Genomic DNA, 56,683 nt, shown 5'->3' on the forward strand with positions numbered 1-56,683 from the left:
GACGTCGCCGTTGTCGCGAACCGATTTGACCTTGACGTACATGTCGTCGCCGGTATCCCAGTCGAGGCTGTCGAGTCGCTGGTCGAGTTCGCTGCGGTGGAGGAGCCCAGTGACACTGTCGCCGATGTTGACGAAGACGCCGAACTCGGCGAAGCCATCGACCTGTCCCCTGTAATACCGGTTCGGTGTGAGCTGATCCGGGGAGTTCCCACGGAACTCGAACGCGACGTCCTCTTCGTGTGTGCTACAGACGAGCCCATCCACGGGCTTGCCACAGATGATACAGTTGCTCATTTGATCGAATTGAATAGCCCCGCCCTAAAACTGTTGTCGAAACTCGCTCGCCGTGTGGCCTGTGGGCGCTCCCATGGACTACTCGAAGACCCGACTATCACCTTCCAGCCGTTCGATATCCTCCGCGATGGATCGGACGTCTTCGGGAAACAGCGCGATCTGTATCTCGCTCCCCTCGTCGTCTTCGAAGACGAGTTTCACGCGTTTGTCCCCGAACTCCCGCGCTTCAGCCCGGTCGACGTCGAACAGCTTCGCCGTCGCGGTCTTGTTCGAGGGGCCGACGTTCTTGATTGCGCCGTCTTTCAGTTCGAGCAGAAAATCGTCCAGTTGTAGCGTGAGCATAGTCGTCGTTCGCGGGGTACACTGAAAAATGGCGACCCCACGATACATCTCCGTCCTGAACCGATCGGGAGCAACTGCCGACGGGCACGTCCCACTCGGGACCGGACAGGGGCAAGGTGGAAACGAGCGGACGAACGTACCGGTTACCGGTACGTTGCTCCCTCTCCGTGACATAGAGTATCAGTCAACTTGGTTATCATTAAGTGGATGAAGAGAGTACGTTCCGGTGCACCATGGAGCTCACCTGGCACGGTCACTCGACCTGGCGCATCGTCGTCGGAGATACGGACCTGTTGATCGACCCGTTCTTCGATAACCCGAAGACAGATCTCGACCCTACGGACATAGACTCCCCCGACTACGTACTTCTCACGCACGGGCACGACGATCACGTCGCCGATGTCGGGGCGTTCGAGGACGCGACCGTCGTCGGAAACCCGGAAGTAACCGGTCACGTGGTCAGCGAGCACGGGATCGATGAGGACGCCGTGATCGGGATGAACCTCGGCGGGACGGTCGAACTCGGGGACGCCTACGTGACGATGCATCGTGCCGACCACTCGAACGGCGTGGGGTCGGGCTTCGAGACGCCCAGCGCCGGAATGCCAGCGGGTTACGTCATCAGCGACACGAAGCCGACGCAGGTCGCTGACGACGAGAGCACGACCTTCTACCACGCGGGCGACACCGGGCTGATGACCGAGATGCGAGACGTGATTGCGCCGTATCTCGAACCTGACGCCGCGGCGGTCCCGGTTGGCGATCACTTTACGATGGGGCCGATGCAGGCCGCAATCGCGGTGGACTGGCTGGACGTCGACCACGCGTTCCCGATGCACTACGACTCGTTCCCGCCGATCGAGATCGACACGGACGACTTCGTCCGCGAGGTGAAGGGCACTGGCAGCGACGCTGACGTGCACGTGCTGGACGGCGACGAGAGCTTCGAGCTACCGTCGTAGCTTTCACCATCCGCTTTCCGATTGAACAACCCTTACAACGGCGGGCGTTGAAATGTGAGGTGCTATGGCCAAAGAAGTACACAGCACCTCGACCGAGGGCTTTTCGACGCAGAACAAGATTCGAGAGTTCGAGACGACCATCGACGCCACCGGCGAGGACGCGCCGGACACGCTCGAAACACTGCTCGCCACGTATAGCGCGTGTTTCGTCCCGGCGCTCCGCGTCGGCTCCGAACAGCGTGGCGGCGGCGACCTCGGTGAGATCGAGATCGCAGTGACGGGTGAACTGAACGACGACGACAAGCTCGAATCGATTTCGTTCGACGTCACCACTGAGGCCGACCTCGACGACGAGACCGCAGCACAGGTCAACGAGCGCGCTCAGGAACTCTGTAAGGTCCACGACGCGCTCAAAGAGAGCCTGCACGCAGACGTCACGCTCAACAGCTGATCGGTCCGCACCGTTTTTCCACAGATGTAATAGGCCCGTCAGTCCTACAACCGATATGAGCAACAGCGACTGGACCGACAGGATCGTCGGCGCACGCATGAAAGTCGATCAGGAGTTCTCGGAGCAGGTACAGGCGTCCGAGTTTTCCAGTCAGGAGTGGGGCATGATCATGACCGCAGTGGAACTGGAGATCGAGAACCCTGGCACTCCGGAGGAGGCTCGTGTCGTGGCAAACACGGAGAACGTCCCGCAGGTGATGCCCGCGCTTGACGACGTGCGCGATCAGATGGGCGCAATGGGCGGCGCGCCGGGCGGATCGTCGGGGGGCGGCGGGGGTGGCGGCATCATCGACAGCATACTGGGTGTGTTCGGGATGGGCGGTGACGGCGGTGGGGACGCCGAGCGTATCGAAGCCGCCGAGAACCTCGCTCAGGAATATGCAGAGCAACTGCAGTCTCATCTCGAATCACAGGGGCAGTGGGAGACTGCATGCAATGCGGCAGCGAGAGCGTCTGAGTAGCTCGAACTCCGTGGTTCTCACCTTCTGAAAACACACCCCGTTATTTGATGGGTCTTGCCTGAGAACCCAGAACTGGAGGCAACAATAATGGCCACGCAACCATCGGAACGGACGCTCGAAACGGAAATGTTCGGTCGAAACGTGACCTACGAGTACTCGGAGACGTGGGTGGGCTACTCGATGCTCTCCCTGCGACTCGTGATGGCGTGGGTATTCCTTCAGGCAGGGATCGCAAAGTGGGCAGATGGTGGCTTCGGCGAGCCGCTCGCGTGGAGTTCGGAGGGGTTCCTGAGAGGGATGGACTCGGCGAACCCGCTGAGCGGAATGTTCACCGCATTCGCTGACTTCGCCTGGCTGTTCGACCCGCTCGTGATCTTCGGACAGGTGCTCATCGGACTTGCACTCCTGTTCGGCGTCTTCGTCCGCTTTGCGGCAATGATGGGTGCGATCCAGATGTTCATGTTCTGGACCGCAGCGTGGGAGGGCGGACTCATGGCCGGGTTCCCGGTCCAGAACGGGTACTTCATCGACAGCTCCTTTGTCTACATGCTCTTGCTGTTCGGCCTCGGCGCGTTCGGCGCTGGCCGGATCCTTGGCCTCGATTCCAAACTTGAACAGACCGAGATCGTCCAGCAGAACCCGTGGCTGCGCTACCTGCTCGGTTAAGCCGATCGAGTCGGCACCACTACTCAGTTTTGAACAGCGTCATTTCTTCCGCCTGATAGATGTTGATCAGTTCGTTGATCAGCTCGTCGTAGGACTCGTCTTCAACCTGCAGGTTGTCGAGCCGTTCGATAGTTTTCTCGTCGAGTTCGATGTCAGGCATATCTGTTAGTTCTACTCGAACGCGCTTAATCAGCGGGGCCCATCACCAGAACGCCCTCTCTCAGTTGCCGATCTGCTCCCGGACGGGCCGAAATTCGTCAAAGCGGACGTTCGTCCAGTGGCACCGTCAAAAAATACAGCTCGCGGTTTCAGGCTGATTCCCCGTTCACCTAGAGCCGCTCGACGATCGCAGCGGTGACCTCCTCGGTCGACCCGTCGCCGCCGAGATCCGGGGTTCGCGGCCCCTCGTCCAGCACGGCTTCGGTCGCTTCGCGGACGCGGTCGCCAGCCTCGCCGTAGCCGAGGTGATCGAGCATCATCGCCGCCGAAAGGATCATCGCGGTCGGATTGGCGACCCCTTCGCCGGCGATATCCGGCGCGGAGCCGTGGACCGGTTCGAACAGGGCATTCTCCGCGCCGACGTTCGCGCTCGGGAGGAGTCCGAGGCCGCCGACGAGTCCGGCGGCGAGATCCGAGAGCATGTCGCCCGCGAGGTTCGGACAGATGACGACGCCGTAGTCCTCCGGATGCGTGATCAGATGCATCGCCAGCGCGTCCATCAGCGCAGTGTTGTACTCCGCGTCACGCTCGGCCGCGACTGCTTCAGCGGTCTCGAGAAAGAGGCCATCGGTCTCGCGCATGACGTTTGCCTTGTGGGCGATCGTCACGTCGTCGTAGCCGTTCGTCTCGGCGTACTCGAAGCCGAACTCGGCGATATCCCGTGAGGCGTCCTCGGTAATGACGCGTGTCAGCGTCGTCACGCCGTCGGCGATTTCGCTTTCGATCCCCGAGTAGACGCCCTCGGTGTTCTCACGAATGAAGACGAGGTCCGTATCGGGCTGGACGGCGTCGAGACCCGGATACGAGACGGCGGGGCGGACGTTTGCGAAGGAGCCGACGACCTCACGCAGCGGAAGGATCACGTCGGCGGCGGTCTCGCCCGCTGCACCGAACAGCGTCGCATCGGCACCGCGTGCGAGTTCGCGCGTGTCCTGTGGCAGTGCCTCGCCAGTTTCGGCTTTCGTTGCGTCGCCCGCATCCCCCTCGACGAAGTCGAACTCGATGTCGAGGGCGTCGAGCACCTCGACTGCCGCAGGGGTCACTTCCTGTCCGATTCCGTCGCCCGGGATCACGGCGATCCGATGTGTCATTATCGCCTCAGACGCCGCGGGGGTAAGAAAGAGATTCGATTCGGCAGCGCTGTCCCACCTCAACTGTTAACCGCTTCGGCGACACACCTTCTTGATATGCACGCTGCCGGAGTCGGTCGTCGTCGGTTACCGTCGCTCCAGAGGCCACCGCCCTGTAAATCGAGGTGGCCCTGACGTGTCGGTCGCCTTCTGGGCGCTCGTCGGCCTGGGGACGCTCACCTGCCTGTTTATGGCCTGGGCGCTTGGCGCGAACAGCAACTCGCCACCGTTTGCCCCGGCGATCGGCGCGAACGCCATCTCGACGATGCGTGCCGCCTTTCTCATCGGTATTCTCGCGGCGCTTGGCGCGCTCACACAGGGCGGCGCGATCTCCGAGACCGTCGGCCAGAACCTGATCCTGAACACGCCGATCACCGCACTCGCGGCGATTTCCGGGCTCATCACTGCCGCAGGGTTCATGATCTTCGGCGTCTACTCCGGCTATCCGGTACCCGCGGCGTTCGCCACGACCGGTGCGATGGTGGGTGTCGGTCTCTCGCTCGGGGGAGACCCCGCCGTCGACACCTATCGCGAGCTCGCGACGTTCTGGCTGCTCGTCCCCCCGACGTCCGGCGGCATGGCCTATCTCACTGCCAAGCTGCTCCGGCGGGACGATATCCCCGATACGGTCGGCGTGCCGCTGCTCGCTGGTATCGTCGGCGGGATCCTCGCGAACATCCGGCTGGGCGTGATACCGTCGCCACCGGAAATCGACCAGAGCTCCGTCGCCGAGCTCGTCTCCCGGACCCTTGGCGAGCCCCACGTGGCCGGGATCGATATCGCCGTCGTTCTCGTCACGCTCGCCTTCGCTGTCGGCGGCTTCACGTACATCCGCAGGCGGACGATGGCCTCGGTCGACGACGGGATCAGAACCTTTCTGCTCGTGCTGGGAAGCGTCGTCGCCTTCTCCAGTGGGGGCAGTCAGGTCGGGCTGGCGACCGGCCCCCTCGAAAACCTCTTTGGCGTCGAGCTGGGACTGCCGGGGATCGTACTGCTCGCGATCGGTGCAACGGGGATCATCGCCGGTGCATGGATGGGCGCACCGCGGTTGCTGCAGGCAACCTCCCGGGAGTATGCACAACTCGGGGCTCGGCGGTCGATTGCCGCGCTCGTCCCCGGCTTCGTCATCGCCCAGATCGCAATCGCGCTTGGCATCCCCATCTCGTTTAACAACATCATCATCTCCGGTGTGATCGGCGGAGGACTCGCCGCTGGCTCGGCTGGCGTCTCGCGCAGAAAGATCGGCGTCACACTGGCGTTCTGGCTGATCACGCTCTCGACATCGATCGTCATCGGCTTCGGGCTGTATCAACTGCTCTCGACCGTGCTGGGGATCCGGTAACTACCTGATCACGGTCACGGAGACCGGAGCTTCCGCCACGACTTTCGTCGCAACCGTCCCGAGGAGTCGTTTCGCGATCCGATTCGCATCGCCGCCGTGCCCGCCCATGACGACCTGATCGATGTCACGGTCCTCGGCAACGTCGAGGATCACGTCCGCCGGATCACCAGTCTCGATCATGATGTCGACCGTTCGATCCGCGGCGTCTGCCCGACGTTCCGCTTTCTCGATCACCAGCGCGGCGTGCTCGCGGGCGGCATCGATGCGCTCGTCATCAGCGCCAAGAATACCACCCTCGCTCATCGGTGCGTCGAGCGGCAGGATGACGTTCACAACCGTAATCGGACACTCGAAGGTGTCCAGCGCGTGTTCGAGCGCGTCGTCGGCAAGCGGCGAGCTGTCCAGCGGGACGAGGACGTGTGAAGGTGCCACAGATGATCTTCGACTGGTGGGGTTTTGTATCTCACGGCGACCGGTCCGGCGGGACAAAGAAGCGGGACAAAAACGCAATTACTGCGGGTGGTCGATCAGTCTTCGGTCTCGATGACGTCGATCGCGCCGTACATCCCTTCAGCGGTGTGGGGTTCACAGTAGTATAGCTGAATCCCGTCGTCGTCAAAGGACTGATCGAAAGTCGTCCCGTCTTCGGCAACGACATCACCGCTGTTGAAGTCCGATGCGGAATCCTCGTCGGAGACGACGTTGTGCGCACCACCCTCCCAGACCCATTCGACAGTCGTGCCCGCGTCGATCCGGATCGCCGCTGGTTCGAAGACGTTGGTGTCAGTCAGTGAGACTGTCACCTGCTCCTCGCCTGTCGCGTCGACCATCGTCCCATCGTAGTTAGGCGCGTCCTGTAGATACTCCTCGATCGCCACAGGGACCTCGTCGATCTCGCCGATAGATCCGTCGTCACCGTTTTCTGTTCCGTTCTCGTCGTCGCTATCGTCGACCTCCACGGCTCCGTTGTCGTCATCGTCTCCGGCACAGCCGGCCAGGGCAGTGAGGGCGACGGTTCCACTCGCAGCGATAAATCGACGGCGGCTCTGTTGGTTCGACATGCACCGCGAGGTTGGTTTCTACAGTCAAAAGCACAGTGGTATAGTCATATTGATATGTGTTGATTGATGCTGCACAATAGACACAGCTACTCTCTCCGTCAGCAACTCAGAAAAACGAATCTACGGCGGTTTTAGCTGAACCGAGGCGCTAAGCCCCCTTCCTCAAGGAGCGACCGAAGGGAGCGAGTAGGGAGGGGATACAGCGCCGCACGAGTAGCAAACACGTTCAACGCTCGGCCCACAGGCCCACGCAATCGCAACTCTTATTTGTGTAGTTTGTGTATTATGTGGTGTGGCAACGCGCAAGAACATCTCTATCCGCGACGACCAAGCCGAGTGGATTCAGGAAAACCACCTGAACCTTTCCTCGTTCGTTCAAGAAAAATTGGATGAACTAATCGAGGAGCGAGAGTAACGGATGTACTACGCTTACAAGTACCGTCTCAAACCGTCCGACGCCCACCGCGAGGAGTTGGACCGCCACCGAGACATTTGTAGGCAACTGTACAACCACACGCTCTACCGCCTCAACGAGTACCAAGATGAACACGGCGAACTGCCGTCCATGACCGCCCTGCGGTCGGAACTTCCCGACCTCAAGAAGTGGTGGGACGGCCTCTCGGACGTGTACTCGAAGGTCCTCCAAACCGTCGTGGAACGCCTGTTCGACAACCTCAAAGGACTCTCGGCGCTCAAGAAGAACGGCTACGGCGTCGGTCAACTCAAGTGGAAGTCGCCACGGGAGTTCCGCAGTTTCACGTACAGTCAGTCTGGCTTCAAGCTCGACAAGAAGGGCGGTCAGACTGTGCTGTCACTCTCGAAACTCGGAAACATACCGATTCGACTCCACCGCGCCATCCCCGACGACGCGACGCTCAAACAGGTCACGGTTAAGAAGGAACCGACGGGCGAGTGGTTCGCCACCTTCGGCGTCGAAATGGACCGCGAACCACCCGAACCGCCTGAGAACCCCGAGAAATACGTCGGTATCGACGTAGGAATTCTCAAGTACGCCCACGACACCGACGGGACGGCGGTCGGGTCGCTCGACCTCACCGACGAGCGCGAACGCTTGGAACGCGAACAGCGGTCCCTCTCACGGAAGGAACACGGGTCGAACAACTGGGAGAAGCAACGGCGACGGGTCGCGGAGTGTCACGCCGACCTTCGACGGAAGCGCCGCGACTTCCTCCACAAGCTCTCGGCGTACTACGCCCGAGAGTACGACTTCGTGGCGGTCGAAGACTTGAACGTGAAGAGGATGCTCGAATCACCGTCGAACAGTCGCAACAGGGCGTCGGCGGCGTGGCGAACGTTCCTCTCGTTGCTCGAATACAAGTGTGAGCGCGAGGGGACGCACTTCGTCGCGGTCAACCCGGGAGGGACGACCAAGGAGTGCGCGGCGTGCGGCGTTTCGACGGAGAAGCCGTTGTGGGTCCGTGAACATTCCTGTCCCGCCTGCGGGTTTGAGGCGGACAGGGACGCGAACGCGGTCGTCAGACTACGTCTGACGGGCAGCAAAATCGCTCGCGATTTTGCGACGGCGTGGAACATTCTTTCTCGCGGCCTCGAAGACATAGGAGTGGGATACTCCGAATCAACGCCTGTGGAGACTGCGCTCCCTGTGGATACGCCTGTATCTGCAAAGCGCGTCGTAGAATCAGGAAGCCCTACCCTCAAGGAGCGAACGGCGTCAGCCGTGAGCGAGTAGGGTAGGGTAGTTCACTCGTCCGATTCGACGTAGGGAAGCCCGTCAACGGTCGCCTCGACCTTGCTCATGTTCGAGTACATCAGCGCGGTCGTGTCCCAGATCCCGTCGACGAGCGCTTCTTGCATCGAGCTGTCAATATCGACATCCACAGTGGTCTCGCCGTAGGTGACGGTCTCGTCCTCGACGTCGATCTCGACGTCGCCGTCCGGGTGCTCGCGGATCCACTCCTGGAGCGCGGTCACGGTCTCTTTGTCCGCCGTCGCGGCGGGGATGCCAAGGGACTTGCAGTTGTCCGCGAAGATCTCCGCGAACGTCTCGCCGACGACGCCGTCGACGCCCCAGCGCATCATGGCCTGGGGGGCGTGCTCGCGGGAGGAGCCACAGCCGAAGTTCTTGTTGACGACCGCGATGTTGGCTCCCTCGTACTCGTTGAGCGGGTGATCGTTGAACCCGCCGTCGTCGTCCCGCCGCGCGTCATAAAAGAGGTAATCGGCCATGTTGTCGAACGTGACCTCCTTCATGAACCGCGCGGGCAGGATCTGGTCAGTGTCGATGTCGTCACCGGGAATCGGGACGCCGGTGCCCGAAACTTCGGTGATGTGGTTCTCACCCGACATCAGTCTGCCACCTCCTCGACGTCGTCGGCAGCAACCACGTCTGACGGTCCGTCGTCCAGGAACCGTCGGGCATCGGTAACTTCACCCTCTACCGCCGCTGCGGCGACCATCGCGGGACTCATGAGGACGGTCTTGCCGTCCTTGTCACCCTGCCGACCGATGAAGTTCCGGTTCGAGGATGAGGCACAGACCTCACCCGCTTCGAGCTTGTCGTCGTTCATCGCCAGACACATCGAACAGCCGGCACGTCGCCACTCCCAGCCGGCCTCGATGAACGTCTGGTCGATGCCGCGAGCCTCACACTCCTTGCGGACCGTCTCCGATCCGGGAACTGCGAGCGCCCAGACGTCGTCGGGGACCTGCTGGCCCTCGATGATGTCGGCGGCGACCTCGAAGTCCGAGACGCGACCGTTCGTACAGGTACCAAGGAAGGCGACATCGACGTCGTAGCCGAGCATCGACTCGCCAGGGGAGAGCTCCATGTGATCGAGCGCCTGTTCGGCGGCCTCCTGTTCTGTCTGGGTGGGTAGATCCGAGGGAGCCGGAATCGGCTCGGATACCTCGATGACCTGTCCGGGGTTGATCCCCCAGGTGACCAGCGGGTCGATGTCGTCGACGTTGATCGTGACGACATCGTCGTACTCGGCGTCGTCGTCGCTTTTGATCGACTCCCAGTACTCGACGAGCTCGTCAAACGCCTCGCCCTCGGGGACGTACTCGCGACCGCGCAGGTACTCGTAGGTGGTCTCGTCGGGGTTGATATAGCCCGCACGAGCGCCGCCCTCGATCGACATGTTACAGATCGCGAGCCGACCCTCCATGCCGAGTTCCTCGATAGCGGGGCCACCGTACTCGTAGACGTGGCCGACACCGCCGTCGACGCCCAGTTCCTGAATGATCTTCATGATCACGTCTTTGGCGTAGACGCCGTCGCCGAGGCTCCCCTCGATCTCGATGCGGCGGACTTTCTGTTTGTCGGCGGCGATACAGCCGGTCGCGAGTACGTCGCGGATCTGGCTGGTGCCGATACCGACGCCGATCGAGCCGAATGCTCCGTGAGTCGCCGTGTGGCTGTCCCCGCAGGCAACGGTCATTCCGGGCTGGCTCAGCCCCAGCTCTGGCGCGACGACGTGAGTAATGCCCTGTTTCCCCGAGTCGAAGTCGAAGAAAGTGATACCGTTTTCGCTGGTGTTTTTCTCCAGAGCGCCCAGCATCTCCTCGGATTTCTCGTCTTCGAGGGGGCGTTTGCGTTTGTCCGCCTCGGTCGGGGCGATGTGGTCGGTCGTTGCGAACGTGCGGTCGGGGTACGCGACGTTGAGGTCCCGTTCGCGCAACATGCCAAACGCCTGTGGGCTCGTCACTTCGTGGACGAGATGCAGCCCGATGAACAGCTGATCCTGCCCGTTCGGCAGCTCCGTTACCTTGTGTTTCTCCCAGACTTTGTCGTACAGTGTTCCATCACTCATTATATACGTCCTCGTCGTTCGCGGCTACGTCAGACTGCCGGTTCCCGCCCCGCTCGAAGGCGGGGGCCGCTCCCTCGCCCTGCGGCGGGACGTGATCGACGTCCGCCATTCGTTCGTCGTGCTGTTCGTCCTGTCCACCGTCGGTGACGACCGTTGGGCCGCGCTCGAACGAGCGGGCCGCGCTGGTGTCCCCGAACGGGTGGGTGTGATCGACGTCTCGCATGTTCTCAGTCATCTGCTGGCGCTTCCGCTTTTTCCTCCTCCCACGCGAACAGTTCGCGCAGGCTGCCGCCGACGTCCTCGATCTCGTGTCCTTCCTCGGCGGCGCGCAGTTGTTTGTAGCTCGGTCGGTTCGTCTGGTTTTCGGTGATCCACTCGCGGGCGAACTCGCCGTTTTGAACCTCTTCGAGGACCTCCTCCATTCCCTCGCGGGCGTACTCCTCGTCGACGACGTACTCGCCGCGGGTGAGCCCGCCGTACTCGGCAGTGTCGGAGACGGAGTTCCACATCCCCATCAGCCCGCCCTCGTAGATGAGATCGACGATGAGCTTCATCTCGTTCATGCACTCGAAGTACGCCATCTCGGGGGAGTAGCCGGCGTCGACGAGCGTCTCGTAGCCCATCTTCATCAGCTCGGTGACGCCGCCACAGAGGACGGCCTGCTCCCCGAACAGGTCGGTTTCGACCTCCTCCTGGAACGAGGTCTCGATGACGCCCGCTCGCGTGCAGCCGATCGCCTCGGCGTAGGCAAGCGACTGGTCTTTGGCGTCGCCGGTTGCGTCCTGATACACCGCGATCAGGCCCGGGACGCCCTCGCCGCGCTGGTAGGTACGGCGCACGAGGTGGCCCGGCGATTTCGGCGCGACCATCGTCACGTCGACGTCCTCCGGCGGTCGGATCTGCCCGTAGTGGATGTTGAAGCCGTGAGCGAACTGCAGGGTGTCACCGGCATCCAGTCCGTCCTCGATCGCCTCGTACACTGCGGGCTGGATCGTGTCGGGGACGAGCATCTGGACGATGTCGGCCTCGGCGGCGGCGACGTCGGGCGTCTCGACACGTAGCCCCTCGCTTTCGGCCTCGGGCCACGAGGAGGAATCCTCGCGCAGGCCGACGATCACGTCGACGCCGCTGTCGTGCAGGTTGAGCGCGTGAGCGTGGCCCTGGCTCCCGTAGCCGAGAACGGCGACCGTCTTGTCTTCGATGTACGTGCTATCCGCGTCTTCGTCCCGATATACTGTCGTTGTAAATTCGTCTGCCATTGTAACTCTCAGTTGTCAGTCGTCGGCCGGCACTTCTTTGCTTTCCGGTTCTGCGATCTGCGGTCCGTCGGGCGCGGTCCGTTCTGCGCCACGGGTCAGAGCCGCTGTCCCGGTGCGGACGATCTCCACGATTCCGAACTGCTCGAACGCGTCGATCGCCGCGTCGATCTTCTGCTCGCTCCCCGTGATTTCGACGGTGACGGTCTCCCGCCCGGCGTCGACGGCCTGCCCACCGTACATCTCCGCCAGCGACTGGACCTGATCGGGGTGGCTGCCCTCGACCTTGATCAGGGCCAGATCGCGCCGGGTCGCGTCGGCCGGCAGCTCGGTCACGGAGACGACCGGCACCAGCTTCTGCAGCTGCTTTTTCGCCTGCTCGATGCCCGGCCCGGACTCCTCGATGACGAGCGTGATCCGGGCGCGGTCCTCGTCCGTCGTCGCACCGACGGTCAGGCTCTCGATGTTGAACTGTCGGCGGCTAAACAGTGAGGCGACGTTCGCGAGCACGCCCGGCTCGTGAGCGACCAGCGCGGAGAGTACCGCCTGCTGCGTGTCGGGCTCGGCCTCGGCGTCCGGGTCGATCCGGATCCCCTGGGCGTTGCGTCGTCGCGACGTCTCCGGTCGTTCGCTCGGATGCGGTCCCTCCAGTGCCTTGGAATCGATGTCGTCGCTCATTGTTAGATGTCATCCAGCTGGCTTGCGTTCAGTGCGAACTTCCCGTTGTTGCCGCCGCTTGGAACCATCGGGTAGACGTTCGCCTGCGGGTCGATGCGGAAGTCGATGACAGTCGGGCCGTCGTACTCCATCGCGGCCTCGACAGCGTCTGCGACCTCGTCGTAGTTCTCGACCGCCTCGCCGTGGGCACCGAAGGCCTCGGCGAGCTTGTCGAATTCGGGACACCAGCCGTACTCCGAGGCGGCGTGTCGCCCCTCGAAGAAGGCGTCCTGCCACTGGCGAACCATCCCGATGTACTCGTTGTTCAACACGGCGACGGTGATGTCCATGTTCTCGCGGACGGCGACAGAGAGCTCCTGCATCGTCATCAGGAACGACCCATCGCCCTCGAAACAGATGACCTCCTGGTCGTCGTCGGCCGCGACGCGTGCGCCGATCGCCGCGGGCAGGCCATAGCCCATCGTCCCCAGCCCGTTCGAGCTGACGAACGTGCGCGGTTCCAGCCAGTCCCAGTACTGCCAGGCCCACATCTGGTGCTGGCCGACGCCGGTGGTGACGATCGCGCGATCGCTCGTGGCCTCGTCCAGCGCCTCGACGACGAACTCCGGCTGGAGCGCGCGGTCCTCGGGGACCGGGTAGTCCATCGGATACTCCGCCTTCCACGTCTGGCACTGGTCGCGCCACTCGTCGGCGTCGGGCGCGTGCTCGATCTCGGCGTCGAGCTGCTCGATCACCGTGCCCGCGTCGCCGATCAGCGGGTAGTCCGCGTGGACGTTCTTGCTGATCTCGGCGGGATCGATATCGACGTGGACGACCTCGGCGTCGGGCGCGAACGTCTCGATGCCGCCGGTCAGCCGGTCGTCGAAGCGCGTCCCGATGCCGATCAGCAGGCTGGAGTGGTGCATCGCCATGTTGGCGAAGCCGGTCCCGTGCATTCCAGCACCTTCCATCGATAGCTCGTGGTCCTCCGGGAACGCACCGGTACCCGGCATCGTCGTGACGACCGGAATCTCGTACTCCGTCGCGAACTCGTACAGTTCATCCGAGGCCTCACTTCGGATGACGCCACCACCCGCGAGAATTGTGGGGCGTTCGGCGGCTTCGATCGCGCGTGCGGCTTCAGCGATGCTGTCCGGCTCGGCGTGTTCGGTGTACTGGTACGTGTCCGGCACCGTCGCTTCGCCCGGTTCGGTGTCGGTCTCGCCCAGCGTGATATCCTTGGGCAGGTCGACCAGGGTCGGACCGGGTCGTCCCTCCCGGGAGAGGGCAAGCGCCGAACCGACGTCGTCGCCGACAGTGTCGGAGTCGTCAGCGAAGATGTTGTGTTTCGTGATCGGGTCGGTCACCCCGGTCGTATCCGTCTCCTGAAAGGCGTCGTTGCCGACGAAGTTCGTCGGGACCTGCCCGGTCAGGGCGACGAACGGATCCGAATCCATCGAGGCGTCCGCGATGCCCGTGATGAGGTTCGTCGCGCCGGGCCCGGAGGTTGCCAGACAGACGCCGGGGTCGTTTGCGACGACGCCGTAGGCGTCTGCGGCGTGGGCCGCACCCTGCTCGTGAGCCATCGTGACGTGGGTGAGCTGGTCGGAGCTGTACAGCGCATCGTAGACGGGCATGATTGCGCCGCCCTGAACGCCAAAGAGGTGTTCGACGCCGTCGTTTTCGAGCGCCCGGACGACCGCCTCCGCGCCCGTGGTGACGGGTTGCTGGTCCGTTTCGCCGTCTTCCTCCTCGTCGAACTCCGCGGCGTGTGCCGGTTCGCTCATGCACGATCACCTGTCGGTCGTGCTGTGGTGGTTGGCTGGCGATACTGTCGTCGTGGGTGTCGGGATCGATACATGGTTCGAGCGGTGACTGTGTGATCTACGAGCGATGCGGGCCGGGTCGAAAACTGTGGTAGTGGTGGGGCTAGAAGGCCCCTACGATCACACCGAGAAGACGTCGGACGGACCGGGCGCTGGTGGCCTCGGGCGCACCAGTCGTGGCGGTCCGTGTCATCAGTACGTTGGTGATGCTCTTCGTATACATAATTCTTGTGAGTCGCCGAGCACTGATCGGTCAGCGACTGCTCGGGGTTGTCACTACCGGCGAACCCGGACGTGGCCATCAGGCGCGGACCTCCTCGGTGCGCTTGATGCCCTGCTCGCGGGCGAACTCCTTCAGCATCTCCATCGTCACACGTTCCTTCTCCGCACCGCGGTCTTTCACCTGACGTGTGAGCGCCCGGACCTCCTCGTCGGTCGGCGCGAAGCCGGCGTCTTCCAGCCGTTCGCGGACGGAGTGGTTGCCGGTGTGTTTGCCCAGCACCAGTTTGCGGTGTGCGCCGACCATCTCGGGAGTCATGACGCCCGGCTCGAACGTATCGGAGTTCTCGATGACGCCTGCGGCGTGGATGCCGCTCTCGTGGGAGAAGGCGTTCTCGCCGACGACGGGCTTGTTGCCCGGTACGTCGATGCCGCTTTTCTCCTCGACCAGCTGTGAGAGCTCGGTGATACGGGTCGTGTCGATCCCAGTGTCGACCTGATAGACCGACTCGATCGCCATCACGAACTCCTCGTAGGCCGCGTTGCCAGCGCGCTCGCCGATCGAGTTGACCGACACCTGGGCCTGTTTCGCGCCCGCCTCGATGCCCGAGAGGGCGTTGGCGGTCGCCAGCCCGAAGTCGTCGTGAGTGTGGACGTCGACGTTCGCGTCGGTGTGGTCCACGACCGTTCGGATCAGGTCGTAAAAGCGGCGCGGCGTCGCGACGCCACAGGTATCGGGGATGTTGATCCAGTCGGTTCCGGCCTCGGTTACCTCCTCGATTACCTCGATCAGGTAGTCCTCGTCGGTGCGGGTCGCATCCATCGGCGAGTACATGCAGATCGCGCCTGCATCCTTCACTCGCTCGACGGCTGCGACCGAACGCTCTACTACTTCCTCGCGGGTCGCGTGCATCGAATCCTCGATCTGGACGTCGCTCGTCGAGGAGAACACGTGGACCATCTCGACGCCGCTGTCGAGGGCGGCCTCGATGTCCTTGTCGACGACCCGGGCCAGGCCACAGGTCGTCGTTGCTGTGTTCTCGGCGATGTCACGCACCGCCTCGAACTCCGCGTCGGAGTTGACGGGGAACCCGGCCTCGATGACGTGGGTGCCCATCTCGTCCAGCACCGCCGCTATCTCGCGTTTGTCTTCGTACGAGAACGACGTGCGGGGTGACTGTTCTCCGTCGCGGAGTGTGGTATCGAAAACGCGTGCTGACTCAATTTCGTCAGTGGAATCTAACGTGCCCTGGAAGAACTCGACCCCCCTGACTGGTGTCAGAGGACGAATCCATGGACGCTTGGTCGGACATGGTACCTCAATGAATCACGTCTTCACATATAAGCGTGTCGTTCGTTCGCCCACTCACACCCACGAGGCGGGACGCAAATATTACAATTCCACAGTTGGCCCCCGCCCCGTCGAACTGAGAAGGTTTTTTCTCGGGGGGGTGCCTCGGGTGGGACATGTCCGATTTCAACCTCGATCTCCGGTCGGTCGAAGACCACCTCGAGGACGAAGAAGACGGCGAGAGCTTCGAGGGCCGTGTTGTGCTGGGCGTGCTTGATGGGACAACTGATCCCGCGGAGTGGCTCCAGACCGTGCTGGGGGGGAACGTCCTCGTACTCAATGTGGATGGCGACGTGAACGAACTGGCTGCTGGCTTCGCACGGGAAGTGCGCGACGAGGACGGGGAACTCGTCCACTTCCGGGGCTTTCTGATCGTCACGCCGCCCGGCGTCGATATCGATCGGGAACGACTGTAGCTCAGTCTTTCCGCACGCCCATCTGTAGTTGATCCGTTCCGTACGCCCGGCTATAGCTAATCCGTTCCGTACGCCCGGTTGAACCGGCTTTCGGAGAGCAAGAGGTCTTCCATTGCGGGCATGTGTTTGACGTTGAAGACGACTTTCGTGTCCTCGGTCACCGGCGTCGTGATACAGGACAGTCGGATTCCTCGGTCGATCATCTCCTGAGTGAGAACGTGGCTCGTCGGAATCGGAACCTCACCGTCGATCACCGCGACGGCGCAGTTCGAGCAGGCCCCGCCACGACAGGCGAATGGCCACGCCAGCCCGGCGTTCTCGGCGGCTTCGAGCAACGTCTCCCGTTCCTCGACAGTGATTTCGCCGTAGTCTGCGTTCCCCAGATTCGCGTCGGCCGCCTTCTCGAAGAGGTCCTCGTCGTCGAGGCTCCAGCCGTGCTCGTCCAGTCGCTCGTAGTTGAGAAACTCAACCCGATACTGCGGACGTTTTTCCGTCTCTTCGACAGGGTCGCTCCCCTCGTGAACGGAGACGGGACTGACCTTGCCCGCCTCGATCCGCTCGTAGGCAGTCTTGACGGCCTGGAACGCGCGAGCGGAGCCGCCATGATCGGGATGGGTCTCCTTGACCCGTTCCCGGTAGGCCTCCAGTAGTTCCTCCTCGTCCGCGTCGCGGGCGACGCCGAGGATGTCGTACGGGGATGCCACGGACGCGGCTAGCGGCCCGGCATATATATTCCCTACTTTTGACCCGTCGTTCGCCGGTACCGGACGTCCAGCGGTAGCGGGCTAGGCTGGTACGGGCCCTGAACACGCTCAGTTGACTGATTTCGACAGTTCTGCCCCGGCCTTGAATTTGACATCCCTTCCGGTGCCAGAAGCGTTGGCCAGGTGAACGAGCGGGGCGTCCAGCCCCAGTGCGCTCCTCGTGATAACTGGGGTATTCTCCCCTTCGTGTTCACCGTGGATCTTGACATTCATGGCGTTGAGGCCCCGCCGTCCGTCCCCGGACTGGAGGACCTCCGGGATACCGTCACCGTCGAGGTCCCTGACGATCATCCCCGAGCCCTGCTCGCTCCGATCCCGGGAGAACTGCTCGACGATGCGGTCGTCGAGATCTCCGCTCTCGACGTCCGCTGCGGTCACACTTGCGATCTCGGTGGGTCCCTCGTCGAACAGGTGGGTCACCGAATCCTCGTAGAGCGCGCCCTCGTCGAGCGTCCACCCGCCGGCGAAGATGACCTGATCGTCGTGGAGACACCGCCGGACCCAGAAGAGCCCGGGCAACGGACACGGACAGTCCTCGGGCGTGACGGTCACGGGACAGACCAGCGTCTGACTCGCCGGGTCGGCGTCCGAACGACGCTGGCCCCAGCAGTACACCTGTCCATCCTCCGCGGCGCGGTTCTGCCCCCAGCAGTGTATGCCAGCCTCGTTCAGGCTCCGTGCCTCGCGGAGGGTGCCGTCAGCGGCGACGAAGACGCATTTGCCGTCGGCGTCGGCCGACGCCGGTGCACCGCTGACGACCGCGCCGCCCTCGATGCTATGGCCAACGATCGCCCGGTTTTCGGTCCGGTAGGAGTCGAGCTCCGCCGTAAGAACGGAGCCACAGGAGATGTCGTGATGTAACGAGATCGGGCCGTCTAGCTGGATGCAGCCCTCGTCGTCGTAGCTGATGCCACTGCTGCCGTACTGGTCGTGGAACGGTGGCCGGAGACCATCAGGCTCGTGGGAGGCAACACAGTACGCGAGCACTCGGTCGGGTGTGAGTTCCTCGGCCAGCGAGCCGCGGTCGCCCGGCAGGCTGGCATCCGGGAGACAGACGGTAAACCGCTCGCCAACCGTCGGTTCGTCCCGCATGTACTCGATGATATCGAGGAACCGTGGTCGGCTCGGATACCGCTCGACTAGCTCGTCGTCCAGTCCGTCGATGTCGGCCAGGATGATCTCCTCGACGCCCGCGAGTTCTCTCAGTGCGGTACTCCAGCGGTCTTCGTCGACCGCATCGCTGGCTCGCCGAACGGCCTTTGTCCGGTGATCCGAGTGCGCCCGGACGGTCTCACAGATGCCCGTACCACAGCTGTCGAGTGCCGGTCGCAGATCGGTCTCGGTGGTGTCGATAAACGCATCCAGCGCGCGGTTGGCATCGGCACCCTCGCGTCGCTCCACGCAACGTTGTGCGTCCGTGAGATGGACCAACAACGCCAGTTCGGCGTCGAGGATATCCACGAGGATGTCCCCGTCGTCGTCATCGTCGAGCTCGTCGTCGGGACCGGCCCACCAGTCGGTTCTCCGTTTGTTCGAGCGCACGGAGTTGTAGTCATTGGCCTTCATCACTCCGCCGATCGACCAGCCTTCGAGTTCGATCTCCCGCCCCTCGGCCCGTGCCGTCGCCGGTACTGAACGGACCTCACCCGGGCCGGTACGGACAACCGCCCGTTCGTGGCCGTTGCGGCTGTCGGAGATCGCGGGAGCACTGAACAACTGAACCCCGTCTTCGGTTCCGTAGCTACCGGCGAGACTGCCAGACGAGTCCGCCGACTCCCGTCCGGGATAGAAGGCTGCCGGTGCGGAGACCGTCGTTCCGAGCACCTGCTCGCTGGCACGGCCCACCAGCCCATCGAGCGCAGAACAGCCTGCCAATCCACTGAGGCCGACCGCTCCGCTCGCAGCGAGAAACGCCCGCCTCGTCACGCCGAACTCGTCGGTACTGCCGGTCTCTTCTCCCGCCCCGTTCGATGTACTATTCATATCACACATATTATGGTCGTATGAGAATATAAAGTTTCGCATAGTTAACTAACGATGAAAATATAGTATAATCCCGACATCTATGCGGTATGGGCCCTCACATAAGTGATATTACTGAACACAGGATCCAGTGCATGATGTATATTTGATGATCATATTTACTTTATATTTGATAAAACTGGTCACAGAATCCGGAATGGCTCACTTCGAAAACTGTAGTAAAATACTTCAGTAATTGTAGTGGTAGCGACCCGGGGGCGACGGCAGGGTTTATCGGCGTCGACGCCCCAGTACTCGACAGACAGATGCCTATCAAATCGAGCGGCGAGGCAGTGCTAGAGAAGACGATTGAGTGGGACGGCGGGATGAGCTGGATCGCCCATCCCGAGGAGGGGATGGAACGCGCCAGCCACGCGGTCGTCGTCAACGAGGGGGTCTGGCTCGTCGATCCGGTCGACGCCGAGAGGCTGGACGACGCCATCGCGGAGTACGGCCCGGTGGCGGGCGTGGTCGTCCTGCTGGACCGGCACAAACGCGATAGTGCCGCGATCGCACGACGTCACGACGTCCCCGTGTACGTCCACGAGTCGATGGACGATGTAGCCGGGGAACTCGACGCCGACATCGAGCGTTTCGGCGACACCCTGCCGGGCACGCCCTTCTCGGTCATCCCGGTCGTCGACAACCGCTTTTGGAAGGAGGTCGCGCTGTACGACGCCGACAGCGGCACGCTCGTGGTCGCTGAATCCTTTGGTCGCGCGAGCTACTTCCTCACCGCTGACGAGCGCATCGGCGTCCACCCGATGCGTCGGGGGACGCCGCCCCGCGACGCCTTCGAGAACGTTGCGGCCGAACGGATCCTTGTCGGCCATGGGACACCGTTGCTGGAGAATGCGACGCGGGCGATGCGGGACGCGCTCGCGGGGTCACGAAAGCGGATGCCACGGCTCTACCTCTCGGCCGCCCGGTCGCTGTTGCCGTTCTGAACGATACTGTTAACATCCACACCTCTCAAATCCAACACAGTGAGCCGTGATAGACCGGTATTCGTGACTGAGGGGCTGGTAGACGCGTTACTGGAGTACGCTGCCCAGGAGGATCCGGAGTCGTTGAGCATGGCACTCTCGATAACTCCCGCGGGCGACCTCGAGGGGGCCGACGACCTCGACCCCGACACGCCCGTCTTCACGGATCTGTACGTCCCACAGCAGGATCGGTCGGTAAACGCCGTCTTCGGTATGGACTTTACCATCCCACCCCGCCAGACGCAGGGCCGGTTTCTCTCACATCCCGACGGGACGGCCGATGTGACACGCGAGGACGATCTGCACGAGGTGATCCTCGTCGCCGTCCCACCCTGGGAGCGAGACGACGTGCGGGCGTTCAACCGCTCGGGCAAGCAACTATCGCTCGACGTACTCGACGCCGTCCCGCCCGCTGACCCCTTCGAGGACGACTACTCCAGGTAGCCCAGATCGCTCAACTGTTCGGCGATCTCCTCGAACTCGGCCTCGGTCAGTTCGCCGCCTTGCTGGTGCTGGATGACGATGCTCCGGAGCATGAATCGCACGAGGTCGCTGGTACTCGAAAAGCTCGTTCCTTCGATCGTCTCGTCGACCCGGTCCGCGAGATCCTTCGGGATCGAAACAGTAGTGTACTCGGTCATGTTCGGGGGTTGGTGGGCAGGCCGATAGACCTTGCGACCGATACTGTTTCCCAGGGCTGGCAAGCACAGGGTTGATTTGGGGGGACCGATCTGTGTTAGATATGGCAGCCCGCCCACCGAGTAACGGCAGTGAGGAACCCGACGCCATCGAGTTCGGCATCGCGGCGGTCGACGCCCGTCTCGGCGAGACCGACCTGACGTTTCCGGCGACCGACGACGAGATCGTCGACGCGATCCGGAACGACTCCATCCCGTTTAACAGTCACGGCTTCACCGTCGACCTCCGGACGGCACTCGAGGAAACGGGCCGATCCGAGTTCGACTCCGAACAGGACCTGCTCAACGCGCTGTATCCGGTGTTCGAGGAGCGTCGAAATTCGACGTCGGTCGGCTTGCTCGCGCAGATTCGGGACATGCTTCCCTTCTAGTCGTCCTCCGCAATACGCTCGATCCGGCGGCGCTGCTCACGGTGGAGCGTGAGGATCATGTCCGAGAGGACGCCGAACATCACGATCTGGACGCCCAGCAGGATGGTAAACGCCGACAGGAGCGCGAGGACCTCGTGGCTCACGCCCTCGAAGAACCAGCGATAGCCGACGTACCCAGCAAGTGCCACCCCAACCATCCCGCTCGCCAAACCGATCGAGCCGTAGTACAGCATCGGGTTGTTGAGTTTTGCAAGCCGATATAGCGTGAGCAGAATCACTCCGCCGTCCCGGAGTGGGTGCAGGTTCGTCTCCGACCCGTCGGGTCGTGGCTCGTAGCCGATCGGTACTACCTCGATGTCGATGCCCTGTCGTACACACTCGACTGCCAACTCGGTCTCGATCCCGAATCCGTTCGCCGAGAGGTCGAGCTGCCGGACCGAGTCGGCAGTGAACGCCCGATACCCGCTGAGTACGTCGGTGAGGTTTCGGTGATGGACCACAGCGAACGTCCGGTTGATCAGCCGGTTGCCGAATCGGTTGAGTCGCGTCATCGCGCCCGGCTCCATATCGGCAAAGCGGTTGCCGATGACGTGTTCCGCCCGCCCGTCCCGGAGCGGTTCAAGCATCGCCGCCGCCTCTTCCGGCTGATAGGTTCCGTCACCATCGAGCATCAGCACGTACTCGGTTTCGATCCGGTCGAGTGCCTCCATCACCGCCTGTCCTTTTCCTCGACCGCTCTGTTCGAGGACGTCCGCCCCGCGCTCGCGTGCGATCGCTTGCGTCCCATCGGTCGACCCGCCGTCGATCACAAGGATCGTCTCGTAGCCGTTCGCCCGGAACCCGTCGATCACATCGCCGATCGTTGCGGCTTCGTCGAGGGTCGGGATCAACACACAGACGTCCTCGGGCATCGTTACCGGATGCTCGCCACGGCCGCAAAAACCTTGCTGGTCGTCGCACATCTCGGGCCGAGCCCCCACGCCAAGGTATTCAAACCAGTACGCGGAGATACAACCGTGAGTTCGACACATCGGTCCGAGAATAGCCAAGTGGATCAGCCCTCCGTAAGCGGGGTGAGAACGCCGTGAAAGCGGTGGTTCTCGCCGCGGGAGAAGGAACACGGATGCGACCACTGACCGCGACTCGACCGAAACCGATGGTTCCTGTCGCGGGCAAGCCGCTGGTCGAGCACGTGCTCGACATCGCTGCGGAGTACGTCGACGGCTACGTCCTCGTCGTCGGCTACAAAGAGGAATCGATCCGTTCGTATCTCGGCGACGAACACCTCGGAAAGCCGATCGAGTACGTTCGACAGGAAGAACAACGCGGGACGGCGCATGCGATCGGACAGGCCGAACCATACGTCGACGAGCGATTCCTGGCGCTCAACGGCGACGTAATGCTCGACGACGGTCTCGTTGCGAAGTTAGCTGGTGCAGAGGCAAACGCCATTGCGACGATGCGCGTCGACGATCCGACCGCCTACGGCGTGATATCGCGGGACGGTGATCGGGTGACCGGCATCGTCGAGAAGCCGAAAGATCCGCCTTCGACCCTCGCCAATCTCGGTCTCTACGCCTTCGAGCCGGAGATCTTCGAGTACATCGACCGGACCGGCCGGAGCGAGCGCGGCGAGTACGAGATTACCGATTCAATCGAGATGTCCATCGACGACGGTCGAACTGTCGTCGCCGTCGAACACACCGGAACGTGGCTCGACGTCGGCCGGCCGTGGGAGGTTCTCGACGCCAACGAACATCTCCTCGAACACTGTTCACGCCGGATCAACGGCGACGTCGAGGACGGCGCGACGGTCAACGGCGATGTGGTGATCGAGGAGGGCGCACGCGTCCGGTCCGGGGCCTATCTGGACGGCCCCGTGCTCGTCCAGTCGGGGGCGGACGTCGGGCCGAACGCCTACGTCCGGGGATCCACGGTGGTCGGCCGGAACGCCCGGGTCGGCAACGGCGTCGAGATCAAAAACTCGATCCTGCTCGACGGTGCGAGCGTGGGCCACCTCTCCTACGTCGGCGACTCGGTTATCGGTGCCGACGCGAACCTGGGTGCTGGAACCATCGTCGCCAACCTCCGCCACGACGATCAGCCAGTCAAGATGGCCGTCAAGGGCGAACAGGTCGACACCGGTCGCCGAAAACTCGGTGTCGTCCTCGCCGACGGCGTCAAAACCGGGATCAACACGAGCCTCAACGCGGGCACGAAACTCGGCGTCGGCGCGATGACCCGACCCGGCGAGTCGGTGATGTCGGATCGGGGAGACGGGCTGTAGGTGCTACTGGATATCGGCGCGCTCGAAGTAGACGACTGCGGCAGCGAGCAGTGCGCCAGCGCCGACAAGTAGTCCGAGCAGCGACACGAGTGGCGGGACGTGACCCGCAAGCGGTACCGACGCCTCCATCCCGCCGACGAGCGGGTCGACGCCGGTTCCGGCCGTATCGTAGACGCCAGTTGCCGATCCCAGGGCAGACTGCGTTGTGGGACTGAACTCCACGCCGAGTGCTTCGAGGAGGAAAACGAACGCGTTCCCGAAGTGGTAGTTCAGATCGACGAAGTACAGCCGGTAGTCGACGTAGATCGTTGCTCCCGCGAGTAGCCGGACAGGAATAAACGCGAAAAAGACGACGGGAATCAACAGCGTCGCAAGTACCGTCCCCATCCGGCTCCCCGTCAGGACGGCGAGCGCGGTTCCGACTGCCCCTGTCACGAAGCCGACGAACAGCGCGTAAACGAGGATTCCCGGGACGAGTGCCCAGACGCCGCCGCCCAGTGCCATCGGGCTGACAGCAGCGAGATCGGCCCCCAGGAAGTGAAAGACGAGCACCGCGCTCAGCAGAATCCCTGCAAGCATCGTGAGAACGGTAAAGAGGAAGATTGCGGCGAACTTCCCGCCCAGGACTTCCCAGCGTCGGATCGGCTTGCTCAGCAGGATCCGGAGCGTCCCAGTCTGGGACTCCTTTGCGATGCCGTTTGCCGCCAGCACGCTCACCAGCACCATCATCGGGATTCCGACGCCCCAGAGGAAGGCCAGCTGGCTGAACGCCGCCGCAAGCTCCTGTTCCTGGACGTGGAGGGGCATCGTCGCCAGTTCGTCGGGTGCGGCCTGTGTTACTCCGATCGCAAGGAACGCGCCCACCCCCGCGTAGACGACCAGAAAGCCCAGCAAGTACAGCGGATTCGAGAAGTCATCGAGGGACTTGCGCATGACGACCACGCCTCCAGCGATCATTCCGCCTCACCTCCAGCCATGATGTCGGCAAAGGCCTCCTCGAGGCTGCCCTCCTCGGAGAGCCCTTCGAGCAGGATCCCCTCCTCGGCCAGCAGCGTTTGCAGTTCGCTTTTGAACTCGTCGGGCTGGTCGGTCGCAACCATGATCGCATCGCCCTCGATACGGACCTCGGAGATCCACTCGCGTCCCTCGATCAGCGCGACGACACGCTCGTCGTCGGAGGTCTCGACCGAGAACGCCTGACCGCCGTACTCCGACTGGATGGCCGAAACGTCGTTCGTCTCGACGAGCTGTCCGTCCCGGAGGATACTCACGGTGTCGATGAACTGTTCCAGCTCCGCGAGGACGTGGCTGCTGACGAACACCGTAATTCCCTCCTCAGTCAACTCCTCGAGCGACTCGATGATGATCCGACGACCCGTCGGGTCGAGCTCGGCGGTCGGCTCGTCGAGGATCAGCAGCTCCGGCTCGTGGATCATCGCCTGTGCCAGGCTGAGTCGGCGTCGCATCCCGCCGCTGAACCCACTGATCGTCTGGTCCGCCGCGTCGGCCAGGTCGAGCCAGTCGAGCAGTTCGTCCGCCCGTTCGTTCGCCCGAGAGCCCATCCCTGCGGTCTTTCCCATGTAGACCAGATACCGTTTTGCCGTCATCGATTCGTGGAACGCCGGCTCCTGGGGAGCGTAGCCGATCTTTTCTTTGGCTGCGATCGTCCCGGCTTTCTCGCCATCGATGTAGGCCTCTCCCTCTGTCGGCCTGAGCAGTCCAACAAGCATCTGCATGGCTGTCGTCTTCCCCGCCCCGTTCGGGCCGACGAAGCCGTGGAGACTCCCTTCTTCGACCGCGAGATCCATCCCGTCGACTGCCCGTACGTCACCGAACGTTTTCGTGAGGTTCGTCGTTTCGATCATCATGGTATCACCCTCTCACCTTTCTGAGCACGGTCGGAACCAGCCCGATCCCGAACAGCACGCCGATCGAGACGCCTGTGCCCGCATACAGGAACAGATGCGAACTTGACCCCTCCTCGACCGTCACCGTCGTCGAGTCGTGGATCGTGATGCCATCCGCGCTGGTTGCCCTGATCTCGACCTCGTGGGTGCCGTCCGGAAGCCGGAGGTCGGTCGCCGTTTCCGTCGTGATCGCCACCGGAACGCCATCGACCGTCAATGTCGAGACGTACTCCCGATCGGCGTCGAACGTCCACTCGATCCGTTGTCCCTCGTCAGTCTCGCTCGTCGAGAGCGTCACGCCATCGTCGGGGTTGACGGTCCGAAGGCTACCGTCCCCGCGCAGGAGACCGACCTCCTCGTCGAGCGTGACGAACTCGGCGACGGTGCCGTCTCCGCTCAGCAGAACCTCTCCTTCGGTCGGATCGACGATGTAGAACCGGACACTCGAAGCAGTGCCATCCGTGCTCGCTACGATCCCGAGTTCGGGCGTTCCGTCGCCGGTCTGATCAGGGATCGACTGGGCAGTGATCCCGGTTTCTGACTCCGCGGTCGTGCCTTCCACCCACGGTTCGAGGTCGATGGTTTCCGTGACAGTGCCCGTGGCGTCGTGCAGGTTTACTCTTACACCCTGTCCACCGTGTCGTGGGGTCTCGACTACCGCAACCGAGTCGACTCCCTCACCCGTGACCGTGGCGGGTGTCGGTACCGTTACCGACTCGAGGTCCCGGACGACGGAACTGGGCTGTAGCTGCTGGCTCCAGCGCTCGTCGACGCCCTCGTACACCGAGAGCCGGCCCTCGCCGCCCTCGTCCTCGAAGGCGATCAGGACGTCATCACTCACCGACACGGAGAGCCGATCGGATCGCTGGAACGTGGCGGGAACGGAAAGATCACCAGGCGCGATGATCGTTGCCTCCGTATCGTCGTCACGGATGTCGACGAGCAGTTCGTCGTAGCCGTCACCGGTGAGATCTCCTAGTATCCGCAGATCGGTCTGCCCGGAGCGGTCACCCTCGATCGATCCCTGCCGGACCGTGTCGAACTCCAGTTCGTCGCCAGTCCACTCCGGCTCCAGCACTGCGAGATTAGCGTCGGAGCGCGAGATCGCGAGGACGTGGGACGGCTCGTCACCGCCGACTGCACGGTACCGAATGTCGTTCCCGTCGACGGGCTGGAACTCCTCAGGAGCGTCCGGACCACGTGCCTGATACGTGCGCTCGAAGACGGTCTCACCCGTTTCTGTATCGACCACGTACACGAACTGACGGTCACCGAGCAGCACGTTCACGTTGCCGTTCCCGGTGACATCGCCGAGCACGTCCATCGAGACTGCCTGTAACTGATGGCCGTCTTGGTTGACGAGGTCGATGCTGAGACGTTCGGTTCCATCACTGCCGTCGAGTCGCAAGAGCTCCCCGGGTGGGAGCTCACTGGGATCTCCATCCGTATAGTCCGGCTGCCGGACCGTAATCAGATCGGCACCACCACTCCCGTCGTCGACGACGCGGACGAACTCGTGACCGCCCTGTTCCAGGAACTCGCCGGTATCGAGTATTTCCGACCAGACCACGCTCCCATCAGTGCCGGACCTGAGCACGAGGCTTCGCGACTGGACGCCACCCTGTCGCTGGTTCTGTGAGACGAGCAAGTAGTCGTCGATGCCGTCGCCGGTGAAGTCGGCGACGACCGGGTCAATAGAACGGATCGAGGGGACGCCCCACTGTCGTTCGGCGTCACCATCGATCGCAATTAGATCGCCGCTGGCAGCGGTAATCGCGATGTCGTCCCCGGCGGCACCCACGTAGCCGGTCCCGCTACTCGGTCCGCCCCGCGGGTCCGCCCCCGGGACGGTGTCGACCGCAAATGTCGTGGTAACGCTGCCATCGTCAAGTCCCAGCACGTCGACCTGCTGGCCGTCCTCGTCTGGCGGTTCGGGCACCAGTAGCCCTCCGGCTGCCTCGCTATACGCGACGTTCCCAACCCCCTCAAAGTCTATTTCGGTATCCGACCAAACGATATCGCCCGACCCGACATCGAGTCGATGCAGTGCAGTCGTCTCGGGTCGGTAGTTGCGGTTATCCGGCTGTGCCTCGATTTGGACGACAGCGATCAGGGCGTCCTCGGCGACGATCAGCTCGACGTTCTCGAAGTTCGCGTCGCCGGGCAGCGTCGGATAGCCGGCTCGTTCATCCCCGCGGTAGTAGGTCTCGAGGCTGTCGTCGTCCAGTTCGAGCACCTGTTCGCTCCAGATTGCCGTTCCATCCGAGCGATCCGCGAGGACGACCTGGCCGTCCTCGGTCGAGAGGGCGAGCCGTTCCGCTCCGTCGACCGTTGTCGGCTCGACGCTCCAGACCGAATGCGGGATCTCACCCATCTGGTCGTGTGTGAACGTCCCCGCGACCTGCTCGTCGTACAGCTCCGTTCCATCCGGATCGAGACCGAGAAGGGTGCCGCCCTGCGTTCCGGCGTAGAGGCGGTCCCCATCGTACGCCAGCTCCCAGACGTTGTGCGAGCGGTCATGTTGCCAAAGCTGCTCGCCGTCCTCGCCGCCCAGAGCGATGATCGACTTGCCAGCCGCGACGGCGACGTCGTCAGTGCCGTCACCGGTGCGATCGCCGATCGGCGCGGCGTCGAACGCAGGCACCTGTCGGTCGACGAAGCCGAAGTCGTTGCTATAGACGGTTCGTTCGTGTGACTCGGACCAGATGATCTCGCCGTTCCAAAGATCGACCAGCAGAACGTTCGCAAACTGGTCGTCGTCAGTGAGCACGACAACACGGTCATCACCGACGTTGGAGACGTCCTTCACCGGTCGCGTATCGATGTACTGGTCGATCTCACCGTTGTCGATCACGTAGAGCCCCCGGTCGGTTCCCACCACGACGTTGTCGCCGACGTGGGTAGGCGGCATCGTCACGTCACCCTCGATGGTGGCCGGGATCATCAGTTCCCCGTCCACGGAATGGGCCGGCTGGTCGATCTGCGCGTCCCATTCTACTGTCGTGTCGGGACCGATCGGTCCGTCTTCACCGTCCGCAGCCAGGACACCGCCAACTGCTGCGCCGAGAAGTATCGCGGCGACCACGAAGGCGATCCCGATTATCGCCTGGCGTTTCGACACGAGTACCACCCCTTCCGGTTCCTAAACATACTAAATCTAAGATAAAGAGTAATGTTTATATTTTTCGGTATATTCAAGTGTGGTTACCAGTTAATTATCGTCGGGACCAATGATAGCTACCCGATAGTCGCTACGAGATTGGGATCGAAAACGACGGACTTAGGTCGTAACCTATTGGGCCGTCCGGGTTGCATACACGAGTATGACCACGTACGACGCGGACGGGATCACCCTGCACAAGGTTCGGGACTACGTCTGGGAGATTCCACAGGAGGACGATATGCGCACCCCGGCGCGCGTGCTCGCCAGCGAGCAGTTGCTCGACGAGATCTCCGAGGACAAGACGCTCCAGCAGCTAAAAAACGCCACACATCTCCCCGGAATTACCAGACATGCCATCTGTATGCCCGACGGGCACCAGGGTTACGGCTTCCCCGTAGGTGGCGTGGGCGCACTCGACGCCGAGAACGGCTGTATTTCGCCGGGAGCGGTTGGCTATGACGTGAATTGCGGAGTTCGAATGATGACGACCAGCCTCACGTACGACGACGTGAAGGGTCACGAAGAGGAGCTCGTCGACTCGCTATTTACCAACGTACCATCAGGTCTTGGCGGCGGCGGCATCGTCGAGAGCGGCATCGATACCATCGAGGCCATCCTCGACAAGGGCGTCGAGTGGGCCGTCGAGGAGGGTTACGGTGTCGAGGCCGACCTGCTAGCCTGCGAGGACGAAGGTCGGCGTCCCGATGCCGACCCCTCGGCGATCTCCCAGAAGGCGAAGGATCGGGGGAAAAACCAGATCGGCAGCCTCGGCAGCGGGAATCACTTCCTCGAAGTCCAGCGCGTTACGGACGTCTTCCGCGAGGGCGTCGCCGAGGAGTTCGACCTTCGCGAGGACCAGATCGTCGTCCTCATTCACTGCGGGAGCCGTGGGCTCGGTCACCAGACCTGCAACGACTACCTCCGTAAGATCGAAAAAACCCACAGCGGGCTCCTGGACCAGTTGCCGGACAAGGAGCTGGCGGCCGCGCCCGCCGGCTCACAGCTCGCCGAGGAGTACTACGGCGCGATGTGTGCCGCGATCAACTTCGCGTGGGTGAACCGCCAGCTGATCATGCATCGCACGCGGCGGGTGTTCGAGCGCGTCTTCGACCGGCCGTGGGAGCAAATGGAGATGGAGTTGCTCTACGACGTGGCCCACAACATCGCCAAGAAGGAGACCCACACCGTCGACGGCGAGGACCGGGAGCTGTACGTCCACCGGAAGGGCGCTACCAGAGCCTTTCCCGCTGGCCATCCCGAGGTTCCGGCGGCCTATCGTGATGTCGGGCAGCCGGTCATCATCCCCGGCAGCATGGGCGCGGGCAGCTACGTCCTGCGCGGCGGCGAGCACTCGATGGCAGAGACTTTCGGCTCGACAGCACACGGCGCGGGGCGTCTCATGTCCCGGACGCAGGCCAAAAACGAGTTCTGGGGCGGCGACGTTCAGGACGATCTGCGCGAGACTCAGCAGGTGTATGTGAAAGCACAGAGCGGGGCAACAGTGGCAGAGGAGGCACCCGGCGTCTACAAGGATGTCGACGAAGTCGTCCGGGTCTCGGACGCGCTCGGGATCGGCGACAAAGTCGCCCGGACGTTCCCCGTGTGCAATATCAAAGGATAGCGATCCCCTCGCCTACGCCCGCGTCCGGAGGTAGTGAAACACATACGTCTGGACGTAGCCCGCGTAGTTGTCGCCGTCGCCGACGCCGAACCGACGCCGAATCGCCCGCGAGGTGTCGGCGTAGTTGCCGCGGTCACAGTCGGGAAAGTACTCCTCAATTGCGGTTTTGATCCACGTATCCAGCGGTACCGCCTCAAGATAGTCAAGCGAGAACAACAGGACACAGTCAGCGACTTTGTCACCGACGCCGACGAACCGGGTGAGACTCTCACGGGCGTCCTCGTAGGGGAGGCCGATGGCTTCGGTCGGCTCGGCCTCGCCGTCGGCGACCATCTCCGCCGTCCGCACCACGTACGGCGCACGATAGCCCAGTCCGAGCTCTCGGAGCTCGGACTCGGTTGCGACCGCGAGTTCCTCGGGTGTCGGGAAGGCATGATACGTCCGGCCGTCAAACGCGATCTCTCGACCGTATTCGCGGGCCAGCGTCGTCGTCATCGAGTGGATGCGCTCGACGCGCATCTGCTGGGAGAGAATGAACGAGATCAGCGTCGGAAACGGCGGGTCGTCGACGAGTCGCAGCCCCTTTGCGTACTCGTAGGCCTCGCCGAGCATCGGCTCGTCGGGCGCGGCCGCGAAGATCCCTTGCAAGTCGTCGTCGAGTCGCAACAGCTCCGTGACCAGCCCCTCGGCGTCCGTGCTGGCGTGCCACTCGATCGCAGCATCGGTCTGTCTGACCCGGATCACATCGCCGTCGACGAAGGTGTAGTACCAGGGAGAGCCCTCGCTATCGTTCTCGTACATCCGTCCGTCCTCGCGCCGCCAGAGATACGACTGGCCGCTTTCGAGCGTGACGTGAAGATCCATTCCGCCAGACAACGAGGCCGTCGGTATCGCACCCGTGGGCATTACCGGAAGGGTAGGACGAGGGGGGCTTGTGGGTTTCGAGTCGACCGCTGTAGTGTTATATTGTATAGAACGTCACAATGTTACAGCACGATATCGCAGCACTGTCGGTAGCCCGCCCCCGAGCACAGCGCCCGCCTCCCGCAGTCGGTGGATTCAAGCGCCCGCTGGCTGAACTACCGACACGATGACGCTGCAGGTCACGAACTCCCTGACGGGCGAGACGGAGCCGTTCGAGCCACAGGATCCCGACTCGGTGCTCCTGTACTACTGTGGCCTGACGGTCTCTGACCTCCCACATCTCGGTCACGCCCGTTCGTGGGTCCACGTCGACGTGATGCATCGCTGGCTGGAGCAGCTGGGCTACGACGTCCGCCACGTAGAGAACTTCACGGACGTTAACGAGAAGATCGTCGCCAGAACCGGCGAGGAGTTTGGCGACACCGAACCAGAGGTCGCTCGTCACTTCGTCGGCGAGACGATCGAGGACATGCGCTCACTCAACCTCAAGCGTGCCGACGTCTACCCCCGTGTCAGCGAGCACGTCCCCGAGATCATCGACCTCGTCGAGACCCTGCTTGAGCGTGGCTACGCCTACGAGGCAAACGGCTCCGTGTACTTCGACGTCTCGACGTTCGAGGAGTACGGCAAGCTCTCGAACCAGGACCTCGACGAGATCGAATCACAGGGCGACCCTGACGAACGCTCGGAGAAGCACAACGCCGCCGACTTCGCGCTCTGGAAGGCGGGCGAGGCCCACCCGGACGACGCCGCCCCTGGCGGGCAGACCTGGGACTCGCCGTGGGGCGAGGGACGCCCCGGCTGGCACATCGAATGTTCGGCGATGAGCACGACCCATCTGGACGACTCGATCGACATCCACGTCGGCGGCCAGGACCTGATCTTCCCCCATCACGAAAACGAGATCGCCCAGAGCGAGGCCGCGACCGGCGAACGCTTCGCCAGCTACTGGCTCCACGTCAACCTGCTCGAAACCGAGGGCGAGAAGATGTCCTCCAGCCTGGAGAACTTCTTTACCGTCCGCAACGCGGTACGCGAGTTCGGCCCGAACGCCATCCGGATGTTCCTGCTGTCGGCGGCCTTCGACAGCAAACAGACCTACAGCGAGGCGGCCCTCGATGAGGCTGTCGAGCGCTGGGAGCGCCTCGACCGTGGCTACCGGACCGCCGTCGAGGCCGCCGACAGCCCCGACGCCGGGACGAAAGTCGTCGACGAACAGCTCCGCGCCACCGTCGAAGATGCCCGGAAGGAGTTCGAGGCCGCGATGAACGATAACTTCAACACCCGGGAGGCGATTGCCGCGCTCTTGGAAATCGCCAGTGCGGTGAACAAACACACAGAGGGCAAACGGTACGACTATCAGGGCCTCACCGATGCCATCGACGCCTTCGAGACGCTCGGCGGCGAGGCACTGGGCTTCGCCTTCGACGGCGACACGGGCGGTGACGTCCGACTCGCCGAGGAACTGGTTGAACTCGTGCTGGACGTCCGCGAGGACGAACGCGCGGCAGGGAACTACGAGCGGGCTGACGCGCTTCGGGACGATTTAGAGGGACTCGGGATTACGGTCGAGGATTCCGACGATGGTGTGGAGTACCGGTTTTAGCTGATCACGATCTCGTCGACACCGACGTCGACGTTGCCTGTGCCATCACCGGCTCCGCCACTCACGTCACTCGTTTCCGTATTGACCGTCCGTTGTTCGCCATCGAGCGTTGGATCGCTGTGGAGCGGGTCCTCGTTTTCGACATACGACTCGCCGGGATCAACCTCGACGTACCCGATGACGTCGTTGAAGTTGGGGTCGCCAGTTTCGGACTGTGCAGTGTGCCGGTAATCCTGCGCGATGTCCCACGCTGCTTGGTTGGCGAGTGTCTGATCGTCCGAATTGAATGTATCCGAGTAGTCACCGTCGTAACCGTTCGGATGGTCATATTCGTCCGCTAGTTCGGTCTGGTCCATCGTTACTTCCATCATAAACGCGAAGTCTTGGGCGCCAAGCTGGAGCTCCCCGTTCTCCAGTTCTATGTCTTCGGTTCCGTCGTCGAATACCTCCTGTACACTGCGCTGCCGGTCGAATCCTTCCTCAATATCCGGCAGCTCATTACGCGTTTGGTCCCGTGTCATAATGAACCCGGCGTCAGGATCAACGTCACCGTCTGTAACATCTGCCGTTATCGGTTCTCCGAAATCAGTGCATTCGTAGTGGTCGTAACCACGGTTTTCGTACTGGTCGCTTCCTACGTACTGGTAATTGTCACATGTCCAGTACGTCGCTTCGATTGAAACTGATCCTTCTTCGATCGATTCCTCGAAGTTATATACGTTTTCCTGAGTGCCGAAAGTATTCAAGTTGAAATCCTCCATCTGCTCTCCGGGACCAGTATCATGTGGATCATCATACGCTATCTCTTCGACAGAGCCGTCTGGCATGAACCGATATCGGGTGTCACCAACGACAGCAGAGGCAGTTACAGCACCCCACTGCTTTTGCCAATTGCCCCACCAGTCCTGCCCTTCTGCCGAGATTTCCGTCCCAATTAAGTTCACGCCAACATCAGTGGGTTCATTAACGACGATTTCACCGGGCTCCGTACCTACACCGTCGCCTGCATTCAATTCGAAGGTCCCACTGGCAATACTTTCGTCGGAATTATTATTTTGCGCAGAGGGGAAGTTCGTATCGGAGACATCGACTGTGTACTCGTACTCGCCGTACGGTAGCCGACTCTGGTTGATATCCATTTCGTAGGTTGACTCCTCCCAGGAGAGCTGTGAGACGTCATCGAGAGTTCGTTCTTCGGAGATTTCGACCTCGCCGTCTTCGCTCTCACCTTCGAGCAGAAACGTGATATCGTAGTCTCGACTGTCGCCTGCAATATTAGTGAAGTCGGCAGTCACGACGCCCGATTCTGCATCGTAGCTGTGATCTTCGATCCGAAGGAACTCCCACTCGTAGCTGAACAGGAAACTACCGGTCCCACTATCGTCTGCGGTCTCGATCTCGAACTCGTATTCGTCGTACTGATCGATATTCTGGTGTTTCTTATTGTTAATCCCATCGACGTCGCGTAGTTCCGTATCATTGCCTTGGGTTTTGAATGTGAAGTGGCTTGTCTCAGTATCTCCCGGCGACAGATCGTTTATTGATTCGCGGTCGGAAGCAGAATCAGCAATCGTCATATCGACATCGGTGTCTCCCTCTGTATTACCGACGTTCTTCACTTTCACTTCGACTTCGAGGCTATCGCCATATTCAACGTTTGGGGTTATCGTATCAATCGATTCGATATTAAACGTCGGCGACTGCTCAACCGCCAACTCTTCGATCGCAACTCGGAGTACGCCAGCCTCTCGATCGTGATAGTATTTTACATCCTCATGATCGAGATCACTATGTCGATCGAGTGCCTCTTCCCACGCCTGATAATACTCGGTTTCGATCTCAATGACGATATCGTCACCTGAATCGGTACCATCGTGCTCCAGAACGTCGCGTAGTTCTGACTCGTCGATGGAGCTTGCTCCAGGGCCTTCCGAGTGGGCGGTGAGGTCATTTCCGGAGATCTGCGAGGAGTCATCCACGTTTGTCAACGAGACATCGAGACCGAGTGTCTCGTCGTATGAGAACCGGAATTGGGGTGCGGACTGGACCGAGGTATGATCGTTCGAGACGCGCCACTGGCCCCCTCCTTCATAGACGAATCGCTCGTCGGTACCGTCAACGTGGTACTCGACAGCATTTATATTAATCTCGTACGGGGTCGTTGTTTCTTCCCAAGCAGTATTGTAGTTGTCCTCATTGAAATCAACGTCTGCCCGTTTGAATTCGATAGTTGTGGTTCCCGTTTTCAATTCAGCCGAGCCGTCCATATCGGGTAACCCTTGCGGATCGCCGGACTCAACAGCCTGATGCAGTTGTTGTGACGTGACATCAAAGCTCTGTTGCGTTTGTTCGATCTCCGTCTCAGTTTGAATCGTCTCCATCAGACTCATACCAGCGATCACAGTGAGCGTCGCTGCCATCGCGACGAGGCCGAACAACAATATTACGGCAACGACGGGAGTAATACCCCGGTCTTCCCGGTTTGTTAGAGACTCCCAATTCATGTTGATGATATGTTTACTCTTATATTACTAAAATATTTCGAAGTGTGAAAATTACGTCTGACGCGCTAAATATAGTGGCTGCATTAGTAACGTAATTCGGAACCGTCGGTCGAAAACATCATTCAACTGCCGTTTCGTTTACGCGCTCGCTGTCGACTTCCTGGACCCGAATCCCCTTCGAGCGGAGATGCTGCAACTGGCGTTGTGCGAAATCCTCTTCGGTCGTCCCACGGGTCGCAAGCACGTACACCCGCGACTTCCCAGCGGGGCGCATCGTACGCCCGGCGCGCTGGGAGCCCTGGCGGCGTGACCCCCCGAGTCCCGACGCAAGGATCGCCAGATCGGCGTCGGGAAGGTCGATTCCCTCGTCGCCCACGCGCGATACGATCAATATATCTCGTTCATCCTGTCGGAACTGGCTGAACAGTTTCTCCCGTCGGGCGTGGGGCATCTCGCCGCTGATGAACGGAACCGAGAGCGCTTCCGAAAGCGCGTCGCCTTGATCGATGTAGTCGGCAAAGACAAGCGTCTTCGCGTCGCCATGCTCGCCGAGGATCGATCGGATCTCGTCGATCTTCACGGGGTTGGCGGCCGCCAACTGACGTTTTTCGTGGCTCTCCGCGGTAGCATACTCCGACTGATAGACGTCCTCGTCCCAGGGTACGTACCGGATCTCGACTTCGGGTTCCTGCACATAGCCCGCGTCGAACAGTTCGTCCCAGTCGGTGCCGATCGGCGGCCCCACGAGGGTGTAGATATCCGCTTCGCGCTCGTCCTCGCGAATCGGCGTTGCCGAAAGCCCGAGTCGATGACGGCTCTGTAACTCCCCGGTTCGCCGGTAGATGTCAGAGGGGACGTGATGGACCTCGTCGTAGACGATCAGTCCCCATCGGCGACTGTCAAACAGCGAGCGGTGTCGGTCCATCCCCGCGGTACGGTAGGTCGCAATCGTGACCGGTCGCATCTCCTTTGCGCCGCCGTGATACTGGCCGATCTGCTCCGACGTGAGGTTGGTCCGGGCGAGTAGTTCGTCGCGCCACTGACTTGCCAGTTCGCGGGTTGGGACGAGGATCAGCGTTTCGCCGCCGACGGCTTCCATGATCCCCATCGCGGCGATGGTCTTGCCGCTTCCGGGCGGGCCGACGAGCACGCCCGACCCAGCGTCGACGAACCGATTCACCCAGTCTCGCTGGTAGCCTCGCAAGTCGAGATCGAGCGAGACGTCGAGCGGGTCACCCGTTTCCAGATCGCGGTCGTCCTGGACAGGATAGCCGGCGTCGTAGAGCGTTCTCTTGATCGAGGCTTCCGAGCCCTCCGCGACCCAGCTCTCGGTATCCGACATGGGTGCCCGGAGCTGAGTTTCGTCGAGTTCCTGTCTGGCGACGTTGCCCATCAACTCGGCGCTCACGGCTTCGAGGACGGTGTAGCCGTCTTCGTGCGTGCGGAGGCGGAACTGTCTGGCCCGTCGCCACTGGTCTTCGATCCATTCTTCCAGTTCTGGCTGGCGGTCCGGGAGTACCTGTCGGACAGTACGGAGCAGGCGATCGAAGCTCTCGTAGGGTGCTTGCCAGATATCCTCCTTGCGGATCTCGTAGCGGTAGGCCTCCGCGCCGGAGACGTCGACGAGATGGGCGAACTGTGAGAGCTGTGCGCGGGTGAACTGGGTCGGCTTGTCGACGACGATCTCGCGGCGTTTGGGAAACGGAATCACGCGTTCGCGGTCGGCAAGCTCGCCCCAGTCGGTCGGAAACCAGACGACCGGATCGGTCCCGACTTCGACGCGCTGGACGTCCGTCGCGGCCGTGAGGTTCTCCAGCGCGCCCATCGCTTCGGACTGGCTCCAGTCGTGCTCGCGGGCGACTTCGCTTGCGGTCACGACCGGCCGACCGAACGCTTCGAGGGCGTCGTGGAAGCTACGCATCGAGAGGGTTCTGGCGGGGTCGTCGACTGCGTCCGAATTCTCGGGCGGTTCGTCGGTCTCCTCTACTTCTTCGTCAGCAGGCGGGGACTCGTCGTCTGTCACTGGCGTGTTCTAGCGGGTGCGGCGGTCAAACGCGTTTCGTCGTCTATCGATCACTCTCGATTCTGCCTGACAGCCAGCGCCGCCTGCCCTTCCCCGTCGGCGCGCATACAGCGCGCCTCGGCCACCGCCGCTGGACGTTGGGGCGTGTGGGAGTGGTAACGTCGCAGTAGAGCTATCGCTCGCTGGTGGGTTTGGAGGTATTCATGCCGGACTCGTACTGATCGCTCTTCGATGCTTGCTCCGTGAGAAGTTGTGCGTGGGTGCAGTCCCAAGAGGAATGCACCGTGCATCGACTTCGGCGGAGTTACCGCCAGTGCGATGCGTGGGACCGGATTTGAACCGGCGGACCTCTACAGGACAGCGCCCTCAACGCTGCGCCGTTGGCCTAGCTTGGCTACCCACGCTCGCTGTCTTGCTGCACTCCGTTCTATTCCACGGGTGGATAAAAGGGCTTTCGTTTGTCGGCGGGAGGACAGTCGTTACCACGCGGAGTCGTACCGCGGTTTTTGTCGGTCAGTCACGGCGAGGCGAAGATCAAACGTTTTGTGACTCGACTTGTTGGGTGGGGGTAATGGATCGTCGTCTGCTGGTGGGATTTACCGGAGCGACCGTCGCGCTCCTGTTGCTCGTCTATGCGGTCGGCTGGGACGAGGTGTTCGCTGCTGCAGGCGACGCCTCGTTACCGATCTACGCGCTCGCGTTCGTCGCCGCAGGGGTCTGTCAGGTGTTCCGGAGTCTGGTCTGGTCCCGACTGCTGGGTGTCGTTGGCGAGGAAGTCTCGCATCTGCTCGTCCTTCGGATCTTCCTGACGGGAATGTTTCTCAAGTACGTCACGCCGTACGGTCAGGTCGCTGCAGGACCGGGGATCGCGTACGTGCTCGCCCAGTACACCGAAGCAGAGTACGAGTCCGATCTCGCGACGGTCGTGAGCGCGGACTTCCTGAACTACGTACCCTATTACAGCTTCGGTGGCGTTGGCTTCCTGTACTTCGTCGTCCAGCAACCACAGTTGCCGGACCTGGGACTCTTTTACGTCGCTATCCCGCTTCTCGTCGCGGTAATCGGTATCCTGCTGGTCCTTTTCTGGTCCCGACGCGGGGTCGTCCAGCGCGGGCTGGTGGGGGTTGCAGCGGGTACTCGCCGGCTCGTCGCCCAGGTGTCGACAGGCCTCGCCGACCGGATCAGCGAGCAAGCGGTGCGCGACCGGCTGGCCGGATTCTACGAAACGCTCGACCTGGTCTCGAAAGACCGCCGGAGCGTGGCGATTGCAGTCGTCTACGCCCACGTCGGCTGGTTTTTCCTCATGCTTCCCGTCTACATCGTCGCGCTCGCGCTCGGGACCCACATCCCGCTCGGGGTTGCGTTCCTGGTCGTCGCGCTGAGCAAGCTCGGGTTTCTGGTTCCCCTCCCTGGGGGGCTGGGTGGGGTCGAACTCGTGCTCGCCGCGATGATCTCGCTGTTCGTCGGCCTCTCGCCCGCGACCGCCACTGCGATTGCGATTCTCTACCGGCTGACTGCCTACTGGCAGACCATCGCGCTTGGTGGGCTCTGTTCGGCGTCGCTATCGGTGTCCAGTCAGACGGCGTGAACTGCCGGCTGCTTCTCGTGGGTGCCTGCAAGCGGTGTGGTCACCAGCGCCACGTTTCGACACTACTAACTCGGGTTCTGCGAAAGTAAATGACGAGTTAGAATGAAGCTACACGAATATCAGGCGAAACAGGTGTTCGCCGACGCCGGGATTCCGACGCCGCCGTCGACGCTCGCGAAGACCGTCGACGAGGCGGTCGAGGCGGCAGACGAGATTGGCTATCCGGTCGCCATCAAGGCACAGGTACAGGTCGGTGGACGCGGAAAGGCCGGTGGGATCAAACTCGTCGACGACACAGCGGAGGCCCGCGAAGCCGCCGACTCGATCCTTGGGATGGATCTGAAGGGGCTGCACGTCGACAGCGTGCTCGTCGAAGGTGCGGTCGATTTCGTCAACGAACTCTATCTGGGCATCACGATGGACCGTAGCGAAGGCAAGCCCGTCGCGATGGTTTCGACCAAAGGCGGCGTCGATATCGAGCAGGTTGCCGAGGAGGATCCCGATGCGATCGTTCGCGAGCACGTCGATCCGGCCTTCGGGATGTTCCCGTATCAGGCCCGCCGCGCAGTCTTCGAGGCAGGGGTCGACCGCGAGGTCGCAACTGACGTCGCCTCGGTCCTGCGGACACTCTATCAGCTCTGGGCCGACAGCGACGCCACGGAAGCCGAAATCAACCCGCTAATGGTTACAGCGGACGACGAAGTGATCGCTGCGGACGCCGTCATGAACATCGACGAGGACGCGCTGTTCCGCCAGCCCAAACTCGCCGAGATGGAAGACGACTCCGCCGGCGGCGACGAACTCGAAGCCAAGGCCGACGAGTACGGCTTCGATTACGTCCGCCTCTCGGGCAACGTCGGCATCATCGGCAACGGTGCAGGACTGGTGATGACGACTCTCGACCTCGTGGACCACTACGGCGGCGAACCCGCCAACTTCCTCGACGTCGGCGGTGGCGCGAAGGCCGAGCGAATCGCCAACGCGCTGGATATGGTCTTTTCCGACGAGAACGTCGACTCGGTCGTGTTCAACATCTTCGGCGGGATCACCCGCGGCGACGAGGTCGCGAAAGGGATCAACAGCGCGCTCGAACAGTTCGACGAGATTCCCAAACCGGTCGTCGTGCGACTCGCCGGGACCAACTGGGAGGAGGGCATGGAGATCCTCAATGAGGACCTCGTAACCGTCGAGAAGACGCTGGAGGATGCGGTGCAACGCTCGGTCGAGTACGCAACGGAGGTGCAAGAATAATGTCCGTTCTAGTCGATGATGATACGCGCGTCGTAGTGCAGGGGATCACCGGTGGGGAAGGCAAGTTCCACGCCGGACAGATGATCGAGTACGGGACCAACGTCGTCGCCGGTGCGGTGCCGGGCCGCGGTGGGCAGGAGGTCCACGGCGTGCCGGTGTACGATACCGTCGACGAAGCAGCACGAAAAGAAGATGCCGACGCATCGGTAATCTTCGTCCCACCCGCTTTTGCTGGCGATGCCATCTTCGAGGCACTGGACTCGCCACTCGACCTTGCGGTCGCCATCACTGAAGGCGTTCCAACCCAGGATATGGCGAAGGTGAACAAACGCCTCTCCGAAACCGATACGAAACTGATCGGACCGAACTGTCCCGGCCTCATTACACCCGGCGAGGCGAAACTCGGTATCCTGCCCGGGAACATCTTCTCCTCGGGTAACGTCGGTCTCGTCTCCCGTTCCGGTACCCTCACGTACCAGGTTGTCGACAACCTCACCGATCGCGGCCTCGGCCAGTCGACCGCCATCGGCATTGGCGGGGACCCGATCATCGGGACGACCTTCATCGACGCCCTCGAGGAGTTTGAGGCCGACCCCGATACTGACGTCGTCGTGATGTGCGGCGAAATCGGTGGCGAGGACGAAGAGCAGGCGGCAGCCTACATCGCCGAGAATATGGACACGCCGGTCGCCGGTTTCATCGCGGGCCGCACCGCACCGCCGGGCAAACGGATGGGCCACGCCGGTGCGATCGTCTCCGGTTCCGGTACTGGGACCGCGGAGTCCAAAATCAACGCGCTCAACGACGCCGGCGTCCCGGTCGGCGACACGCCCGAAGAGGTCGCCGACGCCGTCGAAGACCTGCTGTAACAGCGGCCGTTCTTCTATTCTTCTGCGAAGTCGTCGATCCAGCTGAGCCCCGCCATTGCCTCCGGAAAGCCAAGTGTCGGGATCGCGAGGATCCCAACGTGTCGAAGTGCGTCAGCATCGATCCCCTCGTCGAGCCCGCGCCGAGTGTGGGAGTGGACCGCACCCTCCGATTGCGCGCCGACTGCCAGCGCGAGCTTTACGAGTCGTTTCGTCTCGTTGTCGATGGGGCCGGCCTCCGAACAGGCTTTGCCAAGGTCCGAGTACGCCTCCCAGACGTCGGGCTGTTCGCTTGCGAGTCGACCCGGCACTGACGGCAGTTCGTCCGTATCGTCGATTTCGTCAGCCATACACGTACCATCGCGGCGCGCTATCAAGATAGCTTGGGTTCGTTCATCGAGTGACCAGCGAATTTGCGAAAAAATCGGCGCTCTTCGGAGGATTGATGTTCTGCTGAGCGATAGCTCTCGGCCATGGAAACTGTCGAGTACGAGCCTATCGGAACGATCTATACCCCCTTCGAAGACCCCGACGGAATGCCGATTCAGCCGTCGGGGGACGAAGCAGCGCGGGGGACAGTAGTCCTCGACCCCCAGTACGCCGACGGTCTAACTGATCTCGACGGGTTCTCACACTGTATCCTCCTGTATCACTTTCACGCCGGCGAGGACGGTGCCTCGATGAGTGTAGAGCCGTTCCTCGACGAAACGGAACGCGGACTCTTTGCAACTCGCGCTCCGCGTCGCCCTAACCGGATCGGGCTGTCAGTTGTTTCCGTGGAATCTATCGACGACAACGAGCTCACTGTCGGGGATGTCGACGTAGTGGACGGAACGCCGTTGCTCGATATCAAACCGCTCGTTTCGGGGTTCGATATTCCCTCGTCCACCGACGACGGGTGGGTTGCGGAGAGTCACGAGGACGTCGAGGCGAAAACAGCAGATGACCGGTTTCTGTGATCCGCTTGGGTCAAGATCGCCAGTCCAGTTTTCGCTCGAAATACGCTATTCCGACTCATCTCTCGAGGACAGTGGCTCGGCCGGAACCCCGGCAACTGTCTCACCCGGGGGGACGTCCTCAGTGACTAACGAGTTCGCCGCAACCTGTGCACCGTTACCGATCTTGACGCCCGGAAGGACGACTGCGCCCGCACCGATCATCGCTCGCTCGCCAACGACCACCTCACCAAGTCGGTACTCGTCTTGCAGGAACTCGTGACAGAGCAATGTGGCGTCGTAACCGATGATCGCGTGATCTTCGACGGCGATCAGCTCCGGCCAGAAGACGTCCGGCGTCGATTCGAGTCCCCATGAGACGCCCTCGCCGACGCTCACGCCGAGGCGGCGGAGGAGCCAGCTCTTGAGTGTGAGGCTGGGTGATATCCGGCAGAGGACTATAACGACGTAGTTCAGCATGATCCGTAGCGGGTGTTTTGCGTCAGGCCAATGCCGGAGCGAGTTCAGCGGGCCGGGCGTCCCGTGATAGGAGAGTCGGTCGTGGCGTGATCCTCTATCTGTCACAGTGCTGGGGTTCTTTCCGGGCGAATATAAACCGGTCGCCCGACCGGCTATTGTCCGGAGCTGCTACATGAACCCGCCAAGACCCGTCTGCTCCTGCCCGCTTTTTACTTCCGACCACGAGATATCGAGCGCTTCGAGTACTCGCTCGATCGGCCCCTTGAGAGTCTTGTCGAGCATCTTGTCGTAGTCGATTTCGAACTCCTCTGGGATCTGATCGTCGTACTCGAAACAGATCACGTCCGGATCCCGTTTGAACTCTCCGTAGAGTAGGTCTGTCTGTGGGTCAAAGCCCTCCTCACGCTCCATCCGCTCGAAGTAATCGGGGTGGACCTTCTTCAGGTAGACCCGTTTCGGCTTCGAGCCGCTGGAGAAGTTCGTCCCCAGCAGCTCGTTGGCGTACTTCGCCCCCCGGACCTGCGCTGTGTCGGTGTCGTAGTTGTCGAGTTTCTTGCCGATCCCGCCCGGAATCCCGATTTCGTCCAGCGAAACCTCGCCAGCCTGCACTTCCTGAATGATGTCGTGGACGTACGTCTTGACGTCCTCGATATCCTCACCGCGGACGATCCGGGTAATCACCTCCAGCTGGACTTCCTTGGTGATCTGTGCGATATCAGAACGCTGGTACTCGAAGCCGGTGATGTCGATGTCGTCGACGTCTTTGCCCTCCTTCCAGACGATGTGGCCCGCATAGCGTTTCTTTTTGCCCGCCTGGAAGAACCGTCGATAGAGCTTCTCGAACTCGATCTGGAAGCGATGGTGCTCGGCATTCAGCTGGTCGAGAGCGAACTCGTCGTACGACCCGTTGATCTGTTCTTCGAGTTCGTACCCCTTTTCGATAGTTGCTGCCAGCGATTCCAGCTCCTCTTCGCTCATTTCCGGGTGGCTCTCACGCATGGAATCGGTAACCACGACATCTGCTTCGACGTCGTCGGGTTGGACATGTCCGATTTCCAACATGACGCTGTCAGTGTCCCCGTATGCGACTTCGTGTCCTGCCTCGTTGGCGGCGTCTTCAGTATGTTCGATCACCTCACGTCCTGTTGCAGTTACTGCTGCTCCCATTTCCTTGTCGTACAGGCGGAACCGATCCCACCCAAGTACGCCGTATAAAGAATTCCCGACATTTTGGAAGGTGCCGTTCCGACCGGCCAGCAGAGTGTTATTGTCCGCAACCGTGACACAATAGACGCCATTTTCTGCTGTGCTTCGGGACCCGCTCCTGTGCATCCGGAACGAGTTCTTTCCGTTTTCTGTACAGTAGATTCGCCACGTATCACTGTCACGGCTATAACTTGCAGTCAATCCGAGATGTGTACACAGCCGTAGGACGTCGTCACGAAGCTGTTTGCTCGTAGTTGAGTAACGCCAAGAGTTCTTCTGGCGGTCCCCATCGCCCTCAATCAACACGTCAAGAAACTCTTCTTTGCGTTCTTTTGAGGCCTTGAACACCATCTCAGGGATACGTTTCTTTTTACTGCCACTACCGCAGAGTTCACGAAGTAAATCGGCTAAGACTCGGCTGGAGAAACTCACAGAACGTCCGTTATTGACATAGTGGTAATCGGCAACAGAATCAATCAATGATTCAATATGCTCTAGGTTCTTCGAATCTTCCTGTGCTATTTTGATCCGGTAATTTGCGGTGTCGGCTTCGTAGACGTTCCCTTCAGCAATGTACCACGCCATTAGCTCGAGGAAAGAGTCAGTCGAGATACGACGGGTAACATTCGGACTACCATACTTAGCTGCAAGCTTTGTCCCACCATCTGTCGCTGTCAGTGGAGTATTGGTATGGCGACGAACCAGCTCCTCCAAGTCGATCATGTCGTTGAGGCAGGATTCGTGATCGAAATCCCAATCGTACGGCATTTCGTAGTTGCAACACTCGTAGAGGTCTCCCGCTTCGACGAATCCCCAGTCATCTTCGGTGATCCCATTCCTGTCGTTTTTCCGGACCAGCGTCCGGTGGTTCGGCGTCACACTGAGATCGATCTTGCTCGTCTCGATGTCGACCAGTTCCCCACGATACTCCGGATACTCGTGGGTCTCGACGACCGGTTTTCGCTCCATCTCCAGCGTGTCAGGATCGATGGAGTACACCTCGTCTCCAATGTCGAGGTCCCTGATGTTCTCGACGCCTCGGGGCGTGAGAACGTCCGTATCCGGCGTGAAACAGTTCATAATAACCTTGACAGCTCCCTGCTGCTGGTCGTATCTCGCGTAGGCTTCGCTGTCGGGGTCGTGCTCGTTTCGGAGTTCCTTTTTGTTCTCTCGCTCGGTCAGCAGTTCGTCGACCATCTCCCGGATGATCCCGTCGGGCTCCTTGCGGAAGTGTGTCCCGTTGGGTGCCCGGTAGGTCTCGTCGCCGTACTCGTCGGGATCGACTTTCGTCTCGGGCGAGGCGTTCGTCGTCACCATACACATCGGATAGAGGGACTGTCCGACCCACTGGAAGTTCCCGTTCCGTCCGGCGAGGACGGCGTGATTGTCCTTTGCTGTGATGCAGTACACGTCGCCGTCGTGGTCCTCGACGGTGGCGTTGGTCTCCTTTTTGAACGAGCCGCGTTTGCCGACCGAGACGTACCACGTTCCGTCATCCTGTTTCGATGCGGTCGGTTTGTGCCCACAGCGGACCGCGAGGTCTACTGCGGCGTCTTTGAGTCGGTCGCTTTTCGTCCAGAACTTGCCGAGTCCCGATTCTGTGCGGGAGCCGTCCCCCCGAATCATCGTTTCGAGCAATCCTTCGAGTAGTTCGCCGTCGAGATCGAACACCCACGCGGGGAGTTGCTTGGTCGCGTAGCCGTCCCCACAGTTGTCCTCGAGCCAGTTCAGCAGATACTGGTTGGAGATATTGATGCCGCGGTCGTCGGTGTTGTAGTTGATCCCCATTCGATCGAGGAGAGAGCGGATCGCTTCCCTGCCATCAGGATCGCTCTGATGGATCGTCACCCGGCCTGCTGCACGGTCGGCACTCCCCTCGGTGACGTACCAGCCCAGCAGCGATAGCCAGTCGTCCATCTCGAACGAGCAGGGGGTCTCGCGGTGCTGTGGCGCGTATTTGAGGAACGTATCGTCGGCGTGCTGCTCGATTACAGTCCGGTGCGCTCGATAGGTTTCGATCGGCACGAGGTACTTGCCGATCGATTTCTGTACGCCCATTGCCGCCGAGGAGCCGTGAACGAGTTCCAGCGATTCCGTCACGTCGTCTGGCACCCGGCTCCTGAACGCTCGCAGGTCGTCGTCGCTGTAGACGACGACGTTCCCGCCGTCGACGTGGTCGACCAGATCGAACGTCTCAGGGCGATCTCCCTCTATCCGACGATGCTGGGGGAACGCGAACCGTTCGTACTCCGGAATATCGTCGTACTCCTGCCACTCGAAATCCTCCGGTGTCTGTTCGTCCCAGCCCCGTTCGTCGGAGACAAGAAACCGATGGTTCCCGGTTACTTTCAGATCGTGAGTGTTACCGCTCAGGTGATTGAGTTCGCCAAAGCGGTTCTCGTAGGCGTGGGTCTCGACGACCGGCTTGATCTCGCACTCGAACGTGTCCGGGTTCAGCGTGTACACTTCGTCGTCGACGTCCAGCTCGGTGATGTTTCGTGGGCCCTGCGGCGTCAATACATCGGTATCGCCGCTGAAACACTTCAGGTCCAGAACTGTGACATTTTCTTTAACGCCGGTAATCGGGTCGAAAACGGCTCCACCTTCGTAATCTTCTCCCTCGTGTTTGCCTTTTGATGGGAGCGCGAAGTTGCCATGGACCTTGTGTAGCACGTACATGTCCACCGCGTCACCGGGCGTCGGCGCGTCTTCGAGTTTACAGCCGACGAACGTGCGCACCTCGTCCCAGAACTCGACGATGTTCTGTTTGCGATCCAGTTCGACACAGAGTTCGACGTCCCGGAGGTTGTACTCCAGCAACTGCTCGGGGTCTTGCTCCCAGAGGTCGCCGATGTCGCCGGTGTATCGTTCCTTGCCGACCCCGAGTTCCTGCTCGCCGACGGCGTCGAGCCGGTAGGATTCGAGTTCGGTGAACTGCGTGCGCTTGTAGGCATAGAGCAGGTCGAAGACGACCCGGCCCTTGATGTCCGGGCCGCCCCAGCCGCCCGCCCAGACCTCGCCGACGCGGGAGAGGCGGTCGGAGGCGAGCCCGAGGTTTTCGAGTCGGTTAACCAGATACGGCGCGTCGAAATCTTCGAAGTTCCACCCGGTCGTAACATCTGGGTCAGTTTCTTCGAGATAGTCCAGAAACGCCTCCAGCATCGCTTCCTCGCTGTCGAAACTCCGCACCTTGTAGTCGGCCTCGTCAGTGAGTGGGTCGTATCCTGCCAGCGCCTCCGGGGCGTCGACGCCGCCGACCGGCGCGTCGTACAGCCAGAGGATGTACTCGTCGTCGTAGGAGTCGTGGCTCGCCAGACAGATAATCGGCTGCTCGGCGTCGTCTGGTTCGGGGAAGCCGTGTCGGTCGTCGACCTCCAGGTCGAACGTGTTGACGCGCGGCGTTGCCGTCATCTCGGCCGCCTCGACTTCCTCGTGGGCGACGATCAGCGCGCCCTCCTCGTCCCGGCGCACGGGCACCTCGACGCCGCTTTGAATGTCCTTGTCGATCAGGAACCGGTTTGGAAAGAGGATGTCGGCCTCGTAATGGTCGAAGTCATCACGAACCTCACCGACGTCCCGCGGCGTCCGGCCGTAGATCTTCGTGAGGTGCTCCCCGCGAATGCTCTCGAAGGGCTCGCCGTTCTCGCCAGTCTCGTCGGAGTCGACCAGGCCGTCGTACTCCTCTTCAGGTGGGCGTTCGAGGGAGTCTGTTGGGGCATAGAAGTACGGCTGGAAGCCGAGCACTCTGACGTGATGTGGGTCGTCGTCCTCGTCTCGGCCGAACACGTTGATGATGGGTCGCTCGTGTTGTCCTCTCCCCGCGATCGTGTAGTCGATCTGCATCACGGAGAGCCGGATCGTCTCGGTCGGTTCGCCGTATCGAGCATCGAGACCGTCCCGCGTCGGGTCGATCGTTTCGATCCCGCTTCCGTCGCCGTCGCCGGCTACGGCCCGGGCTTCCGCGGCGAGATCCCGCTCGCCGTCGCTGGAGGACGAGTCATCCTCCCCCGAACCGAACTCGGCAAGTCCCGTCTGCCCGTCGTCAGTCATGTCCGTTCGGTAGGTCGCCCTCCGTTAAAAACCACCGTCATCCACGGCTCCGGACCCACCGATCGCCCGGGTGAGTGGGCGATGGGCTTTAGTCGACACTGGATGACGATAGCGTATGACGGGCCGATACTACGAGGAGTTCGAGGTCGGCGAGCGGATCGTCCACGAGAAACGGCGCACGATCAGCGAGAGCGACAACCAGCGGTTCTGTGACCTGACGATGAACCAGCAGCCGCTCCACCTCGACGCCGAGTTCGCAGAGGGGACGGAGTTCGGCGAGCGTGTCGTCAACGGTCTCTACACGATGAGTCTCGCCGTCGGATTGACGATCCCCGAAACGACTGACGGAACGATCGTGGCGAACCTCTCGTATGACGATGTCGAACACCCTGCACCAGTGTTTCACGGCGATACGATACGGGCCGAGACGACCGTGACGGGCAAACGGGAGACCAGCGACGGCGAGCGCGGCGTCGTCACGATGGCTGTGGAGGTGTTCAACGGGGACGACGAGGTGGTCTGTCGGTTCGATCGGACGGTGCTCTCGGAGAAGCGACCGGGAGATATCGACGCGTCGTGAAACCGTGGGTCACGGCCGAACCGTCAAATTTCGTCGCGTTGTCCAAATGTATCTCACCGTTTACTGAAAGGAATGGAATTAATGAAGTAATCATTCACCATAATTGTTATCAGTCCGTGGTCTAACTGGGTGGTACAGTGCAACGAAGAACATTCATCACCAGTCTCGCGGCAATCACCGGTGCGGCGGCTACCGGCGTGCCAGCCGCGGCGGACCACACGGAGAACCGATCGGAGCTCGATCTGGAGACAGACGACGGCTCCCATCACCCTGGCCCACCGCGGTTTACCCATACTGGCCGCGGGTTCGTGAACCCGAACTTCGACGAGGAGAACATCCGTGATGACCTCGCGCCGCGAAACCCCGACGGCGACGCCGAATACGAGTGGTCGGTCGTCGACGCCCCATCCGGCTCGTCCGCAACGCCGACTGACGCCGCTGTTGCCGAGTTCGAACCGGACGTTCCCGGTGAGTACACGCTCGAACTCGACGCGCCCGACGGGACGCACGAGCTGACCGTCCGCGTGTTCCCCGAGGAAGACGAAGATGACCCGCGTCCGCGCGTTGATCTCGATGCCGAAGTCGTCGAGGGACAGGTGCTGCTTTCGGCGAACGCGATGGCCCCCGACCGTGAGGACATCATCGACGAGCAGGTCGACGTGGAGTTCTACGTCGACGATCGGGACAAAGACGTGCTCGCAGGCGACGGAACAGTCTCCGCCTCAGCGATCACCGAACCAGTCCGGATCCATGCGGTTGCTGTCGGCGACCGCCATTCTGTGTCCGACATGATCAAGCTCGTTCCCGAGGGTGACGAGCTACACGTCGAACACCCATACAAAGCGCCCGACTGGGTCGAAAACTCGATTATCTACTCTATCTTCACGCGGCGCTTCCCCGAACAGCAACTCGAAGACGGTACGATCGTCGGCGAGACACCCGGCTTCGACGACATCGCTGACCGACTCGACCATCTCGACGAACTCGGCGTCGACGTCCTGTGGATGACGCCCTTTGTCCCGACCGACCGCGGGTACGGTACTTCGGAGGCACTCGGCGGCCCCCACGGCTACCACAAGACCGACTACTTCGACGTGGACCCGGATCTGGGGACGATGGAGGACTTCGAGAACATGGTCGAGGAGGCCCACAACCGCGACATCAAGGTGGTCTTCGATCTCGTCATCAACCACGCCTCGGAGAACCATCCGTTCTTCCAGGCGGCGCTCGATCCGAGCCACGATCAACACGAGAAGTACTACGACTGGTTCCGCTGGGACGAGGACGGCAATCGCGAGGCGTACTACGGCTGGGACGGGATTCCGAACCTTGATCACGAAAACCCCGAAGTCCGGCAGTGGTGTCTCGACGTCGTCGACTTCTGGGCACCGAAAGTGGACGGGTTCCGCTCCGACATCGCGTGGGGCGTTCCTAACCACTTCTGGAAGGAGATCTACCAGCGGGTCACCGAGTACGACTCCGACTTCTTCATGCTCGACGAGACGCTGCCCTACGCAGAGGAGTTCGGTGCAGGCGGCTTCGACGTCCACTACGACAATCACCTGCACGGCGCGCTTGGCGCTGCCGCCGAGGGAACGGCCGAGGAGATCCTCGAAGCCTACGAGGACCGGTTCCGGAACGGCGCACATCCCGAGTCGCTGTTCATGCAGTACATCGAGAACCACGACACGGACCGGTATCTCGAACAGCACGGCTTCATGGCACAGCTGGCTGCCGGGACGGCGACGTTCACCCTCCCCGGCGTCCCGATGATCTACTACGGGCAGGAGACCGGCCTGACCGACTGGCGCGAACCGATGAACTGGGGCGACTTCGACGAGAACATGCTGGAGTTCTACCAGCAGCTCGTCGACCTGCGCAAATCCCATCCGGCGCTCCAGCATCGCGCCCGCGTCGAGCGGATCGACTACGAGGCCGATTCGGACTCCACCCTCGCGTACGCACGCTACGATCCCGAGACGGACCGACGCGTCGTCGTGCTGCTTGATTTCAGTGACGACTCACAGACCGTCCGGATCGGCGACTACGTCGAATCGGAAAACCTCATCACTGGCGACGATGCCGGGCTCGACGTCAACGAGCAACACGACTACATCGAGGTTGACGTCGCGACGGGGATCGTCCTCGAAGCGGACGAACCGACCGACTTCAGCCTGCCCGGCAACGTCATCGCGGAGTTCGAACAGCCCGAAGGAACCGACTTCGGCCCTGGCAACTACACCTACCCCGCTACCGAAGAGATTCCCGAGGGCGAGTTCGATCTCGCGGGCGTTGCCATCGAAGAAACCGACGAGACGTTCCGCTTCGAGTTCGAGTTCCACAACGAGGTGTCGAACCCGTGGGACAACGACAGCGGCGTCTCACACCAGCACATCCAGGTGTACCTCAACGATCCGGACGCAGAGGGCGGGGCATCGGAGGCTCGAACCGGCGTCAACGCCGAGTTCGCCGCCCCCTACCAGCACGTTCTGACTGCCGGCCCGGGCGAGCACACCGTCTACGATGCCGACGGAGACATCGTCGGTGAAGAGGGCGACTACAACTACGACCCCGAGGAGGCTCCCAACACCATCGTCGTCGAGTTCGAGAAGCACGCGATCGATTACCTGCCCGAAGCTGGCATGGCCGTGACCGTCATGAGCTACGACGGCTACGGCGACGGCGGCGTTCGTGCGGTCGAATCCGAGGCCAGCGAGTGGCAGTTCGGCGGCGCGGAACACGGCACGGCCCCGAACGTCATCGACCTGCTAACCGCCGAGGACGTCGACAACGAGGACGCACTCGCGTACGACGAGGATAGCCACGCACAGCTCCCCTACGTCGCGCTCGGTGACGAGGAGATTGACGAGGAAGACGGAGAGGGCGAAGACGACGACGCTGATGACGAAGATGACGGACTGCCCGGCTTTGGCGTTGCCGCCGGTGCGGCGGGCGTCGCAGGCGGAGCGGTTTACGCCGCGAACCGCGTGCTCGGTGCCGAAGAGAACGCAGAGGAGTGAGAGCGTCGGTTCCTCGTTTCGCCGCGAATTCTTCTTTCAGTGGACGCCAGTCGTCGTGACCGTCGCCGCCGACGAGCCATCGCTGTACCAGTAATCGAGCGGTTCACCCCACGCCACAGGAGGAATCTCGTCGTCGCCGTCGTCTGCTGCCTCGACCTCCCGTCGGAGATCCTGCGCATCGAAATCCGGTTCGCGGGAGAGCCGTTCGACCAGTCCGGGCGTGACGGCGATTCGGCACTTGTCCGGCTGTCTCACCCAGGTGTCCTCGCCCTGGACGAGATGGATATCGTAGTTCCGGACGTGGGTATCGGTGTACTCCGGATGGACCGCTTCGAGAACGCCCGCGGCGATCCGGTAGCCCGTCGCACGGTCGGGTTCCTCGTCGGTCTCCAGTGGGACTTCGACAATTGGGACCACGATCGGGTCGCCGTCTCGATGCGTATTCACCTCTGGCGTCTTGTGGACGCTCGGTGGTTCCGCAACGAGATCCGCGTCCCGATCCAGTGATACTGTCTCCAGTGCGGACTGTGCGGCCTTCGTCGATTCCGAGGTCGTGTCCCAGTCCGGAACGTATATGACGAGAACGATCAGGATCAACAGGAGTACGACGCCACCAGCGATCAATATACTGGTTGTCATGGTGCGGTATTTACTCGATCAGGATATAATTCCTTTGTAGTCACACGAAAAAGCAACGTCTCTGAAATCGAGAGACGCCCGGACGTTTATGCGACAGAGGACTCTTAAAAGGGTATGCGCCGCGCGCTTCTCGTCGTCTGCGTCAGCCTCCTGCTCGTCACGGCAGGCTGTGTCGGCGACATCCCCGTCGATGCAGCCGATGATGAACAGACCGCGTCCCTCGGCGATACCGAGGATGAAGCGACCGAACCACTCGACGACGCTGTCGAACTCCACCACATCGACGTCGGACAGGGCGACGCAACTCTGCTGATCGAACCGGGTGGGGAAACCATGCTGATCGACACCGGAGACTGGCGACAGGACGGCGAAGAGGTCCTCGCCTATCTCGACGAACAGGATGTCGAGCGGATCGATCACCTCGTGGCGACCCACGGCCACGCCGACCACATCGGCGGCCACGAGGCCGTGATCGATCACTACGAGCAGGAGGGTGGCGGGATCGGCACCGCCTACGATAGCGGCGTGGCTCACACCTCACAGACGTACGAACGGTATCTCGACGCCATCGAGCGCCACGATGTCGACCTCCGACTCGTCGAGGACGGCGATAGCTTCGCGTTCGGCGAGACGACCGTCGAAGTGTACAACCCACCTGCAGGCGATTCAGGTACTGATCTTCACGAGAACAGCGTCGCGCTGTCGGTCGAAATCGGCGGGACGAGCTATCTAACGACCGGCGACGCCGAGCGTGACGCCGAACAACGGATGGTCGATGCACACGGGGATGAACTCGACGCAGAGATCTATCAGGCCGGCCATCACGGCTCCTCGACCAGCTCGACCGAGCCGTTCCTCGATGCCGTCGAGCCCGAGGTCGCAGTGATCTCCAGCGCGCTCGATAGCCAGTATGGCCACCCCCACGACGAGGTCATGGAGTCGTTTGCCGACCGTGACATCGAAACCTACTGGACCGGCGTCCACGGCGATGTCGTTGTCTATACCGATGGCGAGGAGACGACCGTCACGGCCGAACACGAAGAGACCACCGACCCGGATGAGTTGGTAGAACACAAGCCCGAGGACGACAGTAGTGCGATCGCTCCACCCGACACTCAAGCCCCTGTCGCGCCTATGATCCACCGATGAGTGAAACGTACGATGCCGTCCTCGACCGGATCGTCGATGGCGAACACGCAACACTCCTGCTCGAAGCCGACGATGCAGTCGTCGACGAGTACGTGATAGACGTGATGGAGGTGCCCGAGGACGGACGTCACGAGGGGGCGGTGTTTCACGCCGTCGTCAGGGATGAGCGGATCGCCGAGCTCACGTATCGGCAAGAAGAGACGACGAAGCGAACGGAGAACGCACAGGATCGGCTCGATCGACTCTCTCGGCCACTCTCGGATGAGGAGAACTAGCTGACCCGAACCGTCGTGAGGTCCTCGGCGAACCGGACCTCGCCCTCGTACTGTGCTGCGATCGCGTCGAGCATCTCCTCGTGGCGGCCCTCGGTGTGTGGGTACAGATGCGTCAGGTAGACGCGCCCGTACTCGTGGCCCGACAGGACGTGCCCCAGCTCGGTCGGCGTCGGATGGTTGTCGACGTCGACGTCGTCCGGGAACGAGCAGTCGTGGACGAACACGGCCGAGCCATCCGCAAAGTCGGCCAGCCCCTCGAAGGCCTCGGTATCCCCGCTCAGCGTGAGCCGGTCGCCGAACCGATAGGCGAGCGTTCGCTTCGAGTGTCTGACCTCGCGTGCGCTCACGTCGAAGCCGGCGATCTCGTGGTCGCCGGACGCGATTTCACGGATACTCACGTCGATCCGCCCGTCGAGATACTCGTGGACCTCGAACAGACCGTCGACCAGCGCTTTCGTCCCGCGGGGGCCGACGACGGTCAGATGCTCTTCACCGGCGAGCCACCGCGCTTTGAGTAACGGGAAAAGATCGGCAACGTGATCGAGGTGGTGGTGTGTGAGCAGGACGGTCGAGACTGCCTCGTAACCGACGCCGCTCTGTTGGAGCCGCTGTAACGCGCCCGCTCCACAGTCAACGAGCAGTGTTCGGTCGTCGTCCTGCAGGACGGTCGCCGATTGATACCGATCGCCGGTCGGCATCGCGCTGCCGGTCCCGAGAAAGGTCACTCGCATGCCCGGGGCAACGGTCCCCCGAGCATAATCCCTTGTGACTCGGTCGTAGCTGTTTCAGAATGCATTTATACGTCTCCTCCAAGCTATCTCCTATGGCCGACGACGAGAAATTAACTTCCGGACGATCCACCCCGGTCCCGTCCAAGCAACCGGGGACCAGCACGTTGATACTCGAAACCGGCGACGACATCGAGTACACCGAGCGATTTGCACGGGAACACTCGGTCGACGATCTGCTCGTCCTCGCCTGTGGCTCCGACCCTGCGCAGGTAATCGAGCGCACTGAACGGATCGACGCCGAGCAAAAGCGCCTCCTGACCGACGCCCGAGCAGCTGCCGAACGCGTGGGTGTCCACACGGCTGTCGAGGAGCTCTCCGACCCAGCGGACCTGAGCACCACGGGGATCGCGATCAGTTCGTTCCTCGACGACGAGGGGGGAACGGTCGTCTGTTTTCACTCGCTGACCGCACTGCTCGAAGCGGTCGAAACCGAACAGCTGTTCCGATTCCTGCACGTGCTCACCAGTCGAGTCCACGCGGCCGATGCGATCGGCCAGTTCTATCTCGACCCCGCCAGAACCGACGACCGGACGATCTACAAGCTCCGGAGCGGGTTCGATACCGTCGTCGAGACCGATACCGTCTCTCGCTTCTCCAGATAACGTTCCAGCGCGTCAACACACTCTGACGGCCAGATTATGACTCTTAGCCGTGTAGATCGTCGTACTATCGTTATAGTTGCTGCTTAGTCATACTTTCTCGTACGATAAAGATAATCCATTATTTTACTGTAATTAACTTTTAAATATCTTTATTTCCATTGGCAATCACTATTACCATGTACCATGGCAGACAGCAATCACGGCAAGATGGAATCGTTCCTCAGAGAACACCCGCGGATGATCGGCGTCACGTTCACGATACTGCTGGCGCTCAGCCAGGTTGGTGGAGCGGCGGCGGCGGCAGTAAGAACGATCGACTAAATTCATTCCTCAGATAGCTCCGCACTGAGTTCAGAGGACCATCGTAACCGATTATTAAGTCTAACAGGCATCCTCTCTAATTGAAGCAAATCTACGACTTCTGACTGGTCAAAATTACCGAGTGACGATGACCCTGAGTTTAGCGTATAACTGTTCACTTCCTCAATATTTGGTGCAAACATACCTCCCATCCCTCCAGAGGTGGTGGGGAAGCCAATCATCGAAATATTGTATTGTTCACTGCCTTCTTTTTCAAGATGGACAAGTGTCGGCGTTCCCCCCTCCGCTTGCGCGATAGCTAATCCACCATCACCGATCACGAGGTACTGGCTGCCGACGATACTTTCCCCTTTGGCGATCTGTAACGCCGCACGAAGCGGGAACCCGGAGTTAAGCAAGCGTGCGAGCGTCGAACCGATCCGGATTGCACCGGAATTGACGACGTCGCTCAGCGTGACGACACCGCCGATCGCACCCTTTTCGATCAGCGCCCGGCCCTGCTGGTAGGACTGGCAGGCGTTGAGCAGGAACGCATCGACGGCCACGCTGTCGAGATCGTTCACATCGAGGTGCCCGTCAGTGCAGCGAAAGCCGCCGTCCTCGATGTGGCCGATGTAATGGAGGAAGTCGGCAGGCTGGGCGAGGACGTCCGCGAGTTCCTCGGTCGTCAGGTCGTGGCTCATCGAGACGTCGAACGGTAGGCGGTCGCGTGAACCGTACACCTCGTCGACGACGCCGCGCTCGCGGTCCATCCGGTCGTCGTTGCAGACGACGGTAATCGAGATGTCCCCGCTAGATGGCTCGCGGTCGAACCGGTTGCGGTAGGCTTCGGGCATCGCCTTGCTCAGGCCGACTGGCGTCTCGTCGCCGATCCAGGCCTGCTCGACTGCGTTGTCGTCTTCGTCTATCTGGACGTACGTGGTGTCGGTGGCTTGCCCAGTGGCGGTTCGGGTGTCAGCACCACGGGTGTACGCGCCCATGCCGGTGTCCTCGACCGAGGAACGCGATACTTCCCGTGGGTCGGCGATCCGCACGATTGCGAGGTCGTTGATCAGGTACGGCAGCGTCTCGATCGTCTCCGGTGTCGGCGAGACGTGTGTCGTGAGCTTCCAGTCGGGGAGGAGGTCATCGACGTCGCTGTAGGCCACAGTGTCGAGATACGTCGCCAGGCGATCCGCTGGCGAGAGTTCGTAGAGCCGGTCGAACGGCAACTCGACCCGGTCTTCGAGTCGCGTGCGTTCCCGGAGCGGGACCGGATACAGGCCTTCGGTACGGGTCACACAGTCGAGGAAGAACACCTGTTTGAGCGTCCGAGCAACGCTCTCCTCGTAGGTTGGTGCCGGAACGAGCTCCTGTGTGTAGTCGTCGCCCGTCACGATGCGGGGCTCGTCGCCCGGTCGCATCGTCGCGCCGAGATAGTACGCGAGCGGGGCGGCAGGGAACACGTGTTCGTATGTCGGCGGCACCTGCAGTTCGATACCGGTCTCCGGCGCGGCGATCCCCTCGGGAATCGAGAGGCTCTCCCCGAGTTCGATCTCTGGAGGATGG

The 56,683-nt window shown here is 61.7% G+C and carries 53 protein-coding genes and 1 tRNA gene (2 of these 54 only partly in view); 24 read left to right on the forward strand and 30 right to left on the reverse strand.

Translation table 11 applies throughout. The features are described 5' to 3' along the window. A protein-coding gene (locus AArcSt11_RS05490) for a DHH family phosphoesterase (RefSeq protein ID WP_250595301.1) crosses the window boundary here: on the reverse strand, nt 1-294 show its beginning. Its footprint begins 1,887 nt before the window's first position; only the first 294 of its 2,181 coding nucleotides appear in the window; the start codon lies at nt 292-294; its stop codon lies off the left edge, out of view. Between the two features lie 78 nt (nt 295-372). Continuing rightward, entirely contained in the window at nt 373-636 is a 264-nt protein-coding gene (locus AArcSt11_RS05495) for a hypothetical protein (RefSeq protein WP_250595303.1), read from the reverse strand. A 233-nt stretch (nt 637-869) separates the two neighbouring features. On the opposite strand from AArcSt11_RS05495, the gene AArcSt11_RS05500 reads away from it, so the two are divergent. From AArcSt11_RS05500 to AArcSt11_RS05515, 4 genes are all read left to right on the forward strand, one after another. After that, on the forward strand, nt 870-1,598 hold the full coding sequence (locus tag AArcSt11_RS05500) for a metal-dependent hydrolase (protein ID WP_250595305.1): 729 nt from the start codon (nt 870-872) through the stop codon (nt 1,596-1,598). 64 nt (nt 1,599-1,662) lie between these two features. Beyond that, a complete protein-coding gene (locus AArcSt11_RS05505) occupies nt 1,663-2,049 on the forward strand; it encodes an OsmC family protein (protein WP_250595307.1) in 387 nt (128 codons plus the stop codon). Between the two features lie 55 nt (nt 2,050-2,104). Further along, nucleotides 2,105-2,569 carry a DUF5799 family protein gene (locus AArcSt11_RS05510; RefSeq protein ID WP_250595309.1) on the forward strand — a complete coding sequence of 155 codons (465 nt, stop codon included), beginning with the start codon at nt 2,105-2,107 and terminating at the stop codon, nt 2,567-2,569. An 87-nt stretch (nt 2,570-2,656) separates the two neighbouring features. Continuing rightward, entirely contained in the window at nt 2,657-3,235 is a 579-nt protein-coding gene (locus AArcSt11_RS05515) for a DoxX family protein (protein WP_250595311.1), read from the forward strand. Between the two features lie 19 nt (nt 3,236-3,254). Here the strand turns inward: AArcSt11_RS05515 and AArcSt11_RS05520 are convergent, their stop codons facing one another. Together AArcSt11_RS05520 and AArcSt11_RS05525 are read right to left on the reverse strand one after the other, a co-directional pair. Beyond that, the gene (locus AArcSt11_RS05520) at nt 3,255-3,395 is read right to left on the reverse strand and encodes a DUF7557 family protein (RefSeq protein WP_250595313.1); all 141 of its coding nucleotides are present in this window, start codon (nt 3,393-3,395) and stop codon (nt 3,255-3,257) included. Nucleotides 3,396-3,564: 169 nt separating this feature from the next. Beyond that, complete coding sequence (locus AArcSt11_RS05525; RefSeq protein ID WP_250595315.1) at nt 3,565-4,545, reverse strand: isocitrate/isopropylmalate dehydrogenase family protein; 981 nt, start codon at nt 4,543-4,545, stop codon at nt 3,565-3,567. Between the two features lie 229 nt (nt 4,546-4,774). On the opposite strand from AArcSt11_RS05525, the gene AArcSt11_RS05530 reads away from it, so the two are divergent. Further along, the gene (locus AArcSt11_RS05530; protein ID WP_250595751.1) at nt 4,775-5,926 is read left to right on the forward strand and encodes an inorganic phosphate transporter; all 1,152 of its coding nucleotides are present in this window, start codon (nt 4,775-4,777) and stop codon (nt 5,924-5,926) included. Here AArcSt11_RS05530 and AArcSt11_RS05535 read toward each other — a convergent pair whose 3' ends face one another. Both AArcSt11_RS05535 and AArcSt11_RS05540 read right to left on the reverse strand, forming a co-directional pair. After that, nucleotides 5,927-6,358, reverse strand: a complete 432-nt coding sequence (locus AArcSt11_RS05535) for a universal stress protein (RefSeq protein WP_250595317.1) — start codon at nt 6,356-6,358, stop codon at nt 5,927-5,929. It lies immediately after the preceding gene. Nucleotides 6,359-6,453: 95 nt separating this feature from the next. Continuing rightward, on the reverse strand, nt 6,454-6,987 hold the full coding sequence (locus tag AArcSt11_RS05540) for a halocyanin domain-containing protein (protein ID WP_250595320.1): 534 nt from the start codon (nt 6,985-6,987) through the stop codon (nt 6,454-6,456). Between the two features lie 292 nt (nt 6,988-7,279). Between AArcSt11_RS05540 and AArcSt11_RS16935 the strand changes: the two genes are divergently transcribed. Then, nucleotides 7,280-7,402, forward strand: coding sequence for a hypothetical protein (locus tag AArcSt11_RS16935; RefSeq protein ID WP_259371239.1), 123 nt, complete (start codon nt 7,280-7,282; stop codon nt 7,400-7,402). Nucleotides 7,403-7,405: 3 nt separating this feature from the next. Then, nucleotides 7,406-8,698 carry an RNA-guided endonuclease InsQ/TnpB family protein gene (locus AArcSt11_RS05545; RefSeq protein ID WP_250595321.1) on the forward strand — a complete coding sequence of 431 codons (1,293 nt, stop codon included), beginning with the start codon at nt 7,406-7,408 and terminating at the stop codon, nt 8,696-8,698. Between the two features lie 11 nt (nt 8,699-8,709). On the opposite strand, the gene AArcSt11_RS05550 is transcribed toward AArcSt11_RS05545, so the two are convergent. The 7 genes from AArcSt11_RS05550 to AArcSt11_RS05580 form a co-directional block, all read right to left on the reverse strand. Continuing rightward, entirely contained in the window at nt 8,710-9,315 is a 606-nt protein-coding gene (locus AArcSt11_RS05550) for a 3-isopropylmalate dehydratase small subunit (protein ID WP_250595322.1), read from the reverse strand. Continuing rightward, on the reverse strand, nt 9,315-10,781 hold the full coding sequence (leuC, locus tag AArcSt11_RS05555) for a 3-isopropylmalate dehydratase large subunit (RefSeq protein WP_250595323.1): 1,467 nt from the start codon (nt 10,779-10,781) through the stop codon (nt 9,315-9,317). Before leuC ends, AArcSt11_RS05550 begins: the two co-directional genes overlap by 1 nt. Next, nucleotides 10,774-11,016 carry a DUF7989 family protein gene (locus AArcSt11_RS05560; protein WP_250595324.1) on the reverse strand — a complete coding sequence of 81 codons (243 nt, stop codon included), beginning with the start codon at nt 11,014-11,016 and terminating at the stop codon, nt 10,774-10,776. Before AArcSt11_RS05560 ends, leuC begins: the two co-directional genes overlap by 8 nt. Further along, the gene (gene ilvC / locus AArcSt11_RS05565; RefSeq protein ID WP_250595325.1) at nt 11,009-12,040 is read right to left on the reverse strand and encodes a ketol-acid reductoisomerase; all 1,032 of its coding nucleotides are present in this window, start codon (nt 12,038-12,040) and stop codon (nt 11,009-11,011) included. Before ilvC ends, AArcSt11_RS05560 begins: the two co-directional genes overlap by 8 nt. A gap of 15 nt (nt 12,041-12,055) precedes the next feature. Further along, nucleotides 12,056-12,715: an acetolactate synthase small subunit gene (gene ilvN, locus AArcSt11_RS05570; RefSeq protein WP_250595326.1), complete on the reverse strand. Its 660-nt coding sequence runs from the start codon at nt 12,713-12,715 to the stop codon at nt 12,056-12,058. 2 nt (nt 12,716-12,717) lie between these two features. Further along, complete coding sequence (gene ilvB / locus AArcSt11_RS05575) at nt 12,718-14,481, reverse strand: biosynthetic-type acetolactate synthase large subunit (RefSeq protein ID WP_250595327.1); 1,764 nt, start codon at nt 14,479-14,481, stop codon at nt 12,718-12,720. Nucleotides 14,482-14,821: 340 nt separating this feature from the next. Further along, on the reverse strand, nt 14,822-16,063 hold the full coding sequence (locus AArcSt11_RS05580; RefSeq protein ID WP_250595753.1) for a LeuA family protein: 1,242 nt from the start codon (nt 16,061-16,063) through the stop codon (nt 14,822-14,824). Between the two features lie 143 nt (nt 16,064-16,206). Here AArcSt11_RS05580 and AArcSt11_RS05585 point away from each other — a divergent pair, with 143 nt between their 5' ends. Then, entirely contained in the window at nt 16,207-16,506 is a 300-nt protein-coding gene (locus AArcSt11_RS05585) for a DUF5779 family protein (RefSeq protein WP_250595328.1), read from the forward strand. A 56-nt stretch (nt 16,507-16,562) separates the two neighbouring features. Here the strand turns inward: AArcSt11_RS05585 and fer are convergent, their stop codons facing one another. Continuing rightward, nucleotides 16,563-17,210: a ferredoxin Fer gene (fer, locus tag AArcSt11_RS05590; RefSeq protein WP_250595329.1), complete on the reverse strand. Its 648-nt coding sequence runs from the start codon at nt 17,208-17,210 to the stop codon at nt 16,563-16,565. A 108-nt stretch (nt 17,211-17,318) separates the two neighbouring features. After that, nucleotides 17,319-19,253 (reverse strand): BRCT domain-containing protein, encoded by a 1,935-nt coding sequence (locus AArcSt11_RS05595; RefSeq protein WP_250595330.1) that lies wholly within the window; start codon nt 19,251-19,253, stop codon nt 17,319-17,321. Nucleotides 19,254-19,558: 305 nt separating this feature from the next. Here AArcSt11_RS05595 and AArcSt11_RS05600 point away from each other — a divergent pair, with 305 nt between their 5' ends. Together AArcSt11_RS05600 and AArcSt11_RS05605 are read left to right on the forward strand one after the other, a co-directional pair. Then, the gene (locus tag AArcSt11_RS05600; RefSeq protein WP_250595331.1) at nt 19,559-20,239 is read left to right on the forward strand and encodes a hypothetical protein; all 681 of its coding nucleotides are present in this window, start codon (nt 19,559-19,561) and stop codon (nt 20,237-20,239) included. A 39-nt stretch (nt 20,240-20,278) separates the two neighbouring features. Continuing rightward, complete coding sequence (locus AArcSt11_RS05605) at nt 20,279-20,722, forward strand: JAB/MPN domain protein-containing protein (RefSeq protein ID WP_250595332.1); 444 nt, start codon at nt 20,279-20,281, stop codon at nt 20,720-20,722. Here AArcSt11_RS05605 and AArcSt11_RS05610 read toward each other — a convergent pair. Then, on the reverse strand, nt 20,710-20,919 hold the full coding sequence (locus AArcSt11_RS05610; protein WP_250595334.1) for a ribbon-helix-helix domain-containing protein: 210 nt from the start codon (nt 20,917-20,919) through the stop codon (nt 20,710-20,712). The genes AArcSt11_RS05605 and AArcSt11_RS05610 overlap by 13 nt on opposite strands. A gap of 101 nt (nt 20,920-21,020) precedes the next feature. Between AArcSt11_RS05610 and AArcSt11_RS05615 the strand changes: the two genes are divergently transcribed. Then, entirely contained in the window at nt 21,021-21,347 is a 327-nt protein-coding gene (locus AArcSt11_RS05615; protein ID WP_250595336.1) for a hypothetical protein, read from the forward strand. On the opposite strand, the gene aglJ is transcribed toward AArcSt11_RS05615, so the two are convergent. Further along, entirely contained in the window at nt 21,344-22,258 is a 915-nt protein-coding gene (aglJ, locus tag AArcSt11_RS05620; protein ID WP_250595338.1) for an S-layer glycoprotein N-glycosyltransferase AglJ, read from the reverse strand. The two genes, AArcSt11_RS05615 and aglJ, sit on opposite strands and share 4 nt — an antisense overlap. A 173-nt stretch (nt 22,259-22,431) precedes the next feature. On the opposite strand from aglJ, the gene glmU reads away from it, so the two are divergent. Then, nucleotides 22,432-23,634, forward strand: coding sequence for a bifunctional sugar-1-phosphate nucleotidylyltransferase/acetyltransferase (gene glmU, locus AArcSt11_RS05625; RefSeq protein WP_250595340.1), 1,203 nt, complete (start codon nt 22,432-22,434; stop codon nt 23,632-23,634). 3 nt (nt 23,635-23,637) lie between these two features. Here glmU and AArcSt11_RS05630 read toward each other — a convergent pair whose 3' ends face one another. The 3 genes from AArcSt11_RS05630 to AArcSt11_RS05640 are packed head-to-tail and all read right to left on the reverse strand — an operon-like array spanning nt 23,638 to nt 28,662. Continuing rightward, nucleotides 23,638-24,591 (reverse strand): ABC transporter permease, encoded by a 954-nt coding sequence (locus AArcSt11_RS05630; protein WP_250595342.1) that lies wholly within the window; start codon nt 24,589-24,591, stop codon nt 23,638-23,640. Then, nucleotides 24,588-25,502, reverse strand: a complete 915-nt coding sequence (locus AArcSt11_RS05635; RefSeq protein WP_250595344.1) for an ABC transporter ATP-binding protein — start codon at nt 25,500-25,502, stop codon at nt 24,588-24,590. Before AArcSt11_RS05635 ends, AArcSt11_RS05630 begins: the two co-directional genes overlap by 4 nt. 4 nt (nt 25,503-25,506) lie before the next feature. Next, nucleotides 25,507-28,662 (reverse strand): outer membrane protein assembly factor BamB family protein, encoded by a 3,156-nt coding sequence (locus AArcSt11_RS05640; RefSeq protein WP_250595346.1) that lies wholly within the window; start codon nt 28,660-28,662, stop codon nt 25,507-25,509. A gap of 202 nt (nt 28,663-28,864) precedes the next feature. Here AArcSt11_RS05640 and AArcSt11_RS05645 point away from each other — a divergent pair, with 202 nt between their 5' ends. Further along, nucleotides 28,865-30,325 carry an RtcB family protein gene (locus AArcSt11_RS05645; RefSeq protein WP_250595348.1) on the forward strand — a complete coding sequence of 487 codons (1,461 nt, stop codon included), beginning with the start codon at nt 28,865-28,867 and terminating at the stop codon, nt 30,323-30,325. Nucleotides 30,326-30,337: 12 nt separating this feature from the next. Here the strand turns inward: AArcSt11_RS05645 and AArcSt11_RS05650 are convergent, their stop codons facing one another. Continuing rightward, complete coding sequence (locus AArcSt11_RS05650) at nt 30,338-31,231, reverse strand: DNA-3-methyladenine glycosylase family protein (RefSeq protein ID WP_250595350.1); 894 nt, start codon at nt 31,229-31,231, stop codon at nt 30,338-30,340. A 184-nt stretch (nt 31,232-31,415) separates the two neighbouring features. On the opposite strand from AArcSt11_RS05650, the gene cysS reads away from it, so the two are divergent. Then, nucleotides 31,416-32,855 carry a cysteine--tRNA ligase gene (gene cysS / locus AArcSt11_RS05655; protein WP_250595352.1) on the forward strand — a complete coding sequence of 480 codons (1,440 nt, stop codon included), beginning with the start codon at nt 31,416-31,418 and terminating at the stop codon, nt 32,853-32,855. On the opposite strand, the gene AArcSt11_RS05660 is transcribed toward cysS, so the two are convergent. The 3 genes from AArcSt11_RS05660 to AArcSt11_RS05670 all read right to left on the reverse strand — a co-directional run bounded on the left by AArcSt11_RS05660 (nt 32,852) and on the right by AArcSt11_RS05670 (nt 37,786). Beyond that, entirely contained in the window at nt 32,852-35,359 is a 2,508-nt protein-coding gene (locus AArcSt11_RS05660) for a COG1470 family protein (protein WP_250595354.1), read from the reverse strand. The genes cysS and AArcSt11_RS05660 overlap by 4 nt on opposite strands. 118 nt (nt 35,360-35,477) lie before the next feature. Then, nucleotides 35,478-37,382 carry a DEAD/DEAH box helicase gene (locus tag AArcSt11_RS05665; protein ID WP_434803494.1) on the reverse strand — a complete coding sequence of 635 codons (1,905 nt, stop codon included), beginning with the start codon at nt 37,380-37,382 and terminating at the stop codon, nt 35,478-35,480. Nucleotides 37,383-37,701: 319 nt separating this feature from the next. Next, nucleotides 37,702-37,786, reverse strand: a tRNA-Leu gene (locus tag AArcSt11_RS05670). Between the two features lie 167 nt (nt 37,787-37,953). On the opposite strand from AArcSt11_RS05670, the gene AArcSt11_RS05675 reads away from it, so the two are divergent. From AArcSt11_RS05675 to sucD, 3 genes are all read left to right on the forward strand, one after another. After that, nucleotides 37,954-38,970, forward strand: a complete 1,017-nt coding sequence (locus AArcSt11_RS05675) for a flippase-like domain-containing protein (RefSeq protein WP_250595356.1) — start codon at nt 37,954-37,956, stop codon at nt 38,968-38,970. Between the two features lie 102 nt (nt 38,971-39,072). Next, nucleotides 39,073-40,221, forward strand: coding sequence for an ADP-forming succinate--CoA ligase subunit beta (gene sucC, locus AArcSt11_RS05680; RefSeq protein WP_250595358.1), 1,149 nt, complete (start codon nt 39,073-39,075; stop codon nt 40,219-40,221). Then, nucleotides 40,221-41,090, forward strand: a complete 870-nt coding sequence (sucD, locus tag AArcSt11_RS05685) for a succinate--CoA ligase subunit alpha (protein ID WP_250595360.1) — start codon at nt 40,221-40,223, stop codon at nt 41,088-41,090. Before sucC ends, sucD begins: the two co-directional genes overlap by 1 nt. Nucleotides 41,091-41,104: 14 nt before the next feature. Here sucD and AArcSt11_RS05690 read toward each other — a convergent pair whose 3' ends face one another. Next, nucleotides 41,105-41,437, reverse strand: coding sequence for a carboxymuconolactone decarboxylase family protein (locus AArcSt11_RS05690; protein ID WP_250595361.1), 333 nt, complete (start codon nt 41,435-41,437; stop codon nt 41,105-41,107). A 123-nt stretch (nt 41,438-41,560) separates the two neighbouring features. Here AArcSt11_RS05690 and tsaA point away from each other — a divergent pair, with 123 nt between their 5' ends. Next, nucleotides 41,561-42,046, forward strand: a complete 486-nt coding sequence (gene tsaA / locus AArcSt11_RS05695; RefSeq protein ID WP_250595362.1) for a tRNA (N6-threonylcarbamoyladenosine(37)-N6)-methyltransferase TrmO — start codon at nt 41,561-41,563, stop codon at nt 42,044-42,046. A 45-nt stretch (nt 42,047-42,091) separates the two neighbouring features. On the opposite strand, the gene AArcSt11_RS05700 is transcribed toward tsaA, so the two are convergent. Continuing rightward, nucleotides 42,092-42,607 carry an acyltransferase gene (locus AArcSt11_RS05700; protein WP_250595363.1) on the reverse strand — a complete coding sequence of 172 codons (516 nt, stop codon included), beginning with the start codon at nt 42,605-42,607 and terminating at the stop codon, nt 42,092-42,094. A gap of 63 nt (nt 42,608-42,670) precedes the next feature. Then, nucleotides 42,671-47,758: a DNA polymerase domain-containing protein gene (locus AArcSt11_RS05705; RefSeq protein ID WP_250595364.1), complete on the reverse strand. Its 5,088-nt coding sequence runs from the start codon at nt 47,756-47,758 to the stop codon at nt 42,671-42,673. Nucleotides 47,759-47,873: 115 nt separating this feature from the next. Here AArcSt11_RS05705 and AArcSt11_RS05710 point away from each other — a divergent pair, with 115 nt between their 5' ends. Both AArcSt11_RS05710 and AArcSt11_RS05715 read left to right on the forward strand, forming a co-directional pair. After that, a complete protein-coding gene (locus AArcSt11_RS05710; RefSeq protein ID WP_250595365.1) occupies nt 47,874-48,338 on the forward strand; it encodes a MaoC family dehydratase in 465 nt (154 codons plus the stop codon). A 137-nt stretch (nt 48,339-48,475) separates the two neighbouring features. After that, nucleotides 48,476-51,358: a glucodextranase DOMON-like domain-containing protein gene (locus tag AArcSt11_RS05715; RefSeq protein WP_250595367.1), complete on the forward strand. Its 2,883-nt coding sequence runs from the start codon at nt 48,476-48,478 to the stop codon at nt 51,356-51,358. 36 nt (nt 51,359-51,394) lie between these two features. Here the strand turns inward: AArcSt11_RS05715 and AArcSt11_RS05720 are convergent, their stop codons facing one another. Further along, nucleotides 51,395-51,997, reverse strand: coding sequence for a hypothetical protein (locus AArcSt11_RS05720; RefSeq protein ID WP_250595369.1), 603 nt, complete (start codon nt 51,995-51,997; stop codon nt 51,395-51,397). Nucleotides 51,998-52,111: 114 nt separating this feature from the next. On the opposite strand from AArcSt11_RS05720, the gene AArcSt11_RS05725 reads away from it, so the two are divergent. Beyond that, a complete protein-coding gene (locus tag AArcSt11_RS05725; protein ID WP_250595371.1) occupies nt 52,112-53,146 on the forward strand; it encodes a ComEC/Rec2 family competence protein in 1,035 nt (344 codons plus the stop codon). After that, nucleotides 53,143-53,421 carry a DUF3006 family protein gene (locus AArcSt11_RS05730; RefSeq protein WP_250595373.1) on the forward strand — a complete coding sequence of 93 codons (279 nt, stop codon included), beginning with the start codon at nt 53,143-53,145 and terminating at the stop codon, nt 53,419-53,421. Before AArcSt11_RS05725 ends, AArcSt11_RS05730 begins: the two co-directional genes overlap by 4 nt. On the opposite strand, the gene AArcSt11_RS05735 is transcribed toward AArcSt11_RS05730, so the two are convergent. Then, nucleotides 53,418-54,152 carry an MBL fold metallo-hydrolase gene (locus tag AArcSt11_RS05735; RefSeq protein WP_250595374.1) on the reverse strand — a complete coding sequence of 245 codons (735 nt, stop codon included), beginning with the start codon at nt 54,150-54,152 and terminating at the stop codon, nt 53,418-53,420. The genes AArcSt11_RS05730 and AArcSt11_RS05735 overlap by 4 nt on opposite strands. Nucleotides 54,153-54,244: 92 nt before the next feature. Here AArcSt11_RS05735 and AArcSt11_RS05740 point away from each other — a divergent pair, with 92 nt between their 5' ends. Continuing rightward, nucleotides 54,245-54,814, forward strand: coding sequence for a DUF7504 family protein (locus AArcSt11_RS05740; protein WP_250595375.1), 570 nt, complete (start codon nt 54,245-54,247; stop codon nt 54,812-54,814). A 183-nt stretch (nt 54,815-54,997) separates the two neighbouring features. Next, nucleotides 54,998-55,135, forward strand: coding sequence for a DUF7503 family protein (locus tag AArcSt11_RS05745; protein WP_250595376.1), 138 nt, complete (start codon nt 54,998-55,000; stop codon nt 55,133-55,135). Between the two features lie 2 nt (nt 55,136-55,137). Here the strand turns inward: AArcSt11_RS05745 and AArcSt11_RS05750 are convergent, their stop codons facing one another. Then, on the reverse strand, nt 55,138-56,683 hold the 3' portion of the coding sequence (locus AArcSt11_RS05750; RefSeq protein WP_250595377.1) for a CHAT domain-containing protein. Its footprint extends 530 nt past the window's final position; 1,546 of the gene's 2,076 nt are visible here — the last part of the coding sequence; its start codon lies off the right edge, out of view; the stop codon is at nt 55,138-55,140.

Source organism: Natranaeroarchaeum aerophilus (assembly GCF_023638055.1).
Lineage (GTDB): Archaea > Halobacteriota > Halobacteria > Halobacteriales > Natronoarchaeaceae > Natranaeroarchaeum > Natranaeroarchaeum aerophilum.

Excerpts from the sequence above, each read along its gene's own strand:
- AArcSt11_RS05560 (WP_250595324.1), bottom strand. The coding sequence starts at position 11,016 with ATGACTGAGAACATGCGAGACGTCGATCACACCCACCCGTTCGGGGAC.
- AArcSt11_RS05600 (WP_250595331.1), top strand. The coding sequence starts at position 19,559 with ATGCCTATCAAATCGAGCGGCGAGGCAGTGCTAGAGAAGACGATTGAG.
- AArcSt11_RS05595 (WP_250595330.1), bottom strand. The coding sequence starts at position 19,253 with ATGAATAGTACATCGAACGGGGCGGGAGAAGAGACCGGCAGTACCGAC.
- AArcSt11_RS05705 (WP_250595364.1), bottom strand. The coding sequence starts at position 47,758 with ATGACTGACGACGGGCAGACGGGACTTGCCGAGTTCGGTTCGGGGGAG.
- AArcSt11_RS05645 (WP_250595348.1), top strand. The coding sequence starts at position 28,865 with ATGACCACGTACGACGCGGACGGGATCACCCTGCACAAGGTTCGGGAC.
- AArcSt11_RS05510 (WP_250595309.1), top strand. The coding sequence starts at position 2,105 with ATGAGCAACAGCGACTGGACCGACAGGATCGTCGGCGCACGCATGAAA.
- AArcSt11_RS05525 (WP_250595315.1), bottom strand. The coding sequence starts at position 4,545 with ATGACACATCGGATCGCCGTGATCCCGGGCGACGGAATCGGACAGGAA.
- AArcSt11_RS05520 (WP_250595313.1), bottom strand. The coding sequence starts at position 3,395 with ATGCCTGACATCGAACTCGACGAGAAAACTATCGAACGGCTCGACAAC.
- ilvB (WP_250595327.1), bottom strand. The coding sequence starts at position 14,481 with ATGAGCGAACCGGCACACGCCGCGGAGTTCGACGAGGAGGAAGACGGC.
- AArcSt11_RS05675 (WP_250595356.1), top strand. The coding sequence starts at position 37,954 with ATGGATCGTCGTCTGCTGGTGGGATTTACCGGAGCGACCGTCGCGCTC.
- sucC (WP_250595358.1), top strand. The coding sequence starts at position 39,073 with ATGAAGCTACACGAATATCAGGCGAAACAGGTGTTCGCCGACGCCGGG.
- AArcSt11_RS05585 (WP_250595328.1), top strand. The coding sequence starts at position 16,207 with ATGTCCGATTTCAACCTCGATCTCCGGTCGGTCGAAGACCACCTCGAG.
- ilvN (WP_250595326.1), bottom strand. The coding sequence starts at position 12,715 with ATGAGCGACGACATCGATTCCAAGGCACTGGAGGGACCGCATCCGAGC.
- AArcSt11_RS05550 (WP_250595322.1), bottom strand. The coding sequence starts at position 9,315 with ATGTCGGGTGAGAACCACATCACCGAAGTTTCGGGCACCGGCGTCCCG.
- AArcSt11_RS05610 (WP_250595334.1), bottom strand. The coding sequence starts at position 20,919 with ATGACCGAGTACACTACTGTTTCGATCCCGAAGGATCTCGCGGACCGG.
- AArcSt11_RS05710 (WP_250595365.1), top strand. The coding sequence starts at position 47,874 with ATGACGGGCCGATACTACGAGGAGTTCGAGGTCGGCGAGCGGATCGTC.
- leuC (WP_250595323.1), bottom strand. The coding sequence starts at position 10,781 with ATGAGTGATGGAACACTGTACGACAAAGTCTGGGAGAAACACAAGGTA.
- AArcSt11_RS05505 (WP_250595307.1), top strand. The coding sequence starts at position 1,663 with ATGGCCAAAGAAGTACACAGCACCTCGACCGAGGGCTTTTCGACGCAG.
- AArcSt11_RS05500 (WP_250595305.1), top strand. The coding sequence starts at position 870 with ATGGAGCTCACCTGGCACGGTCACTCGACCTGGCGCATCGTCGTCGGA.
- AArcSt11_RS05650 (WP_250595350.1), bottom strand. The coding sequence starts at position 31,231 with ATGCCCACGGGTGCGATACCGACGGCCTCGTTGTCTGGCGGAATGGAT.
- ilvC (WP_250595325.1), bottom strand. The coding sequence starts at position 12,040 with ATGGCAGACGAATTTACAACGACAGTATATCGGGACGAAGACGCGGAT.
- AArcSt11_RS05495 (WP_250595303.1), bottom strand. The coding sequence starts at position 636 with ATGCTCACGCTACAACTGGACGATTTTCTGCTCGAACTGAAAGACGGC.
- AArcSt11_RS05745 (WP_250595376.1), top strand. The coding sequence starts at position 54,998 with ATGGCAGACAGCAATCACGGCAAGATGGAATCGTTCCTCAGAGAACAC.
- AArcSt11_RS05690 (WP_250595361.1), bottom strand. The coding sequence starts at position 41,437 with ATGGCTGACGAAATCGACGATACGGACGAACTGCCGTCAGTGCCGGGT.
- aglJ (WP_250595338.1), bottom strand. The coding sequence starts at position 22,258 with ATGCCCGAGGACGTCTGTGTGTTGATCCCGACCCTCGACGAAGCCGCA.
- AArcSt11_RS05725 (WP_250595371.1), top strand. The coding sequence starts at position 52,112 with ATGCGCCGCGCGCTTCTCGTCGTCTGCGTCAGCCTCCTGCTCGTCACG.
- AArcSt11_RS05515 (WP_250595311.1), top strand. The coding sequence starts at position 2,657 with ATGGCCACGCAACCATCGGAACGGACGCTCGAAACGGAAATGTTCGGT.
- AArcSt11_RS05530 (WP_250595751.1), top strand. The coding sequence starts at position 4,775 with ATGGCCTGGGCGCTTGGCGCGAACAGCAACTCGCCACCGTTTGCCCCG.
- AArcSt11_RS05545 (WP_250595321.1), top strand. The coding sequence starts at position 7,406 with ATGTACTACGCTTACAAGTACCGTCTCAAACCGTCCGACGCCCACCGC.
- AArcSt11_RS05615 (WP_250595336.1), top strand. The coding sequence starts at position 21,021 with ATGGCAGCCCGCCCACCGAGTAACGGCAGTGAGGAACCCGACGCCATC.
- AArcSt11_RS05740 (WP_250595375.1), top strand. The coding sequence starts at position 54,245 with ATGGCCGACGACGAGAAATTAACTTCCGGACGATCCACCCCGGTCCCG.
- tsaA (WP_250595362.1), top strand. The coding sequence starts at position 41,561 with ATGGAAACTGTCGAGTACGAGCCTATCGGAACGATCTATACCCCCTTC.
- AArcSt11_RS05635 (WP_250595344.1), bottom strand. The coding sequence starts at position 25,502 with ATGATGATCGAAACGACGAACCTCACGAAAACGTTCGGTGACGTACGG.
- cysS (WP_250595352.1), top strand. The coding sequence starts at position 31,416 with ATGACGCTGCAGGTCACGAACTCCCTGACGGGCGAGACGGAGCCGTTC.
- sucD (WP_250595360.1), top strand. The coding sequence starts at position 40,221 with ATGTCCGTTCTAGTCGATGATGATACGCGCGTCGTAGTGCAGGGGATC.
- AArcSt11_RS05630 (WP_250595342.1), bottom strand. The coding sequence starts at position 24,591 with ATGATCGCTGGAGGCGTGGTCGTCATGCGCAAGTCCCTCGATGACTTC.
- AArcSt11_RS05540 (WP_250595320.1), bottom strand. The coding sequence starts at position 6,987 with ATGTCGAACCAACAGAGCCGCCGTCGATTTATCGCTGCGAGTGGAACC.
- AArcSt11_RS05720 (WP_250595369.1), bottom strand. The coding sequence starts at position 51,997 with ATGACAACCAGTATATTGATCGCTGGTGGCGTCGTACTCCTGTTGATC.
- AArcSt11_RS05660 (WP_250595354.1), bottom strand. The coding sequence starts at position 35,359 with ATGAATTGGGAGTCTCTAACAAACCGGGAAGACCGGGGTATTACTCCC.
- AArcSt11_RS05730 (WP_250595373.1), top strand. The coding sequence starts at position 53,143 with ATGAGTGAAACGTACGATGCCGTCCTCGACCGGATCGTCGATGGCGAA.
- AArcSt11_RS05735 (WP_250595374.1), bottom strand. The coding sequence starts at position 54,152 with ATGCGAGTGACCTTTCTCGGGACCGGCAGCGCGATGCCGACCGGCGAT.